Origin of the sequence: Actinomadura sp. NPDC048021 (assembly GCF_040653135.1) — a bacterium.
Lineage (GTDB): Bacteria > Actinomycetota > Actinomycetes > Streptosporangiales > Streptosporangiaceae > Spirillospora > Spirillospora verrucosospora.
On record NZ_JBEZJQ010000039.1, the window covers coordinates 1 to 57158 of the forward strand.

The 57158-nt window shown below is 72.3% G+C and carries 49 protein-coding genes and 1 pseudogene (1 of these 50 running past the window's edge); 26 read left to right on the forward strand and 24 right to left on the reverse strand.

What is annotated here, in order from left to right:
• The 4 genes from AB0C87_RS39650 to pgsA all read left to right on the forward strand — a co-directional run.
• The coding region (locus AB0C87_RS39650) for a DNA translocase FtsK (protein WP_360581754.1) at positions 1 to 660 on the forward strand (660 nt) is incomplete at its 5' end.
• 143 nt (positions 661 to 803) lie between these two features.
• Complete coding sequence (locus AB0C87_RS39655; protein ID WP_345174261.1) at positions 804 to 1556, forward strand: RodZ domain-containing protein; 753 nt, start codon at positions 804 to 806, stop codon at positions 1554 to 1556.
• Between the two features lie 105 nt (positions 1557 to 1661).
• A complete protein-coding gene (gene rimO / locus AB0C87_RS39660) occupies positions 1662 to 3098 on the forward strand; it encodes a 30S ribosomal protein S12 methylthiotransferase RimO (RefSeq protein WP_345174263.1) in 1437 nt (478 codons plus the stop codon).
• On the forward strand, positions 3095 to 3688 hold the full coding sequence (gene pgsA / locus AB0C87_RS39665; RefSeq protein WP_345174265.1) for a CDP-diacylglycerol--glycerol-3-phosphate 3-phosphatidyltransferase: 594 nt from the start codon (positions 3095 to 3097) through the stop codon (positions 3686 to 3688). The genes rimO and pgsA overlap by 4 nt, the downstream gene beginning before the upstream one ends.
• A 21-nt stretch (positions 3689 to 3709) precedes the next feature.
• On the opposite strand, the gene AB0C87_RS39670 is transcribed toward pgsA, so the two are convergent.
• Positions 3710 to 4495: an MOSC N-terminal beta barrel domain-containing protein gene (locus tag AB0C87_RS39670; RefSeq protein ID WP_360581755.1), complete on the reverse strand. Its 786-nt coding sequence runs from the start codon at positions 4493 to 4495 to the stop codon at positions 3710 to 3712.
• Between the two features lie 86 nt (positions 4496 to 4581).
• Here AB0C87_RS39670 and AB0C87_RS39675 point away from each other — a divergent pair, with 86 nt between their 5' ends.
• The 5 genes from AB0C87_RS39675 to AB0C87_RS39695 all read left to right on the forward strand — a co-directional run bounded on the left by AB0C87_RS39675 (position 4582) and on the right by AB0C87_RS39695 (position 8503).
• A complete protein-coding gene (locus AB0C87_RS39675) occupies positions 4582 to 5094 on the forward strand; it encodes a DUF1990 domain-containing protein (RefSeq protein WP_360581756.1) in 513 nt (170 codons plus the stop codon).
• A gap of 456 nt (positions 5095 to 5550) precedes the next feature.
• Positions 5551 to 6846 carry a CinA family nicotinamide mononucleotide deamidase-related protein gene (locus AB0C87_RS39680; RefSeq protein ID WP_360581757.1) on the forward strand — a complete coding sequence of 432 codons (1296 nt, stop codon included), beginning with the start codon at positions 5551 to 5553 and terminating at the stop codon, positions 6844 to 6846.
• A gap of 111 nt (positions 6847 to 6957) precedes the next feature.
• The gene (locus AB0C87_RS39685; RefSeq protein WP_089313015.1) at positions 6958 to 7311 is read left to right on the forward strand and encodes a helix-turn-helix transcriptional regulator; all 354 of its coding nucleotides are present in this window, start codon (positions 6958 to 6960) and stop codon (positions 7309 to 7311) included.
• Positions 7312 to 7441: 130 nt separating this feature from the next.
• Positions 7442 to 7909: a DNA starvation/stationary phase protection protein gene (locus AB0C87_RS39690; RefSeq protein WP_345174272.1), complete on the forward strand. Its 468-nt coding sequence runs from the start codon at positions 7442 to 7444 to the stop codon at positions 7907 to 7909.
• 93 nt (positions 7910 to 8002) lie between these two features.
• A complete protein-coding gene (locus tag AB0C87_RS39695; RefSeq protein WP_360581758.1) occupies positions 8003 to 8503 on the forward strand; it encodes a hypothetical protein in 501 nt (166 codons plus the stop codon).
• Here the strand turns inward: AB0C87_RS39695 and AB0C87_RS39700 are convergent, their stop codons facing one another.
• The 7 genes from AB0C87_RS39700 to AB0C87_RS39730 form a co-directional block, all read right to left on the reverse strand.
• Positions 8504 to 9382 (reverse strand): LysR family transcriptional regulator, encoded by an 879-nt coding sequence (locus AB0C87_RS39700; protein WP_360581759.1) that lies wholly within the window; start codon positions 9380 to 9382, stop codon positions 8504 to 8506.
• 128 nt (positions 9383 to 9510) lie between these two features.
• Positions 9511 to 10302: a DNA-formamidopyrimidine glycosylase family protein gene (locus tag AB0C87_RS39705; RefSeq protein WP_360581760.1), complete on the reverse strand. Its 792-nt coding sequence runs from the start codon at positions 10300 to 10302 to the stop codon at positions 9511 to 9513.
• A 1-nt stretch (position 10303) separates the two neighbouring features.
• Positions 10304 to 10768 carry an Rrf2 family transcriptional regulator gene (locus tag AB0C87_RS39710; protein ID WP_345174280.1) on the reverse strand — a complete coding sequence of 155 codons (465 nt, stop codon included), beginning with the start codon at positions 10766 to 10768 and terminating at the stop codon, positions 10304 to 10306.
• Positions 10769 to 11273: 505 nt separating this feature from the next.
• The gene (locus tag AB0C87_RS39715; RefSeq protein WP_360581761.1) at positions 11274 to 12731 is read right to left on the reverse strand and encodes a glycoside hydrolase family 3 N-terminal domain-containing protein; all 1458 of its coding nucleotides are present in this window, start codon (positions 12729 to 12731) and stop codon (positions 11274 to 11276) included.
• The gene (locus AB0C87_RS39720) at positions 12728 to 13567 is read right to left on the reverse strand and encodes a carbohydrate ABC transporter permease (protein ID WP_345174285.1); all 840 of its coding nucleotides are present in this window, start codon (positions 13565 to 13567) and stop codon (positions 12728 to 12730) included. Before AB0C87_RS39720 ends, AB0C87_RS39715 begins: the two co-directional genes overlap by 4 nt.
• Positions 13564 to 14535, reverse strand: a complete 972-nt coding sequence (locus tag AB0C87_RS39725; RefSeq protein WP_360581762.1) for a sugar ABC transporter permease — start codon at positions 14533 to 14535, stop codon at positions 13564 to 13566. Before AB0C87_RS39725 ends, AB0C87_RS39720 begins: the two co-directional genes overlap by 4 nt.
• Positions 14536 to 14557: 22 nt before the next feature.
• On the reverse strand, positions 14558 to 15829 hold the full coding sequence (locus AB0C87_RS39730) for an extracellular solute-binding protein (RefSeq protein WP_345174291.1): 1272 nt from the start codon (positions 15827 to 15829) through the stop codon (positions 14558 to 14560).
• Positions 15830 to 16082: 253 nt separating this feature from the next.
• Between AB0C87_RS39730 and AB0C87_RS39735 the strand changes: the two genes are divergently transcribed.
• A complete protein-coding gene (locus AB0C87_RS39735; protein ID WP_345174292.1) occupies positions 16083 to 17306 on the forward strand; it encodes an ROK family transcriptional regulator in 1224 nt (407 codons plus the stop codon).
• A 78-nt stretch (positions 17307 to 17384) separates the two neighbouring features.
• Here the strand turns inward: AB0C87_RS39735 and AB0C87_RS39740 are convergent, their stop codons facing one another.
• The gene (locus tag AB0C87_RS39740) at positions 17385 to 17519 is read right to left on the reverse strand and encodes a hypothetical protein (RefSeq protein WP_258938661.1); all 135 of its coding nucleotides are present in this window, start codon (positions 17517 to 17519) and stop codon (positions 17385 to 17387) included.
• 235 nt (positions 17520 to 17754) lie between these two features.
• Between AB0C87_RS39740 and secA2 the strand changes: the two genes are divergently transcribed.
• Complete coding sequence (secA2, locus tag AB0C87_RS39745; RefSeq protein ID WP_360581763.1) at positions 17755 to 20088, forward strand: accessory Sec system translocase SecA2; 2334 nt, start codon at positions 17755 to 17757, stop codon at positions 20086 to 20088.
• Here secA2 and AB0C87_RS39750 read toward each other — a convergent pair.
• Positions 20069 to 20641 carry a helix-turn-helix domain-containing protein gene (locus tag AB0C87_RS39750; protein ID WP_360581764.1) on the reverse strand — a complete coding sequence of 191 codons (573 nt, stop codon included), beginning with the start codon at positions 20639 to 20641 and terminating at the stop codon, positions 20069 to 20071. The genes secA2 and AB0C87_RS39750 overlap by 20 nt on opposite strands.
• Before the next feature lie 137 nt (positions 20642 to 20778).
• Here AB0C87_RS39750 and AB0C87_RS39755 point away from each other — a divergent pair.
• Positions 20779 to 21516: pseudogene (locus AB0C87_RS39755) on the forward strand (DMT family transporter); the annotation flags it as partial.
• 77 nt (positions 21517 to 21593) lie between these two features.
• Here AB0C87_RS39755 and AB0C87_RS39760 read toward each other — a convergent pair.
• Positions 21594 to 26246 (reverse strand): DEAD/DEAH box helicase, encoded by a 4653-nt coding sequence (locus AB0C87_RS39760; RefSeq protein ID WP_360581765.1) that lies wholly within the window; start codon positions 26244 to 26246, stop codon positions 21594 to 21596.
• Between the two features lie 175 nt (positions 26247 to 26421).
• On the opposite strand from AB0C87_RS39760, the gene AB0C87_RS39765 reads away from it, so the two are divergent.
• Entirely contained in the window at positions 26422 to 27699 is a 1278-nt protein-coding gene (locus AB0C87_RS39765; RefSeq protein ID WP_360581766.1) for an alpha/beta hydrolase, read from the forward strand.
• Between the two features lie 10 nt (positions 27700 to 27709).
• Positions 27710 to 27904 (forward strand): DUF3046 domain-containing protein, encoded by a 195-nt coding sequence (locus AB0C87_RS39770; protein ID WP_345174304.1) that lies wholly within the window; start codon positions 27710 to 27712, stop codon positions 27902 to 27904.
• A 6-nt stretch (positions 27905 to 27910) separates the two neighbouring features.
• On the opposite strand, the gene AB0C87_RS39775 is transcribed toward AB0C87_RS39770, so the two are convergent.
• The 3 genes from AB0C87_RS39775 to AB0C87_RS39785 all read right to left on the reverse strand — a co-directional run bounded on the left by AB0C87_RS39775 (position 27911) and on the right by AB0C87_RS39785 (position 30417).
• Positions 27911 to 29068 (reverse strand): glutathionylspermidine synthase family protein, encoded by a 1158-nt coding sequence (locus AB0C87_RS39775; RefSeq protein WP_345174305.1) that lies wholly within the window; start codon positions 29066 to 29068, stop codon positions 27911 to 27913.
• A gap of 3 nt (positions 29069 to 29071) precedes the next feature.
• Positions 29072 to 29440, reverse strand: coding sequence for a hypothetical protein (locus AB0C87_RS39780; protein WP_345174308.1), 369 nt, complete (start codon positions 29438 to 29440; stop codon positions 29072 to 29074).
• 110 nt (positions 29441 to 29550) lie between these two features.
• The gene (locus AB0C87_RS39785; RefSeq protein ID WP_345174310.1) at positions 29551 to 30417 is read right to left on the reverse strand and encodes an ATP-grasp domain-containing protein; all 867 of its coding nucleotides are present in this window, start codon (positions 30415 to 30417) and stop codon (positions 29551 to 29553) included.
• Positions 30418 to 30659: 242 nt separating this feature from the next.
• Here AB0C87_RS39785 and recA point away from each other — a divergent pair, with 242 nt between their 5' ends.
• The 4 genes from recA (at position 30660) to AB0C87_RS39805 (ending at position 36092) form a co-directional block, all read left to right on the forward strand.
• Entirely contained in the window at positions 30660 to 31793 is a 1134-nt protein-coding gene (gene recA / locus AB0C87_RS39790) for a recombinase RecA (RefSeq protein WP_353833601.1), read from the forward strand.
• 154 nt (positions 31794 to 31947) lie between these two features.
• Entirely contained in the window at positions 31948 to 32466 is a 519-nt protein-coding gene (locus tag AB0C87_RS39795; protein ID WP_345174315.1) for a regulatory protein RecX, read from the forward strand.
• A 704-nt stretch (positions 32467 to 33170) separates the two neighbouring features.
• The gene (gene rny / locus AB0C87_RS39800; RefSeq protein ID WP_360581767.1) at positions 33171 to 34742 is read left to right on the forward strand and encodes a ribonuclease Y; all 1572 of its coding nucleotides are present in this window, start codon (positions 33171 to 33173) and stop codon (positions 34740 to 34742) included.
• Between the two features lie 117 nt (positions 34743 to 34859).
• A complete protein-coding gene (locus AB0C87_RS39805) occupies positions 34860 to 36092 on the forward strand; it encodes a glycerophosphodiester phosphodiesterase family protein (RefSeq protein WP_360581768.1) in 1233 nt (410 codons plus the stop codon).
• On the opposite strand, the gene AB0C87_RS39810 is transcribed toward AB0C87_RS39805, so the two are convergent.
• The 5 genes from AB0C87_RS39810 to AB0C87_RS39830 form a co-directional block, all read right to left on the reverse strand.
• A complete protein-coding gene (locus tag AB0C87_RS39810) occupies positions 36093 to 38105 on the reverse strand; it encodes a prolyl oligopeptidase family serine peptidase (RefSeq protein ID WP_345174322.1) in 2013 nt (670 codons plus the stop codon). It abuts the gene before it with no gap.
• 176 nt (positions 38106 to 38281) lie between these two features.
• Positions 38282 to 39265 (reverse strand): amino acid ABC transporter permease, encoded by a 984-nt coding sequence (locus AB0C87_RS39815; RefSeq protein ID WP_345174324.1) that lies wholly within the window; start codon positions 39263 to 39265, stop codon positions 38282 to 38284.
• A complete protein-coding gene (locus tag AB0C87_RS39820) occupies positions 39262 to 39945 on the reverse strand; it encodes an amino acid ABC transporter permease (RefSeq protein WP_345174326.1) in 684 nt (227 codons plus the stop codon). Before AB0C87_RS39820 ends, AB0C87_RS39815 begins: the two co-directional genes overlap by 4 nt.
• Before the next feature lie 110 nt (positions 39946 to 40055).
• Positions 40056 to 40925, reverse strand: a complete 870-nt coding sequence (locus tag AB0C87_RS39825; protein ID WP_345174328.1) for a glutamate ABC transporter substrate-binding protein — start codon at positions 40923 to 40925, stop codon at positions 40056 to 40058.
• Between the two features lie 38 nt (positions 40926 to 40963).
• Entirely contained in the window at positions 40964 to 41779 is an 816-nt protein-coding gene (locus AB0C87_RS39830) for an amino acid ABC transporter ATP-binding protein (protein ID WP_345174329.1), read from the reverse strand.
• A 178-nt stretch (positions 41780 to 41957) separates the two neighbouring features.
• On the opposite strand from AB0C87_RS39830, the gene miaB reads away from it, so the two are divergent.
• Complete coding sequence (miaB, locus tag AB0C87_RS39835) at positions 41958 to 43499, forward strand: tRNA (N6-isopentenyl adenosine(37)-C2)-methylthiotransferase MiaB (protein WP_353833598.1); 1542 nt, start codon at positions 41958 to 41960, stop codon at positions 43497 to 43499.
• A 22-nt stretch (positions 43500 to 43521) separates the two neighbouring features.
• Here the strand turns inward: miaB and AB0C87_RS39840 are convergent, their stop codons facing one another.
• The gene (locus AB0C87_RS39840; RefSeq protein WP_345174333.1) at positions 43522 to 43830 is read right to left on the reverse strand and encodes an antitoxin; all 309 of its coding nucleotides are present in this window, start codon (positions 43828 to 43830) and stop codon (positions 43522 to 43524) included.
• A 121-nt stretch (positions 43831 to 43951) separates the two neighbouring features.
• Here AB0C87_RS39840 and miaA point away from each other — a divergent pair, with 121 nt between their 5' ends.
• Entirely contained in the window at positions 43952 to 44863 is a 912-nt protein-coding gene (miaA, locus tag AB0C87_RS39845; RefSeq protein WP_360581781.1) for a tRNA (adenosine(37)-N6)-dimethylallyltransferase MiaA, read from the forward strand.
• An 8-nt stretch (positions 44864 to 44871) separates the two neighbouring features.
• On the forward strand, positions 44872 to 45672 hold the full coding sequence (dapF, locus tag AB0C87_RS39850; RefSeq protein ID WP_360581769.1) for a diaminopimelate epimerase: 801 nt from the start codon (positions 44872 to 44874) through the stop codon (positions 45670 to 45672).
• 233 nt (positions 45673 to 45905) lie between these two features.
• Here dapF and AB0C87_RS39855 read toward each other — a convergent pair whose 3' ends face one another.
• Both AB0C87_RS39855 and AB0C87_RS39860 read right to left on the reverse strand, forming a co-directional pair.
• On the reverse strand, positions 45906 to 47867 hold the full coding sequence (locus AB0C87_RS39855) for a histidine kinase (protein ID WP_360581770.1): 1962 nt from the start codon (positions 47865 to 47867) through the stop codon (positions 45906 to 45908).
• A gap of 268 nt (positions 47868 to 48135) precedes the next feature.
• Positions 48136 to 48747 carry a TetR/AcrR family transcriptional regulator gene (locus AB0C87_RS39860; protein WP_360581771.1) on the reverse strand — a complete coding sequence of 204 codons (612 nt, stop codon included), beginning with the start codon at positions 48745 to 48747 and terminating at the stop codon, positions 48136 to 48138.
• A 99-nt stretch (positions 48748 to 48846) separates the two neighbouring features.
• On the opposite strand from AB0C87_RS39860, the gene AB0C87_RS39865 reads away from it, so the two are divergent.
• The 5 genes from AB0C87_RS39865 (at position 48847) to AB0C87_RS39885 (ending at position 55184) form a co-directional block, all read left to right on the forward strand.
• Positions 48847 to 49830 (forward strand): hypothetical protein, encoded by a 984-nt coding sequence (locus AB0C87_RS39865; protein WP_353832568.1) that lies wholly within the window; start codon positions 48847 to 48849, stop codon positions 49828 to 49830.
• Between the two features lie 95 nt (positions 49831 to 49925).
• A complete protein-coding gene (locus AB0C87_RS39870; RefSeq protein ID WP_360581772.1) occupies positions 49926 to 50918 on the forward strand; it encodes an ABC transporter permease in 993 nt (330 codons plus the stop codon).
• On the forward strand, positions 50915 to 51724 hold the full coding sequence (locus AB0C87_RS39875) for an ABC transporter permease (RefSeq protein ID WP_345174346.1): 810 nt from the start codon (positions 50915 to 50917) through the stop codon (positions 51722 to 51724). Before AB0C87_RS39870 ends, AB0C87_RS39875 begins: the two co-directional genes overlap by 4 nt.
• Positions 51721 to 53514, forward strand: coding sequence for an ABC transporter ATP-binding protein (locus tag AB0C87_RS39880; protein WP_360581773.1), 1794 nt, complete (start codon positions 51721 to 51723; stop codon positions 53512 to 53514). Before AB0C87_RS39875 ends, AB0C87_RS39880 begins: the two co-directional genes overlap by 4 nt.
• The gene (locus AB0C87_RS39885; protein ID WP_360581774.1) at positions 53511 to 55184 is read left to right on the forward strand and encodes an ABC transporter family substrate-binding protein; all 1674 of its coding nucleotides are present in this window, start codon (positions 53511 to 53513) and stop codon (positions 55182 to 55184) included. Before AB0C87_RS39880 ends, AB0C87_RS39885 begins: the two co-directional genes overlap by 4 nt.
• A gap of 3 nt (positions 55185 to 55187) precedes the next feature.
• On the opposite strand, the gene AB0C87_RS39890 is transcribed toward AB0C87_RS39885, so the two are convergent.
• Positions 55188 to 55904 (reverse strand): hypothetical protein, encoded by a 717-nt coding sequence (locus AB0C87_RS39890; protein WP_345174353.1) that lies wholly within the window; start codon positions 55902 to 55904, stop codon positions 55188 to 55190.
• A gap of 108 nt (positions 55905 to 56012) precedes the next feature.
• Positions 56013 to 57158, reverse strand: partial view of a heterodisulfide reductase-related iron-sulfur binding cluster gene (locus AB0C87_RS39895; protein ID WP_360581775.1) — the 3' portion only. It continues 141 nt past the right edge of the window; only the last 1146 of its 1287 coding nucleotides appear in the window; its start codon lies beyond the right edge, outside the window; the stop codon is at positions 56013 to 56015.

The window sequence follows — 57158 nt, forward strand, 5'->3', positions numbered from 1 at the left end:
GTCGACGAGCTGGCCGATCTGATGATGGTCGCGCCGCGCGACGTGGAGGACTCGGTCGTGCGCATCACCCAGCTCGCCCGCGCCGCCGGGATCCATCTGGTCCTGGCGACGCAGCGGCCGTCGGTGGACGTGGTGACGGGGTTGATCAAGGCCAACGTGCCGTCCCGGCTGGCGTTCGCGACCTCCTCGCTGTCCGACAGCCGCGTCATCCTCGACCAGCCGGGCGCGGAGAAGCTCGTCGGGCAGGGCGACGCCCTGTTCCTGCCGATGGGCGCGAGCAAGCCCATGCGCCTCCAGAACGCCTACGTCTCCGAGAAAGAGATCCACAGCGTCGTCGACCACTGCAAGGGGCAGATGGAGGCGAGCTACCGGGAGGACGTCGCCGCGGCCGGCGCGCCGAAGAAGGAGATCGACGAGGAGATCGGCGACGACATGGACCTGCTCGTCCAGGCGATCGAGCTGGTCGTGTCCACCCAGTTCGGGTCGACGTCGATGCTGCAGCGCAAGCTGCGCGTCGGGTTCGCCAAGGCCGGGCGGCTGATGGACCTGATGGAGAGCCGCGAGATCGTCGGGCCCAGCGAGGGCTCCAAGGCGCGGGACGTGCTGGCCAAGCCGGACGACCTCCCCGGGGTGCTCGCGGAACTGCGCGGCGGCGGCTGAGCGCGGTGCCGGGGCATTGCGGAATGATGCGAAATCTTGCCCAGTTTCGAACGTGTTGGCTGTCGCCGAACGGGCAGGCCCGTTCCTAGACTGGTCTCACAGTCGTGCGAGATCGGCCACGAGCTCCTCAGAGGAGGCCCGGCGTGAGCATCGGTGAGACCTTGGCGGAGGAGCGTCAGCGGGCCGGTCTCTCGGTGACACAGGTGAGCCTCCAGACGCGCATACGCGAGACCGTCGTCCGCAGCATGGAGGCCGACGACTTCTCCGCGTGCGGGGGCAACTTCTACGCCCGCGGCCACATCCGCAGCATCTCCCGCGTGATCGGCATCGATCCGGAGCCTCTCGTCGCCGAGTTCGACGCCGCGCACGGCGGCGCCCCGCAGCCGGTCTCGGCGGTGTCGGCGTTCGAGCCGGAGCAGCCGGTCGCGTTCCGCGAGCGCCGGTCGCCGAACTGGAGCGCGGGAATGGCACTCGCCCTCGCGCTCGTGGTCATCTACGGGATCGTCCAGGTGGTCGGGCACGGCGGCGGCGGCGAGCGGCGCACCGCCCGGCAGGTCGCCGGGACGCCCGCGCCGTCCACCCCGTCCGCCGCGCCGGCCCCGCCCAGGAGCAGCGCCCCGGTCGCGGAGGCGCCGCGCACCAAGGTCGAGGTGCGGGTCGAGGCCAAGCGGACGACGTGGCTGAACGTCCAGGGCGACCAGGGCAGGTCGCTGTTCAGCGGCATGATCCGTGAGGGCGACCAGAAGAGCTTCACCGCCAAGAAGAAGGTCCGGCTCGTGATCGGCGTCGGCGGCAGCGTCAACCTGACCGTCAACGGCAAGGACCTCGGCTCGCCCGGCAAGGGCAAGGGCGTCCAGCGGCTGACCTTCGACCGCGGCGACCCCGAGTCGGCCTGATCCGGAGCCGGCGGGCCCGTGCGTCCCGCCGCACGCCGGGACGCCCCGTGAGGATGCCGCGGGCCGATGGTCGGCATCGGAGCGGAGGCCCATTACCTTAGGGGCATGTCCACTCGCCGCAAGGTCTCACTCATCACGCTCGGCTGCGCCCGCAACGAGGTCGATTCCGAGGAGCTCGCCGCGCGCATCGAGGACGCGGGCTGGGACCTGGCGGACGGCGCGGACGGCGCCGACGTGGTGGTCGTCAACACCTGCGGGTTCATCGAGGCGGCCAAGAAGGACTCCATCGACACGCTGCTGGCCGCGCACGACTCCGGCGCCAAGGTCGTCGCCGCCGGGTGCATGGCCGAGCGGTACGGCAGCGAGCTGGCCGAGGCGCTGCCCGAGGCCGACGCGGTGATCGGCTTCGACGACTACACCGCGATCGGCGAGCGCCTCGACGACGTCATGGCCGGGCGCAGGCGCGACGCGCACACCCCGCGCGACCGCCGCACCCTCCTGCCGATCAGCCCGGTCGAGCGCCAGCGGGCGCACGGCTCCCACGTCCCGGGCCACGGCGGGCAGGACGACCTGCCGGACGGCGTGGCCCCGGCGTCGGGTCCGCGGGTGCTGCGGCGGCGCCTCGGCGGCGGCCCGGTCGCGCCGCTGAAGCTGGCGTCCGGCTGCGACCGGCGCTGCACGTTCTGCGCGATCCCCGCGTTCCGCGGCGCGTACGTGTCGCGCCCGCCCGCGGAGGTGCTGGAGGAGGCGCGCTGGCTCGCCGACCACGGCGTCCGCGAGCTGGTCCTCGTCAGCGAGAACTCCACGTCCTACGGCAAGGACCTCGGCGACCTGCGGGCGCTGGAGAAGCTGCTGCCGGAGCTCGCCGCCGTCGACGGCGTCGAGCGGGTGCGGGTCAGCTACCTGCAGCCCGCCGAGACGCGCCCCGGCCTCATCGAGGCGATCTGCGGCACGCCCGGCGTCGCGCCGTACTTCGACATGTCCTTCCAGCACGCGAGCGGCCCGGTGCTGCGCTCCATGCGCCGGTTCGGCGACCGGGAGCGGTTCCTCGGGCTGCTGGACCAGATCCGGGCGCTGGCGCCGGAGGCGGGCGTGCGCTCCAACTTCATCGTCGGCTTCCCCGGCGAGACCGACGACGACTTCGAGGAGCTGGTGGAGTTCCTGTCCGCAGCCCGGCTCGACGCCGTCGGCGTGTTCGGCTACTCCGACGAGGAGGGTACGGAGGCCGCGAACCTGGACGGCAAGCTCGACCCGGCCGACGTCGCCGCCCGCGTGGAGGAGCTGTCCGGCCTCGCCGAGGAGCTGACCGCGCAGCGCGCCGAGGACCGCGTCGGCTCCGTGGTCCGCGTCCTGCTGGAGGACAAGGCCGACCAGGCCGGGGACGGGGCGCGGGACGGCGGCTTCGAGGGCCGCGCCGAGCACCAGGCGCCCGAGGTGGACGGGACGGTCCTGGTGCGCGGCGAGGGGCTCGCGCTGGGCGACATCGTGGAGGCCCGGGTCGTGGGCAGCGACGGGGTGGACCTCGTCGCGGACGTCTCGTGATCGCCGGCACGCCCGAGCCGGTCGCGGGCACGCCGGATCCGCCACAGGCCGGCGTGTGGAACATCGCCAACGCGCTCACGCTCCTGCGGATCGCGCTGGTGCCGCTCTTCGTCTGGCTGTTCTTCCTGGACGGCACCGGCTGGCGGTTCGCCGCCTTCGCCGTGTTCGCGGTCGCCTCGATCACCGACAAGATCGACGGCGACATCGCCCGGGCGCGCGGCCTCGTCACCGACTTCGGCAAGATCGCCGACCCGATCGCGGACAAGGCGCTCACCGGGGCGGCGCTGATCAGCCTGTCGGCGATGGGCGAGCTGTGGTGGTGGGTGACCGCCGCCATCCTCGTCCGCGAGATCGGCATCACGGTGATGCGGTTCGTCGTCATCCGCCGCGGCGTGATCCCGGCGAGCAAGGGCGGCAAGCTGAAGACGACGCTCCAGGTCTTCGCCATCGGCTTCTACATCCTGCCGGGCCCCCTGGACTACCTGCGCTGGGTCACGATGGGCGCGGCGCTCGTCGTCACTGTCGTCACCGGGATCGACTACGTCGTCCAGGCCTGGCGCATGCGCCGCACGTCCGACGAGACCTCCTGAGCGCCGGCGCGTCGCGAGCCGTCAGGAGGCGGTGAGCTCCTCGCCGACGCGGAGGGCGCCGAGCGCGCGGGGCACGCCGAGCCTTCCGAACATGATCTCGCGGGCGCCGTCGAAGAGCTCCGCGCGGTACCGGGCGAGAGCGCGCAGCGGCTCGGGAGACCGCCGGGCGGTGTCCTGGTCGGTGTTGACGATGACGCACCGGCCGCACGGCCTCACGAGCTCGATGTCCACCTGATCGCCGCGCAGCCGGGTGACGGAGTCCTCGCCGTAGGGGCCGAGCCCGCGCAGGACGATGTTGGGACGGAAGCGCGCCATCGGGAGGCGGGCGTCCATCCGCCGGTTCAGGTCGTCGAGCGACTCCTCCGACAGCACCGAGACGGGGTAGCCGTCGGCGTACGTCAGGGTGCCGCCGCCGAGCGCGGTGGGGCGCGTCCCGGTGAAGCGGACGAGCCGGCAGGGGAGTCCCAGCGTCTCGGAGAACCAGCCGGCCGCCTCGTCGCCCTGGTCCACTCCCCGGCACGGACGGCGGTGCACGGTGACGTCGCGGGCGGGGCCGTCCACCGCCACGCAGATCAGGGGCGCGGGCGCGAGCGCGGTGTGCACGACGAGCTTCACGCCGTCGAACGCGGGATGGAGCAGCGCCAGCTGGGGGACTTCTCGCTGCGACAGGTGCCGCCCGTCAGGACGGACGAGCATGAACTCCCGGTCGTGGCGCAGCCCGTCCGGCGAGAGCTCGGCCTCGGCGGCCGGGACCGCCCCCGCGCTCTTGACCGGGAAGACGTTCAGGGCGGCGACAACGGCGATCATGCGTCGGACGTTACGGACCGGCCGGCCGGGCGGCCAGGCGTACGGGCGATACTTGACGCGGATACGTCAGCTTGGAGGCCGAGGGCATGACCGCGCAGGACTTCACCTACCCGGAGGTCGGCGCGACGCGTGACGCCGAACGCCCGGCCGGGTACCGGCACATGCGGCAGCGGACGCTCGTCGGGCGGGGTTCCGCGTCCTTCCGGAACGCCGCGGACGCGGTCATGGAGTTCTGGATGCACCGGGCGCTGCCGGTCCGGGTGGAGGCGTCGGCGCCGCGCGCCGCACCCGGGGTGAGCGTCGTGATCGGGCTGGGCGCCGGGCCGCTGCGCCTGAAGGCGCCCTGCCGGATCGTGTGGACGCGGGAGGAGGAGCGCTACGCCGGATGGGCGTACGGCACGCTTCCGGGCCACCCGGAGTCGGGGGAGGAGTCGTTCGTCGTGCACCTGGACGACGAGGGCGACGTGTGGCTGACGGTCACGGCCTTCAGCCGTCCGGCGACGGCGGCCGCGAGGCTGGCCGGCCCGCTCGGGCGCGTGTTCCAGCGGGCCTATGCCCGCCGCTGCGGAACCGTGCTGCGCCGGCTGGCGCGGGATTAGGTGGGCCGCGGGACCACGCCCACCCCGGTCGTGGCCCCGCGGCCCCGCTTTAGGGGCGCCCCCGCGCTATTCGATTATCCCTGCCGGCGTCCCCGTGCACGAATCGGCGGAATGAGTTTTGACTCACAATGTGACCTGCGCTTCTCGCCATTGTCGGCGGCCGGGGCCGATGACGTGCTGCGACGATGCGCGTCCCGGGCGGCGTCCCGGCCGCGCGCAGCGTCCGGCGCGGTCCGGGCTCGGCGGACATAAACGCGGCCGTCTCTTTTCGCGACGACGGAAAAGCGTTATGCCGGTGGGGCGGGTGTGAAGGCGGGGATCCGGCGGCGTCCTCATTCGGTCGGTTTTTCCGGTGAACCGGCGATCCGCCGGGCCCGTCGCGGGCCCGCGACGGTAGATTCGAGGACGCTCGCGCGAGGCGGCGGATCCCGCGCGGCGGGGACGGATGGGGACGCGATGCGGGTCGAACTGCTCACCGTGGGGGACGAACTGCTCCTCGGCGACACGATCAACGGGAACGCCGCGTGGCTCGGCCGCCGGCTCGCCGACCACGGCGTCGAGGTCACACGCAGCGTGGTCGTCGGCGACGAGCTCGACGTGATCGTCGCGGCGGTGGAGTCCGCGCTCGACCGGGCCGACGCGGTCATCACGACCGGCGGGCTCGGCCCCACCTACGACGACGTGACGCGCGACGCCCTCGCCAAGGCGGCGGGCGTCGCCCTGGTCCGCGACCCGGAGCTGGAGCGGCGGCTGCGAGAGCGGGTCGCGCGGGCCGGCCGCGAGCTGCAGCCGATGGCGCTGCGCATGGCGGACGTCCCCGAGGGCGCGCGGCTGCTGGCCAACTCCGCCGGCTCGGCTCCCGGCCTGCGCGTCGAGCTGCCCGGCGGGGTCGCCTACGCGCTGCCGGGCGTGCCGTTCGAGATGCGCACGATCATGGACGAGGTCGTCCTGCCGGAGCTCGCGGAGGTCGCCGGGCTGCCGTCCGTCGCGCGCCGCACGCTGCGCACCGCCCGGCTGTGGGAGTCGGTCATCGCGACCCGCCTGGCCGAGGTGGAGGCGATGGACGGGGTGAAGCTCGCCTACCTGCCCGACCCCGCCGAGGTGAAGATCCGGATCACCGTGGCCGGCCGGGACGCCGCCGGGCGGCTGGCGGACGTGGAGTCGCGCGTCCGGGAGCTGCTCGGCCCGTCGGTCTACGGGGTCGACGACGAGTCACTCGGCCTGGTCGTGCACCGGCTGCTCCTGGAGCGGGGCGAGACCGTCGCCACGGCCGAGTCGCTGACCGGCGGCCTCATCGGCGCCGAGCTGACCGCGACGCCGGGGTCGTCCGGCACCTACGCGGGCGGCATGGTGACCTATGCGACCGACCTGAAGCAGAGGCTGCTCGGCGTGCCGGGCGACCTGCTCGCCGAGCACGGGGCCGTCCACCCGGACGTGGCCGCCGGGATGGCCGCGGGCGTCCGGGACGCGGTCGGGGCGACGTACGGGCTCGCGGTCACGGGCGTCGCCGGCCCCGATCCGCAGGACGGCCGTCCCGTGGGAACGGTCTATATCGGCCTGGCCGGACCTGGAGACTCGCTGACGGTGGTCGGACCGAAACTCCCGGTGCCCGGGACGGGGCCGGAGATCCGTGCGGTGATCCGTCGGATGGCCGTCGTGCACGCGCTTGAGCTGCTGAGACGCCGGCTGCTGGGACTTGACGTCGCCGACGTGAGCGGAGAGGCTCGGGCAGATCGGGAAGATCGGGGCTGATTACAGCGTTACGTTGCGAGCGAACACGAAATCAACGGTCTGCCACCGCCGCCGCCAAGGCGGGTACGGTGGAACCGGCAGATGGTCCGAACTGAGGGAGGGAGCGAGACGATGGTCCTGCTTCGCCAGCTGCTCGGTGACGTACTGCGGCAGCTGCGGCTGCGCCAGGGACGCACCCTCCGTGAGGTGTCCGCGGCAGCGCGGGTGTCACTCGGCTACCTCTCCGAGGTCGAGCGGGGTCAGAAAGAGGCCTCTTCGGAGTTGCTGTCCTCTATCTGCAAGGCCCTGGGCGTCCCGCTGTCGCATGTGCTGAGGGAAGTCGCGGATCAGCTTGCCCTCGCCGAGCTGCAGCACGAGCCCGTCATGGCGGGTGCGCCGGAGCACGAGCGCATCTCCGCCGAGAGCATTCCGGAGACCCCGGAGGAGATCACCGGCGAGCTTCGCGCCGACATGGTCGCCGCCTGACCGTTTCCGGCGAGTTCATGCCCCGACCCGGGGTCGCGGGTGTGCGCGGCCTCACGGCATGAACTCGGCATTCCCGGGGAGCTTCCCGTGTTGTAACGGATAACCGTAACGATGCGGAAGGAGCCCGTTCATGGCGTCGGTCAAGAGCCCGCTCAACGACGCGGCACTGAAGGCCGCCGGGGACGCTTTGCAGGGCGCTCTCATCGATCTGATCGATCTCGCTCTGGTCGCCAAGCAGGCGCACTGGAACCTCACCGGACGCAACTTCAAGGTCGTCCACGAGCACCTCGACGAGATCGTCGCGCTGGCCCGCAGCGGCCAGGACGACGTCGCCGAGCGCGCCGTGGCGATCGGGGCGAACCCCGACGGCCGCGTGCGCACGGTCGCCGACCGTACGACGATCCCGCAGCTGGAGGCCGGCTACCTCGCCGACGACAAGGTCGTCGCCGCGATCACCGACATCCTCGCGCAGATCATCGCGCGGTTCCGGGAGCGCATCGAGGCGACCGACGAGCCGGACCCGGTGACGCAGGACCTGCTCATCAGCATCACCGCCGAGCTCGAGAAGCAGCACTGGATGTTCCAGGCGCAGACCTGACCCACCGGCGAAGACCCCGGCCCGCCGCCCGGCGAGGACCGGGGTTTTCTGCGTTCCGCCCCGATTTGATCCGCGATCTGCGGATTATGAGGGATGCACGCACTCTCCCGAGCCCTGCCGCTCGCCGCCGCCCTGCTCGCGCTGGCCGCCTGCGGCTCCGGAAGCGACGGCGCGGGCCGTCCCTGCACGATGATCGGATCCGAGGCCGGCGTGAACCTGGTCGTCCCCGACGGCTCCCGCGTCGCCGCCGCCTCCCTGCGGGCGTGCTGGAACGGGACGTGCCAGGAGCCCCGGATCGAGCTGGCGCCGACCTCGAAGGCCGTCTCGACCGGCTGCGACGGCGACGGCCCCGACGCCGTCTGCGGCGCCTCCGCGTCGCCGGACGGCGGCAAGTCGGGCTTCGCGCGGCTCCCCGGCCTCCCCAAGGAGCCCGTCGACATCACCCTCAAGCTGCGCGACGCGAAGGGCCGGACCTCCCTCACCCAGCGCCTCGACGTCACACCGAAAGCCACGTTCCCCAACGGCCCCCACTGCGGCGAAGGCCCCCCGCAGGTGGTGCTGACCGTGGCGAACGGGCGGGTGACCGTCCGCTGATCAGAGATGCGCCAGGACGGTCTCGGCGAACTCGACGGCGAGCGGGCTCAGGGCGTCCCAGCGGCGCGCCGCCCATCCGGCGGTGAGCGGCGGCAGCTCCGGGATCGGAACCAGCCGGACGTCTCCCGGCCTCGCTCCCCATCCGGGCAGCGCGGGCAGGATCGCCTGGCCGAGGTCCAGTTCGGCCAGCAGGAGCGCGGTGTCCCAGTCGGCGACGCTCGTGGTGGACGCGAGCCGCACTCCGTGGCGTTCCAGATGCATCTCCAGATGGACGCGGGACGTCGAGTGCGCGGGCAGTTCGATGTAGCGGATGGCGGCCAGTTCGCCCAGCGCCACGGACGCCCGCGAGGCGAGCGGATCGTCCGCGTGCACGGCGAGCACCCACGGCAGCTCGCACGACGCCCGCTGCTCGACGCCCTCCAGCGCCGGCCCGATCGTCACCCACGCCAGATCGGCCGTGTGCGACCGGACCGCCTCCAGGCACCGGCGGCTCGACCCGGCGGTCTCGAACTGGAGCGCCGCGTCGGGGTGCCGGTCCCGGAACTCCGCCACCCCCGCCGCCATGAAATGCCGCACGGTCGTGGCCCCCGTCGCGACCCGGACGGTGCCCCCCACCCCCCGCCGAAGATCGTCGAGCTGGCGCAGCGCGGTGTCCAGCCCGGCGATCCCCTCCCGCGCCGCCTCGTGAAGGACGCGTCCCGCGCGGGTCGGAGCCACCCCGCGCGGCCGCCGCTCCAGCAGCACGAGCCCGGTCTCGCGTTCGAGCCGCTTGACGTGCTGGCTGACGGCCGACTGGCTGCACGACAGCTCCCGCGCCACCGCGCTCAGGTTCCCCGCCGCACAGACCGCCACGAACACACGGAGATCGTCCAAAGTCACCCACCCAAGCTAGACCTTGGAAAAGCCCAACAAAACCCGAGAATTGACTTGGACACGGACGCGGCGCAGGCTCTGCCCAAGGGCGCAGGATCCGGCGACCCGGAAAGGCGGCGACCCGCCCTGGGCTCTCAGGGGGCAGGGCGGGCGCCGACCGGCTGGCAGTGCGGGCACCAGAAGGTCGCCCGCTCATCCTGCTCCGCCCGCTCGATCCGCGTTCCGCACCTGCGGCACGGACGTCCGGCGCGCCCGTACACCCAGTGCTCCCGGCCGCGCCCCAGCTCACCGGTCGTGATGTGGCCGTGCCGCTCCTTGTTGGCCTCCAGAAGGCGGTGAGAGAGCTGCACAAGCCCCAAGATGTCGGGAACGTTCCGCACGGCGGTCCACGGGTTCACGCCCCGCAGGAACAGAACCTCGGCCTTGTAGACGTTGCCGATTCCCGCGACCCTCGTCTGGTCGAGCAGCGCCTCCCCGATCGCCCGCTCCGGCTCCTCCGCCAGCCGCGCGACGGACTCGGCCGCCAGCTCCGGCCCCCACGCCGGATCGAGGAGGTCCGGCCCGAGGTGCCCGACCGCCGCGGCCTCCTCGTCGGTGCGCAGCAACTCGACCACCCCCAGCGAGTACCCGACCGCCTGCCACTCCGCGTTCGCCAGCACGAGCCGCACCCGGTGGTCGCGCGGCGGAGGCCCGGCCCTGCGGATCTGCCAGCGCCCCTCCATCTTCAGGTGGGTGTGGACGGTCAGCCCGCCTTCCACTCGCACCAGGAGATGCTTGCCGCGCGAGACCGCGTCCAGGACGGTCCGTCCGCGCAGGTCGACCGTCGCGTACCTCGGCACACGGAAGTCGGAGCGCGTCAGCACCCGCCCCTTCAGCGCCTCGCGCAGGCGCCGGGCGGTCAGCCAGACGACGTCGCCCTCGGGCATGTCAGATCAGGGAGGGGCTTTCCCAGGCGGACGGGTCCTCGGTCAGTTTCTGGACGGACGGCGGGAGCTCGCCGGCGGCGATGTGCGCGAGCGTGACCTGCTCCAGGATCGACCGCTCGCTGGCGCGCAGCGCGATCCACACCTCCTGCAGGGACCGCGCGGGCCCCTCGTACCCCACGTGCTCGGGCCGCTCGCCCCGCACGCCGAGCAGCGGCCCGTCGATGGCGCGGATGATGTCGGCCATCGAGATCCGCTCGGCCGGACGCGCCAGCCAGTAGCCGCCCTCGGGCCCCCGCTGGCTCCGCACGAGCCCGGACCGCCGCAGCTGGCCGAGGATGTTCTCCAGGAATTTGGGCGGTATCTGCTGGGCCTCGGCGAGCTGGACCGCGGTCACCGGATGGCTCCCGGCGACCGCCAGCTCGGCGGAGGCGCGTAGCGCGTAGTCGACCCGGGCGGACAATCGCATATTCGCATTATCCCTTGCCGATAGGACCACTTCGGTTCCCGGCGCCCCTCCCGCCAACCCCGAAGCACGGCGCACCGCCGGAACCGGGCTCTTGTCCGGCGATGCGCCGTGGTCTAGAAGGCCACGCGGTCACCCCACCCCCCGCGCGCCCCAGCACCCCCAACTGCACCAACCTCAACCACCACCGCAACCACGCAACAACCTCAATGGTTGCGATCGCGTCCGAAGGCAGGTTCGAGCGAAGCGAGAACCTGATCGCGCAGCGAGCCGCAAGGCGAGCCGGAGCGATGCAGCGATCGCCCGCAGTTCTCGACGATGGAGGGCCTCCGGGCCCGAAGGAGGAGAGCACTGCCATAGGTACAGCGATCGCGTCCGAAGGCAGGTTCGAGCTTGCGAGAACCTGATCGCACAGCGAGCCTCAAGGCGAGTCGTAGCGATGCCAGCGATCGCCCGCATTTTTCGACGATGGAGGGCCGTCAAGGCCCGAAGGAGGAGAAAAAGGCAATCAACACAGTCCCAATAGTTCGGCGGCGGCTTGGGCGTTGGCGGCGGCGGCGCCGTAGGTGGCCATGTAGACGGCGGAGCGGGGGCGCCAGACGGGGAGGCCCATCTCGACGACGACGGTGTCGGGGCGGGCGGTGAGGAGGGCGGTGGTGAGGGCGCGCTGGCCGGAGTGCCGGTGGGCGTCGCGGAGGACGATGACGAGACCGCGCCCCTTGGCACGGTCCAAGACACGTTCCGCCGTCCCGTCCGCGCCGTCGGCCTGGACGGCGTCGGGCGCCCACGGGCGCAGGCCCCAGGGCGTCGGGCCGACCGCGATGTTGCCCGTCGACTCGGTCTCGACGACCAGGGGCGCCGCGGTCCAGCCGGGCAGCGCGCCCGAGACGCGGACGGCGCGGCGGGCGGCCTCCAGGCCGGCGGGCCGGTCGACGGCGGCGGGGCTGTGCCCGGCGAGCCATTCCCTGAGCAGGCGGGTGCGCTCGGCCGCGTCGGCCAGCCTGGCGAGGGGGAGGCGCCCGGCGCGGACGGCCTCGTCGATCGCGGCGAGGGTGGCCTCGACGGTCTCGGCGTGCTCGCGGGGGCCGAGGCACAGCAGGTCGGCGCCCGCGATGAGGGCCCGCACGGATGCCTCCGGGATGCCGATGGCGCCGCTGGCGCCCTGCATGTCGAGCGCGTCGGTGACGATCACGCCCTGGTAGCCGAGCCGCTCGCGGAGCAGGCCGGTGATCGCCTCCGGGGAGAGGGTGGCCGGCGCCCCGTGGGTGATGGCGGGCAGGTTGAGGTGCCCGGTCATCACCGCGCGGGTGCCGGCCGCGATCGCCGCCCGGAACGGGACGAGCTCGCGGCGGTCCAGCAGGTCCAGGTCGGCGTCGACGAGCGGGATCCCGAGGTGGGAGTCGTCCACGGTCGCGCCGTGGCCGGGGAAGTGCTTGGCGCAGGCGGCGACGCCCGCCTCCTGCGTCCCGGTGACGGCGGCGGCGGCGTGCCGCGCGACCAGCGCGGGGTCCGAGCCGAACGAGCGGGTGCCGATGACGGGGTTGTCGTCGGCGGTGTTGACGTCGACCGACGGCGCGAAGTTGAAGTTGACGCCGACCTCGGCCAGTTCGGCGCCGAGCGACCGGTAGATGCGGCGGGTCAGTTCGGGGTCGTCGACGGCGCCGAGCGCGGCGTTGCCCGGGTAGGGGCTGCCGGTCGTGTGGCCGCCGAGGCGGGTGACGTCGCCGCCCTCCTCGTCGATCGTGATGAAGGGGTCGCCGGCCTTGCGCATCTGCGCGGTGAGCGCGGCCAGCGCCTCCGGGCTCGGGACGTTGCCGGTGAGCGCGAAGAGCGTGACGCCGCCGAGGCCGGCCTCCAGCTCGTCCAGGACCCAGTGGGGCGCGGTCGCGCCGGGGAAGGACGGGAGCAGCGTGCCGCGGGCGAGCCGGGCGATCTCGGCCGTGGTCGCGATGTCGTCGGTCGTCACCCCTTCACCGCCCCGGCGGTGAGCCCGGACACCATGCGGCGCTGGACGATCAGGAAGAAGGCGATGACGGGAATGGTGAGCAGCGTGGACGCTGCCATGATGGGCCCCCAGGCGTTGCCGCTGCGGCCGAAGAAGAACTGCAGCATGATCGGCAGGGTGTACTTGGTCTGGTCGTCCAGGAACGTGAACGCGAAGATGAACTCGTTCCAGGCGGTGATGAAGGAGAAGATGCTGGTCGCCACCAGGCCGGGCGCGACGAGCGGGAGCATGACGCGCAGGAACGTCCGGACGGGGCCCGCGCCGTCGATGGCGGCGGCCTCCTCCAGTTCGCGGGGCACCGCGGCGACGAAGCCGCGCAGCATCCAGATCGCGAACGGGACGGCGAACCCGATGTAGACGATGACGAGGCCGGCCAGGCTGTTCAGCAGGTCCAGCTGCTTCAGGTCCAGGAACAGGGGGATGACCAGCGCCTCGCACGGCACCATCTGCACCACCAGCAGCATGATCAGGAAGGTGGTGCGGAAGCGGAACCGGAAGCGGGCGACGGCGATCGCGGCCATCAGCGAGAGCAGCCCCGACACCAGGACGGTGACGAGCGCCAGGATCGCGCTGTTGCGGAAGTACTCCCAGAAGGAGACCTCGGCGATGCCGCCGTTCAGCACCAGGTCGAAGTGCTCCAGCGTCGGATGGGACGGCAGCGGCTTCGGCGTCGTGCTGAAGATCTCGGTGTTGGGCTTGAACGCGGTGGAGGCCATCCAGAAGACGGGGAACACCGCGATCGCGAAGACCAGCAGGCCCGTCCCGTTCAGCAGCAGCTTGCGCGGCAGGCGCCTCATCGGGTCTCCCCCTGACGGACCATGACCCGCACGTAGAGGGCGGTGACGACGAGCAGGATGAGCGTGAGCACGAGCGCGATCGCCGAGCCCATGCCGAGTTTCGGATTCAGCGAGCCGAACGCCTCGGAGTAGCCGTACAGCGACAGGTTGAACGCGTCGCGGTTGGCCATCCCGGCCATGATGAACAGCTGCGTGAAGACCTTGAAGTCCCAGATGATCGACATGACGACCAGCACGAGGAAGATCGGCTTGAGCATCGGGTAGGTGAGGCTCCAGAACGTCCGCCACGGTCCGGAGCCGTCGACCCGGGCCGCCTCGTACAGCTCGCCCGGGACGCTCTTCAGCCCGGCCAGCACGGACACCGCGACGAACGGGCACGCCTGCCAGACGACGCACACGGTGAGGACGGTGTAGGTGGACAGCGGCGTGGCGAACCAGTTGTAGTCGTTCCAGCCGCCGCCGACCAGGAAGTCCGGCAGCAGGTCCAGGCACCAGTTGACCAGGCCGCCGGTGGTGCCGAACAGCCAGCTGAAGATGATCGCGGCGGTGACCGGCGGGGTCGCCCAGGCGACCATGACGCCGCCGGCGACGAAGCTCGACATCCGCTTGCCGAGCTTGTTGAGCAGCAGCCCCACCAGCGTCCCGACGACCAGGGTCAGGGACACCGCGACGACGGCGAACAGCACGGTGTGCCGCAGGGTCTGCCAGAAGAACGGGTCGTTGAAGATCTTGTCGAAGTTCTCGGTCCCCACCGTCTCGGCCGGCTCGCCGCGCAGCTGGCGGTTGCCGACCTTCTGGAACGACATGATCCCGATCTGGATCATGGGCCAGAACATCAGGACGGCGATCACGAGCACGGTGGGCGCGATCAGCAGGTAGGGCCCGAAGCGGGGCCTGCGGCGGGGGCGCGCCCGGCCGGACGTTCTCCGGCCGGGCGCTCTCCGCACCGCGGGAGCGGTGTCGAGCATGGACGTTCCGATCAGCCGGGTACTACGGGTTCAGCAGCGTGTTGGCCTGCTCGTTCGCCTTCTTCATCTCCTCCTCGGCGGACTTGCCCTGCATGATCGCCTTGACGGCGTTCGGCAGCACCTTCTTGGCCTGCTCGAACTCGCCCCAGCCGGCGCTGATCGGCGGGAACTTGGTGTTGCCGGCGATCGAGGTGAAGACCTCCAGCTTGGGGTCGGAGAACTTCACGTCCGACCGCATGGAGGAGAAGCCGCTGTAGTCCGCCCAGATCTTGGCGTTCTTGGCGTCGTTCAGCAGCGTGATGTAATCGAAGGCCGCGCTCTTGGCCTTGCTGTCCTTCCAGACCGCGAGGTCGGAGCCGCCCGCCATGACCGGGGCGTTGCCGCCGGTCTTGCTCGGGATCGGGAAGACGCCCCACTTGTCGGCGTTCTTCTCGGAGATCTTCTTCATCTCCTTGAGCGCCCAGCTGCCGTCGACGTACATGCCGAGCTTGCCGAGCGCGAAGTCGCGCTGCGGGCCCTCCAGCTCGTTCTTGCCGACGTACTTGGCGGGCGCGACCTTCTCGGTGGTGACGAGCCCGGCGTAGTACTTGACCGCCTCGACCGCCTGCGGCTGGTCGAGCTGGCCCTTGAAGCCGCCCTTGCCGTCGTCGACGGCGACCTCGCCGCCGTTGCCCCACACGAAGCTGAGCAGCGCGTTGGTCTGGTCGCTCGGGATGCCGATGCCGGGGACCTTCTTGGCCTCCTGCACCTTCTTCGCGGCGGCGGTGAGGTCCGCCCACGTCTTCGGCGGCTGGATGCCGAGCTCCTGGAACCAGTCCGTCCGGTACCAGACGCCGCGGACGCCGCCGTACCACGGCACCGCGTAGGTCTTGCCGTCCGCGGTGTCGTTGCCGAGCGCGGTCTTGTTCAGCGTCTTGCCGTCGGCCCAGCCCTTGAACTCGTCGGTGATGTCGGCGAGGCTGCCCTGCTCGATGTGGGACTGGACGTCGGTGTTGCCGAGCTCGGTGACGTCGGGGCCCTCGCCGCCGGCCGCCGCCTTCTGGAAGGTGGTGGCGACCTGCGGCCACGGCACGTACTTGACCTGGACGTCGGTGTTCGGGTGCTTCTTCTTGAACTCGGCCTCGACGCCGTCGAGGATCTTGGTCTGCTCGGGCGTGCCGTCGCCCATCATCCAGACCTTGAGCTGCGCCGGGTCCTTGCCGTCGCCCGCGTCGCCGTCCTTGCCGTCGCCGCCGCAGGCCGTGGCGGCCAGGGCGATCGCGGCCGTCACGGCCGCAACCTTGATGTACTTCACTGGGGGTTCCTTTCCGGCATCGCCTCGCGCGGCCTTGTGGCCTGCGGTGCGAGTGGAGACGGCGCGGACCCTTTAGGGTCCCAGCCATGCCCCTCTCGCGTTCGCATCGCTCGCGGGCGCCCTGCTCGCCAGTCCGCGCTCTGCGAGCGCCCCCGACCCGGGGTACCGTGCCGGTCGGCGCTTGGGCGTAAACTAACAAGAAACTTTCCTAAACAAAACTGCTCGTTAGCGGATTGAGACATCAGGGGTCGCAATGGCAAGACGCCCGGGAACGCCGAGGCTGCTGCGTGAGCTGAACGACCGCGCGGCGCTGGACCTGCTCGTCGAGCAGGGCCCGCTCACCCGCGCGCAGATCGGCGAGCACACCGGGCTGTCGAAGGTGACCGCGTCCCAGCTGCTGTCACGGCTGGAGGAGCGCGGGCTCGTCTCGGTGGTGGGGGAGCAGGCCGGGGGGCGGGGCCCCAACGCCGCACTCTATGCGGTCGTCCCGTCCAGCGCGTACGTCGCGGGCCTGGAGGTCGGGCCCGACGGGGTGACGGCCGGCGTCGCCGACATCACCGGCCACATCGTCGCCCAGGTGACCGTGGACCCCAACGGCGCCGACGACCCCGTCAAGATGGTGCACAGCGCCGTCGTCAAGGCGTGCCGCTCGGCCAAGGTCGCGGTGTCGAAGCTGAGCGCGTTCGTCATCGGGACGCCCGGCGTCGTCGACCCGCGCTCCGGCGACGTCCAGTTCTCCTTCGACCTGCCCGCCTGGCACGAGGGCGTCCTCGCCGCGCTGCGCACCGACCTGCGCCGCCCCGTGACCATCGAGAACGACGTGAACCTCGCCGCGATCGCCGAGCGGGCCTACGGGGCCGCCCGCGACGCCGACGACTTCGCGCTCATGTGGCTCGACCGCGGCATGGGCCTGTCGGTGATGCTGGGCGGACGGCTGCACCGCGGCCGGTGGGGCGGCGCGGGGGAGATCGGCTACCTTCCCGTCCCCGGGGCGCCGCTGCCGGTCGGAGCCGCCCGGCGCGCCACGCAGGACGAGGGGGTCACCGAGTCGACGACCTGGGGGATCCCGACCCTTGCCGGCGGCTACGGGGCCCTGGTGGGCGCCGACGCGGTCCGAGCCCTCGCCCACCAGCACGGCATCGCCGAGCCGACCGCCGTGGACTGCGTCCGCGCGGCCGCCGCCGACGAGGACCGCGGCGGGCCGTTCCTCGACGAGCTCGCCGACCGCATCTCCTACGGCGTGACCTCGGTCAACATCGTCCTGGACCCGGGGCTCATGGTGCTGTCGGGCAGCCTCGGCCGGGCCGGGGGGCGGCCGCTGGCCACCCGCATCGAGTCGATCGTCGGCCGGATCAGCCCGACCCGCCCCGCCGTCGCCGTCACCGGCGTGAAGGGCAACCCCGTCCTGCGAGGCGCCCTGCACGCGGCGCTGGAGCAGGCCCGCGACGACGTCTTCTCGGCCGCGGGGGCATCGTAGGAAGGCGCGTCGGCGAAGCGGGAAGCGCCCGCACCCGCCGGGCGCGGGTGCTTCCCGCTCGCGCGGTGGACCGTTCCCCTACTTGGCGGACGCCGCCGCGACGGCGACCTCCGGATGACGCCGAGGGTCGTTCAGCGCGCGGTCGATGACGGTCTGGCTGATGATCTGACGCTTGCGCCGGAGAGCGGCGGCCTTGCGTGCCGTAGGTGTCATGCCGAAACCCCGTTCCGCGGTGGCGCTTTCCCCTGGGCCACCGCAAACCCCGTGATGCGGCCATGCTCTCAAACGGAAGGGCCGGGGGGTATCCGCCCGAGGAATGACTTCGAGGTCAGACCAACAGCGGAGGCCCGCCCTGGACAGTCGCGGGCTCGGCGCGCTGAGATCATGGGGAACGCCGACTTCTACCCGCCCGTTGGGGGAACCGTGAGCGACGAACCGAGGGGACTTCATGGCGCTGCGTGACCGTCTGCGGCGCCTCGTCCAGAAGCCGGGAAGCGTCGATCTCGCGCCGCTGCGCGCCCTGGTGGACGAGGCGGCGGCGCGCGAGTCCCGCGTCCGGGAGCTGCCGGACGCGGAGCTGACCGCCGCCGCGTCCGCCCTCCGCCGGAAGGAGGACCTCGCGGAGCTGTGCGCCCTCGGCCGGGAGGCCGCCCGGCGGACCCTGGGGGAGCGGCCCTTCGACGTGCAGCTCCTCGGAACGCTCGCGATGCTGTCGGGGCACGTCGCCGAGATGGCCACCGGCGAGGGCAAGACCCTGGCGGGCGCCCTGGCGGCGGCCGGGCACGCGCTGCGCGGCCACCGGGTCCACGTGATGTCGGTCAACGACTACCTGGCGCGGCGCGACGCCGAGTGGATGGGCCCGCTCTACGCGATGCTGGGCGTCACCGTCGCCTGGGTCGGCCAATCGTCCACCCCCGCCGAGCGGCGCGAGGCCTACCGGGCGGACGTGACGTACGCGCCGGTCAGCGAGGTCGGGTTCGACCTGCTCCGGGACCGGCTCGCCACCGGCGCCGCCGACCTCGTGCTGCCCGAGCCGTCCGTCGCGCTGATCGACGAGGCCGACTCGGTGCTGGTGGACGAGGCCATGGTGCCGCTCGTGCTCGCGGGCGCCGCCGACCTCGACGCCGCCGATCCGCGGCACGCCGACCTGGTCCGGCGGCTGCGCCCCGGGCTGCACTACGCCACCGACGACGAGGCGCGCAACGTCCAGCTCACGGCGGCCGGGGCGCGCGAGGTGGAGCGCGCCCTCGGGCTCGACCTCTACGCGCCGGAGAACCTCGCCGCGCTCACCGCGGTGAACGTGGCGCTGCACGCGGAGGTCCTGCTGCACCGCGACGTGGACTACATCGTCCGCGACGGCGCGGTGAAGCTGGTCAGCGAGTCGCGGGGCCGGGTCGCCCTGCTGCAGCGCTGGCCGGACGGCCTGCAGGCGGCGGTCGAGGCGAAGGAGGCCCTGGACGCCTCCCCGAGCGGGGAGATCCTCGACTCGATCACCGTGCAGGAGCTGATCGGGCGCTATCCCGTCCGGTGCGGCATGACGGGCACCGCGATGGCCGTAGCCGGGCAGCTGACCGAGTTCTACTCGCTGCCGATCGCGGTCGTCCCGCCGAACCGGCCGTGCGTCCGCGAGGACGAGCCGGACCGCCTCTACGCGACCGCCGCCGACAAGGAGGTCGCGATCGTCGAGGAGATCGCCGCCGCGCACGCCGAGGGGCGTCCGGTGCTGGTCGGGACGGGCGACGTCGCCGAGTCCGAGCGGCTGGCCCGCCGGCTGGCCCGCGCCGGGCTCGACCGGGTCGTCCTCAACGCCAAGAACGACGCCGAGGAGGCCGCGATCATCGCGGAGGCGGGCGCGTACGGCGCGATCACCGTCTCCACCCAGATGGCCGGCCGGGGCACCGACATCCGGCTGGGCGGCAGCCCCTCGCCGTCCGCCCCGGGCACGGCCCCGGCCGAGCGGGACGGCGCCGACCACGACCGGGTCGCGCGCGCCGGCGGCCTGCTGGTCATCGGGACGGGCCGCTACCACAGCAGCCGCCTGGACGACCAGCTCAGGGGCCGGGCCGGACGGCAGGGCGACCCCGGCGGCTCGGTGTTCTTCACCAGCCTCCAGGACGACCTCGTCACCCGCTACGCGCCGGACGAGGAGTCGAAGGCGCCCGCCGGAGACGACGGGCTCATCACCGACAAGGGCGCGCACTGGATCGTCGGCCACGCCCAGCGCGTCGCGGAGGGCGTCGACCTGGAGCTGCACCGCAACACGTGGCGGTACAACCACCTGATCGGGCTCCAGCGGCGGGAGGTGCTCGCCGAGCGCGACGCCGTCCTGCACGGCGACGCCGCCGACAAGGCCATGGCGGCCGACGCCCCGGACCGGCACGCCGAGCTCACCGCGATCGCGGGCGCGGAGGCGGTGGCCGGCGCCGCCCGGCAGATCGTCCTGTACCAGCTGGACCGCTGCTGGGCCGAGCACCTGGCTTTCCTCGCCGACCTGCGCGAGGGCATCCACCTGCGGTCGCTCGGCCGCGGCCTGGACCCGCTGGTCGAGTTCAACCGGGAGGCCGTCCCGGCGGGCAAGCGGCTCCTGTCCGACGCGCGGAAGCGGTCCGTGGCCGCCTTCGAGGCCCTCACCGCCTCCGAGGACGGCGTCGACCTCGACTCCGCGGGGCTGAAGCGGCCGTCGGCGACCTGGACCTACCTCGTCCACGACAACCCGTTCGGGTCCCTGGACGAGCGGGCCCTGCGCGGGCTGATCAACATGTTCAGGGGGCGGCGGCGCTGAGCTCCCGGGGCACGATCGCCTCGGCGGCGGCGCGGGCGAGGGCCGCCGCGTCGCGGACGCCGGCCACGCTGAAGGCCACGATCGCGCCCTCGTGCAGGATGAGCAGCTGGTCGGCCAGCACGCCGTCGCCCACCAGGCCGGCGTAGAGGGCGCGCACCCACGCCTTCTGCTCGGCGGCCGCCCCGTGGACCGGGTGGGACGGGTCGGGCAGCTCGGCGCAGGCGTTCACCATCGAGCATCCGCGCCCGCACTCGGCGGCCATCCACTCGCCGAGGGCGTCGAAGGTGGCGAGCACCCGCTCGCGGGCGCCGCCGGCCTCGGCGATCCGGCCGGTCGTGAAGGTGCGCCACCGCTCGTCGCGGGCCCGCAGGTAGGCCAGGATCAGCGCGTCCTTCGAGCCGAATCGGTCGTAGACGGTCTTCTTCGTGACGCCCGCCTCGGCGGCGATCAGCTCCATGCCGACCGAGCCGATGCCGCGCTCGTAGAACAGCTCGCTCGCGGCCTGGAGGACCCGCCGGGCGGCGGGGGTGAGCGGCCGGTCGTGCGCGGGCATCTCGGCTCCTTCCTCGGGGGTGACTCGGAGTATACATACCGGTATGGCTACGTTGTAGGTATACCGGTATGTATACCTCGGGAGGGCCAGTGGACATCCGCCGATCGGACGCCCTGCTGGGCGCCGCGTTCGTCGTCATGTGGAGCTCCGGGTTCGTCGGCGCCGAGCTCGGCACCCGCAGCGCGCCCGCGAGCGCGCTGCTGGCCTGGCGGTTCGTCATCGGCGCGGGCGCGCTCGGCATCTGGCTGCTGTGGCGCCGCCGCCGGATCCCGCCCCGGGACCTGGCCCTGCACGCCCTGATCGGGACGCTGGGCCAGGTCGGCTACCTCTCCGGCGTGTTCCTCGCCGCCGAGCACGGCGTCGTGGAGGGCGTCAACAGCCTGATCACGGCGTTGCAGCCGCTCGTCGCGATCGCGCTCGCCGCGCCTCTGCTCGGCGAACCGGTCGGCCGCCGGCAGCTCGCCGGGTTCGCCGCCGGTCTCGGCGGCGTCGCCCTCGTCGTCGGCGGCGACCTGAGCGCGGACGCCCCGGCCTGGGCGTACGCGCTTCCCTTCGCCGCCATGCTCTCCCTCGTCGGCGCCACCCTCGTCGAACGCCGCACGCGCCCCTCGCTGGAGCTCCCGGAGGCGCTGGCCGTCCAGGCCGGCGTGAGCGCCGTGGTGTTCTCGGGCTTCGCCGGCGTGGACGGCTCACTGGTTCCGCCGGCCGACCCCGCGTTCTGGACCGCCATCGCCATCCTCGTCGTGCTGGCGATGTTCGGCGGGTACGGGCTGTACTGGGTCAACGTCCGGCGCACAGGGGTCGCGCGCGTGTCCGCCCTGCTCTACCTGACACCGCCCACGACGATGCTGTGGGGATGGCTGATGTTCGGCAGCACGCTCACCCTGCCGTCACTCCTGGGCGTGCTCGTATGCGCCGCCGCCGTGACCGTCGCGCTTCGGGGCTCGGGCGGTCAGGAGCGCAGCCGCAGTCCGCGAGGCGTGGGATGGAACCCGGCCGACTCGAGCGCGGCGGCCAGCGGGGAGTCGCCGATCGCCTCGCCGTCGGCGCGCTCCACGGTCAGCTTGCCGAGCGCCCCCTCGCGGACGGCCAGGGCGAGCGCGTCGACGGCCGGCTGCAGGACGCCGGGATCGTCGTCCCAGGTCAGGAGCGTCCGCCCGCCGCGCTCGACGTAGAGGACGAGGCGCCCCTCGACCAGGACGACGAGCGCGCCGGCCTTGCGGCCCGGCTTGTGGCCGCTGGCGACCTCGTCGGCGCGCTCCGGCCAGGGCAGCGCCGCGCCGTACGGGTTGGCGGGATCGGCCGCCGCGAGCACGAGCGCGCGGACCGCGGGTTTGCCGGGCGTCTCCCAGAGGGCGGAGATGTCGTCCGGTGCGGCGGCCGCCGCCGGGCGGAGCGCCCGGAGCCGGTCGACGGCGCCCGGCAGCGCGAACTGGGCGGCCCCCAGGCCCTCGACGAAGTAGCCGCGCCGGCAGCGCCCCGTCTCCTCGAACGCGCGCAGGACCGGGTAGACGGCGGAGAAGCCGCCGGGGGTGCGTTCGGCGGCGACGGCGCCGCGGATGACGATGCCGTACCGCTCCAGGAGCGCCTCGGCGAGCGCGTGGGAGCGCAGGGTCGCGGCGGGCTCGCGCTCGGGGAGCGGCCACCAGCGTCCGGCGACCGTGGGCGGACCCGTCCGGGACGGCAGGACGGGACGTCCGCGGCGCGTCGTCCGGGAACGGTGCGTCGGACGGCCCGACCCGAGCGCGGACCGCAGCGGGGCCAGCGTGTCGTTGGTGAGGTGGCCCGCCCAGACGAGGTCCCACACGGCGGTGACGAGGTCGGCGTCGTTGGCGGTGGCCTGCTTGTTCACGCGGTCGGACAGCGTCCGGAAGAACAGCGCGCCGCCGTCGCCGAGGGCGTCGAGGACGGCCTGGTGCACCGGCGTGAGCGTGATCTCGGCCGGGGCCGGCATGAGCAGCGGGGCGGTGTCGGCCAGGTACAGGGCCACCCAGCCGTCGCCGCCCGGCAGCCCTCCCTGGCCCGCCCACACGACCTCGCCGGCCGAGGTCAGCTCGTCGAGCATGGCCGGGGTGTAGCCGGGCACCCGCGACGGCAGGACCAGCGACTCCAGCGCGGAGGCGGGGACCGCCGCGCCCTGCAGCTGCTCGATCGCCTGGACGAGCGCGTCGATGCCCCGCAGCCGCGACCCGCCCGAGATGCCGTGCCAGACCGGCAGGAACCGGCCGAGCGCCTCCGGCGGGGACGGCTCGACCTCGGCGCGCAGGCGCGCCAGGGAACGCCGCCGGAGCATCCGCAGCACGCCGCTGTCGCACCACTCGGTCGTCAGCGGGCCCGTCACGGAACCGACCGGGAGGAACTCCCCCTCGACGACCCGGCCCGCGCCCGACAGCCGCCGCAGCGTCTCGACGACCACGGCGACGCCCAGCCCGAAGCGCGCGGCGGCCTCGGCCGCCCGGAACGGCCCGTGCGTGCGCGCGTACCGGGAGACCAGGTCGCCGAGCGGGTCGTCGACCGGTTCGAGGAACGCCTCCGGGACCCCCACCGGCAGCGGCGCGCCGAGCGCGTCCCGGAGCCGGGCGGCGTCCTCGATGGCGGCCCAGCGCTCCTCCCCGGCGATCCGCACGCGGATCGCCCGCCGTGTCGCCTCGAGCTCCGCCAGCCACCGCGACACCTGGACCAGCACCCCGTCCGGGACGGGCTCGCTGACCGCGGCGGTCTCTTCGTCACCCGCCGTGGCCGCGGTCTCGTCCGGTGGGGCGCCGAGGCTCGCGGGCAGTGTGCGCTCGGCCGCTTCGGCCGTGCTGAGGGGGCCGAGCGTGCGGAGGAGGTCGGCGACGCCCTCCATGTCACGGGCCCGGCGGTCGGAGGCGAGGCGCTGGAGTTCGCGTTCGGTCTCGGCGACGGCGTCGGGATCGAGCAGCTCGCGCAGATCGGCCTGGCCGAGCAGTTCGGCGAGGAGCGCCGAGTCGAGCGCCAGGGCCTGCGCGCGGCGCTCCGCGAGGGGCGAGTCGCCTTCGTACATGAACGCGCCGACGTAGTGGAACAGCAGGGAACGCGCGTAGGGGGACGGCTCGGAGGTCTCCACCTCCACCATGCGGACCTTGCGTCCGGACAGGTCGCGCATGAGCTGCACCAGGCCCGGGACGTCGAACACGTCCTGCAGGCACTCGCGCATGGTCTCCAGCACGATCGGGAACGACGGGTACTTGCTCGCCACGGCCAGGAGCTGCGCGGCGCGCTGGCGCTGCTGCCACAGGGGCATGCGCTTGTCGGGACGGCGGCGGGGGAGCAGCAGCGAGCGCGCCGCGCACTCGCGGAACCGGGCGGCGAACAGCGCCGACCCGCCCAGCTCGTCGACGACGATGCGCTCGATGTCGTCGGCGTCGAAGACGGCGAGGTCGAGGCCGGGGGGCTCGTCCATGTCCGGGATGCGGATGACGATGCCGTCGTCGGCGTGCATGGCCTGAGCGTCGACGCCGTACCGCTCGCGCAGGCGGCCGGCTATGGCGAGCGCCCAGGGAGCGTGCACACGAGCGCCCAGCGGCGAGTGGACGACCATGCGCCAGTCGCCGAGCTCGTCGCGGAACCGTTCGACGACCATAGTGCGGTCGTCGGGTACGTGACCGGTGGCCTCACGCTGCTCGGTCAGGTAGGAGACGAGGTTGGCGGAAGCCCAGTCGTCCAGGCCGGCCGAGGTGACGCGCTCCTGCGCCTCCTCCTGGGGCAGCCGGGCCAGCTCGCGGGTGAACGAACCGAGCGCGCGGCCCAGTTCGGCCGGACGCCCCAGCGTGTCGCCATGCCAGAACGGCAGCTTGCCGGGCTGGCCCGGGGCGGGGGAGACGAGCACGCGGTCGGGGGTGATGTCCTCGATCCGCCATGAGCTCGCACCGAGGACGAACACGTCGCCCACGCGCGACTCGTACACCATCTCCTCGTCGAGTTCGCCTACGCGCGACGCCTTCTCGCCGACGAGGAACACCCCGAACAGGCCGCGGTCCGGAATCGTCCCGCCACTGGTCACGGCGAGCCGCTGGGCGCCCGGACGGTCGCGCAGCACGCCGGTCACGCGGTCCCAGACAAGACGGGGACGGAGTTCGCCGAACTCGTCGCTGGGATAGCGCCCGGCGAGCATGTCCAGGGACGCCTCCAGCGCCGACCGGGGAAGCGTGGCGTAGGGGGCGGCGCGCTTGACGAGGGATTCGAGGTCGTCGACCGTCCACTCGTCCATGGAGACCATCGCGACGATCTGCTGGGCCAGGACGTCGAGGGGGTTGCGCGGGTACCTGAGCTCCTCGATCTCGCCGCCGCGCATGCGTTCGGCCACCACGGCCGTCTGCACGAGGTCGCCCCGGTACTTGGGGAAGATGACGCCCTTGGACACGGCGCCGACCTGGTGGCCGGCGCGCCCGACCCGCTGGAGCCCGTTGGCGACCGACGGCGGCGACTCCACCTGGACGACCAGGTCCACCGCGCCCATGTCGATGCCCAGCTCCAGGCTGGACGTCGCCACGACCGCGGGCAGCCGGCCCTCCTTCAGGGCGTTCTCGATACCGGCCCGCTCCTCCTTGGAGACGGAGCCGTGGTGCGCCCTGGCGATCTCCGTGGGCGCCCCCTTGGCGGCGCCCGCCTGGGCCATCGTCGCCGCGGGGGAGTGGTCCTCCGGCAGGGGCTCGCCTGCGGCGCGCTCGTAGGCGAGTTCGTTCAGCCGTCCGCACAGCCTCTCGGCCAGGCGCCGGGAGTTGGCGAACACGAGCGTCGAGCGATGCGCCTGGATCAGGTCGAGCAGGCGGTCTTCCACGTGGGGCCAGATGCTGCGCTGGCGGGGGTCGGGCGTCCCCGAGTCGTCGACGAACCGGCCGACCTCGCCCATGTCCTCCACCGGGACGACGATGTCGAGCTCGAACACCTTCTCCGAAGGCGGCTGGACGACGGCGGCGGGCCTCGGCCCGCCCAGGAACGCCGCCACCTCGTCCGCGGGGCGGACCGTCGCCGACAGGCCGACGCGCTGGGCGGGGCGTTCGAGGAGCGCGTCCAGCCGTTCGAGGGACAGCGCGAGATGCGCGCCGCGCTTGGTGCCCGCCACGGCGTGCACCTCGTCGACGATGACGGTCTCCACCCCGCGCAGCGACTCGCGCGCCCGCGAGGTGAGGATCAGGAACAGCGACTCGGGCGTCGTGATCAGGATGTCGGGCGGCCTGACGGCCAGGCGGCGGCGCTCGTCGGCCGGGGTGTCGCCCGACCGCATGCCCACGCGGACGTCCGGCTCGGGCAGGCCGAGGCGCCGCGCCGCGTGGCGGATGCCGGCCAGCGGGGCGCGCAGGTTGCGCTCGACATCGACGGCGAGGGCCTTCAGCGGCGACACGTACAGGACGCGGCAGCGGTGCAGGGGGTCTTCCGGAAGGGCTTCGGTGCCGAGCCGGTCGAGGGACCACAGGAAGGCCGCCAGGGTCTTGCCGGACCCGGTGGGGGCCACGACCAGCGTGTTGTCGCCGCCGGCGATGGACTCCCACGCCCCGGCCTGCGCGGGTGTGGGTGCGGCGAAGGCCCCGGTGAACCAGGCGCGGGTCGCCGGGGAGAAACGTTCGAGCACGTCACCGCCCATGTCGCCATACTGCCTTGCGGGTCGGACAGAATGCGCGGGCGTGGCGCGGCTCACACGGAGGAGCGAAGCGAACCGGGGGGTGCGGGGGGCGCTCCTCCCCGCGGGAACTATTGTAAGCAAGCGCTTGTATGGTCATGGTGGAGCGGGCAGGCCCACGTTCCGCAAGGGAGTAGCGATGCCTTACGTCCTCCTCGCCCTGGGCGTCCTGTTCGCCCTGACGGCGGCCAACGCGTACGCCCCGCGGCGCAGCCCCGGCCTCCTCACCGCGAGCTTCTTCGCGGGCTGGCTCACGATCGAGCTGGCACCGCACGTCCTGGTCACCTGGGCCGCCGCCGCGGCCCTGGCCGCGGCCTTCGGGGGACTGGAAGGCTGGGCGGGCTGGACCGGGCTCGCCCTGGCGGTCCTCGGCATGGCGGGCGTCGCGGCCACCCTCGCGGCTTCCCGCCGGACGGTCGTCACCCTCCGGGACAGCGGCGCTCCCCTCGAACTGGACCCGGAGGGCGCGCCGCGCTACCCGCTCGGACACCTGATCGTCCCCCCGCTGTGCCTGGTCCCGCGCAAGGGCGTCCGCGTCGAACGCAACGTCGTGTACCGGCAGGAAGGCCGCCTGCGCCTGAAACTGGACGTCTTCCGTCCCGCGGCCGAACGCGCCGACGGCGAGCTGCGCCCGGGGCTCATGCAGATCCATGGCGGAGCCTGGGTGATCGGCGACAAGCGCGAGCAAGGGCTGCCGCTGCTCAACCACATGGCCGTCCAGGGATGGGTCGGCTTCAACGTCAACTACCGGCTCAGCCCGCGCGCCACCTGGCCGGAGCACCTGATCGACCTGAAGCACTTCGTCGCCTGGTACAAGGAGCACGCCGAGGAGTACGGGGCAGACCCCGACTTCCTGTGCGTGACCGGGGGGTCGGCCGGAGGGCACCTCACCGCGATGGTGGCCCTGACCGCGAACGTCCCCGAATTCCAGCCGGGCTTCGAGGACGCGGACACCACGGTGCAGGGCGCGGTCCCCTTCTACGGCTTCTACAACTTCTTCGAGCCGGGAACGTTTCCCCGCCCCTTCGGCACCACCCGCCTCATGGAACGGATGGTCATCAAGCAGCCCTTCGCGGAGAACCAGGAGGCGTACGCCAAGGCGTCCCCGGTCACCTACGTCCGCGAAGACGCGCCGCCCTTCTTCGTCATCCACGGGAGCCGCGACTCGCTCATCCCCGTGGTCGAGGCCCGCCGATTCGTCGAGCGGCTGCGGGAGGTCTCCGACTCGCCCGTCCTCTACGCCGAGATGCAGGGCGCCCAGCACGGCTTCGACGTCTTCCCCTCCTACCGGACGGCCCGGGTCATCGAAGGCGTCGAACGGTACCTGACGGGCCTGCACCGCCAGTACCGCCAGGGCCGCGCCCCCGAGGTGCCCGGCGAGGTGACGCGGTCCCTGGGAGAACCATCCGTCGGATAGCGTGGGACACGTGCGGCTAACACTCTTCTGGGATCGGATGAACCAGCAGTTCGGCGAGCACTACGCCGAGAGCGTGGCCAAGGACTACGTCATGGCCGAGCTGGGCGGCCGCACCATCGAACAGGCCCTCGCTGAGGGTGAATCCGCCAAGAAGGTCTGGCAGGCGGTCGTGGCCACCTTCGACGTCCCCGCGACCCTGCGCTAGGGCCGTCTACAGCGCGATGCGGTGCGGGACGAAGGACGACGTGTCGTCGGTGATGAGCCCGGACGTCTCCCTGATACCGATGCCTGCGGCCCCGTCGTGGACCACCCACGCGCCGAGCACGGGGTGTTCGCCGTCGAACTCCGGCAGCGCGCAGAACTCCTGGAAGACGTACCCCTCCGCGCCGTAGTCGCCCTGGGTCCGCTGCTCGGAACCGTCCGGCGTGACGATGCGCATGCTCGCGCCCTCCCGCCCGAGCAGCGGCTTCTGCACATAGGACGTCAGGTTCGACGGAGTGTTGAGGTAGGTGGGCAGCAGGTTGGGGTGGCCGGGGAACAGCTCCCACAGCAGAACGAGCAGCGCCTTGTTGGAGAGCACCATCTTCCAGATCGGCTCTATCCACGACGTCGGCGTCCCCGGGATGTTGCTCCCGAACGGCTCGGCGACGATCCACTCCCAGGGGTAGAGCTTGCAGAGCGTCCCGATCGCTTGCTCGTCGAGGTCGACGAAGCGTCCGCGCGCGGGGTCCCAGCCGATGTCCTCCATGGCGATCGCCACGCCGGGCAGGCCCGCCTCCTCGGCGGTCTCCTGCATGTAGGCGATCGTCATGACCTCCTCGCCGGTCTCGTCACCGGTGGTCCAGGCGAAGTGGACGGGCCCGCCGCCCACGGTGGGCGCCAACTCCTTCCAGCGCGCCACGAACCGCTCGTGGATGGAGTTCCACTGGTCGTCCTCGGGGTGGGTGTCCTGCAGCCAGTACCACTGGACGACGGAGCTCTCCACAAGCGCGGTCGGCGTATCGGCGTTGTACTCCAGGAGCTTGGCGGGCCCCTTGCCGTCGTAGCGCAGATCGAACCGCCCGTACAGGTGCGGGTCGCCGCGCCGCCACGACTCCTCGATCAGGGGCGCCACCCAGTCGGGGATGCCGAGGACGTGGTAACGACCGGTGGACACGACGTGCTCCACCACGTCCAGGCACATCCGGTGCAGTTCCTCGACGACGCCTTCGAGGGCCAGGACCTCGTCCATGTCGAAGACGTAGTGCACGGACTCGTCCCAGTAGGGCCGGGTCAGATGCTCGGGGTGCGCGGTGCGGTGGAAGGCCAGGCCGTGCGCCTCGACCTTCTCCGCCCAGCCCTCGCGCGGCGCGGAACGGACTCGGCGCACGGGTCAGCTCCCGCCCCGGCCGCCGCCGCCGAACCCGCCGCGGCTCAGCGTCCGCCCGCCACTCGACTTGATCTTCCCCTCGGGCCGGTACTGGCTGCCGCCGGACACGAAGCCGGACCGGCTCTTCCCGCCGTAGTACCAGAAGTAGCGGTTGTAGGCGTTGTTGGCCCCGTCGTCGATGTCGCCGGCGTTGCAGTTGTCGTCCGGGACGACCTTGTAGCCGCCCTTGCCCTTGGCCGGCGCGTTGCGGTCCACGCATCTCGCCGTCGTCGAACCGGAACCGCAGGCGACGAGGGTCAACGACAGGGCGCTCACCATCCCCACCTTCACGGCGCGGGAGCTGAGCCGGCGAGTGGGCTCCTGAGGGGGCAAGGGAACACGTCCTTCTCGCGGAGGGATCGATCGGCGGCCGAGGGCCACAGGTGATGAGACGGCGAAAACCCTAATCCGGTTCGATCACGGCCACATCACCTGTGCGACTGCTATTCGGGCACGGGGAGATGGGCGTAGAGGTCCATCGCGTCCACCGACGAGGGCAGGTCGCTGACCTGGCCGTCGCCGACCTCCACCACGCGCCAGGCGCCGTCCGCGCGGCGGGCCAGGTCGGTGGTGATGAACCGGCACCCCAGGGCGCGGACGGCGGGGGCCACCGCGCCCAGGTCCGGATCGAGCTCCACGCCGGGGCTGTCGGGATGCGGGCCCACCAGGGCGGGTTCGCCGTCCACCCACCACACGCGCGCCTCGCCCTCCTCGTACTGCTCGAACTCCCGCACGACGAGGCCGCCGGCCAGATGGTCGTCGCGCAGCGCGACCATCTTCGCCGCGATGTCGTGCAGTTGCGCGAGGTTCTTCACGTCGGGGACGAAGCACGCCTCTTCCCACTCGTGCTTGCACGACTTCACGTAGTCCTTGACCACACCGGGCCCGCCGCGCAGCGGCCTGACGAGCTCACCCAGCTCGGCGAGGGGACCGGGGTCCTGGCCGGTGCCGAGAGGGCGCCAGACGCTGTGCGGGGTCAGCCCCGCGAACGTGTCGTGCCATCCCGGCAGCTCGTGCGCGCGGCGGTAGTCGTCCGGGTGCGTCAGGAGCACCGTTCCGCGGCGCTTCAGGGCGGCGGCCATCGCGCCGTACTCCTCCGCCGAGAGCATCCACCCGCGGTACCAGACCGGGCCCAGGTCGGAGGGCGCCGCGTCGACCGCGTCCTCGACGTCCCCGCGCCGCAGCGCGTCGTGGTCGATGAGTGCGATCTCGCCGTAGTGGTCCCGCACGGCGGCGGCCTCACGGGCGAAGTGGGGGTCAACGCGCCGGGGATGGAGCGGATCGACGCAGAAGAGGACGGTCAGCGTCATGATTGGAACCCTCCGTCAACCCCGCCAGGTTACGGGGTCGGGACCATCGATCGCACGGAGATTCCGCCGCAAATCGGCATGCGGGACGATGATCGAACGGATGTTCGGTAAGCTGGGCGGGTCCCGCGGCGGCGTCATCGGACCGCGCCGCGGTCGAAAGTGTCGGTGGCCCGCCGTAACGTCGCCCTCGACATCGCAAGCAGCGGCCGAGAGCCGACACATCTCAACGAGAAGGACATCTCATGGCAGCGAACGACCGGGAGAAGGCTCTCGAGACCGCACTCGCCCAGATCGAGCGGCAGTTCGGCAAGGGGTCGGTCATGCGGATGGGCGAGGAGGCGCGGGCGCCCGTCGAGGTGATCCCCACCGGCGCGATCTCGCTCGACATCGCCCTCGGCATCGGCGGCCTGCCGCGCGGCCGCGTCGTCGAGGTGTACGGCCCCGAGGGCTCCGGCAAGACCTCCATCGCGCTCCACGCCGTCGCGAGCATCCAGAGGATGGGCGGCATCGCCGCCTTCGTCGACGCGGAGCACGCGCTCGACCCCGAGTACGCCTCCAAGCTCGGCGTCGACATCGACGCCCTGCTGGTCTCCCAGCCCGACACCGGCGAGCAGGCCCTGGAGATCACCGACATGCTGATCCGCTCCGGCGCGATCGACATCGTCGTCATCGACTCCGTCGCCGCGCTGGTGCCCCGCGCCGAGATCGAGGGCGAGATGGGCGACAGCCACGTCGGCCTCCAGGCCCGCCTCATGTCGCAGGCCCTGCGCAAGCTCACCGGCGCCATCAACCAGACCAAGACCACCGCCATCTTCATCAACCAGCTCCGCGAGAAGGTCGGCGTCATGTTCGGCTCCCCGGAGACCACCACCGGCGGCCGCGCGCTGAAGTTCTACGCCTCCGTCCGCCTCGACGTCCGCCGCATCGAGACGCTCAAGGACGGCACCGAGGCCGTCGGCAACCGCGTCCGCGTCAAGGTCGTCAAGAACAAGATGGCCCCGCCCTTCCGCGTCGCCGACTTCGACCTCCTCTACGGCCTGGGCATCAGCCGCGAGGGCGGCCTGATCGACCTCGGCGTGGAGCACGGCTTCGTCCGCAAGTCCGGCGCCTGGTACACCTACGACGGCGACCAACTCGGCCAGGGCAAGGAGAACGCCCGCAACTTCCTCAAGGCCAACCCCGACCTGGCCGACGGCATCGAGAAGAAGATCAAGGAGAAGCTCGGCATCGGCCCGAAGGTCGACAAGGAGGCCGAGCCCGCCGCCGCGGGCGCCGCGGGCGCCGCCGGCGCCGCGCCCGAGCCTCCCGCTCCCGCCCCGGTCAAGGCCCCCGCCGCGAAAAGGGGCGCCAAGGCCGCCAAAACGGGTGATTCCTGACAAGGAATCCTCCGAGACGGGTGACTCTTGACGAAGAGTAAGCGATGATCTCGTATGCAGGGCGGCGGCGCCTTACCCGGCACCGCACGACCGGTGCCCGGAACTTCCCCGATGGCGCCGCCGCTCCCATGGCCTCCGCCCCCGCCGGCTCCCCGTGACGGCCGCGGGCGAGAACGGCCCAGAGGCGAAGGCGCGCGAGATCTGCCTGCGCCTCCTGTCCGCCTCCCCCCGCACCCGGGCCCAGCTGGCGGAGGCCCTGCAGCGCAAGCACATCCCCGACGACGTCGCCGAACGCGTCCTGGGCCGCTTCACCGACGTCGGCCTCATCGACGACGAGGCCTTCGCCCAGGCATGGGTCCAGTCCAGGCACGCCGGCCGAGGCCTGGGCAAGCGGGCCCTCGCCGCCGAGCTCCGCCGCCGGGGCGTTGCCAACGAGACCGTCAACGACGCCGTGGAGACCCTGGACCCCGACCAGGAGGAGCAGACGGCCCGCGCCCTGGTCGCCCGCAAGCTCCCGTCCACCCGAGGCGCCGACCCGGCCAAACGCATGCGCCGCCTGGTAGGCATGCTCGCCCGCAGGGGCTATTCACCCGCCCTGGCCTACCGAGTGGTCAAGGAAGCCCTGGCAGAAGAGGGCACCGACCCCGAAGCCCTCCCCGCCCCTCCCGACTGACCAACCCGCCACACCGCGCAAGGCACCAAAGAAAACACCGCCGCCCCGCGGCGGGCCGGGGACTCCGGGGAGTGGGAGGCGTCCTCAGACCGTTTCCCGGTGCTGGAGCGGGCCGCGTGACCGTCGGCCGTGAAGAGTCGCACCCCCGAGGGTCTCCCCACTCCTGGGCGGCTGACCGGCTCGTTGCGTCTCGCAGGGCCACAGGGAGGGCCTCGGTCAGCGGTGGCACCGACCCGAAGGATCTGCTGCCGGTGGTGACTGACCGGCCGGGTGGGTCTTGCGGGTGGGGGCGACACGCCGGGGGTGGTGGGGCGGTGTCCGGAAGGGGGGCCGGAGGCGGGGTCGGGTGACGGTGTGATGGTGCAGGTCGGAGCGGGGGACGGGGGTCAGGGGAGGCGGTAAGGAAGGAGTCACGCCGACGTTCGGTTAGTCCGGAATGCCCGTCGTTTGCTTGCTCATTACCTCTGTGCCGCTTACCGTTACGGCAGTGAGGAGTTACTCCGCGTCTCGCGGATTGCCATACGACCGAGCACGTTCCAGCAGCTGAGAGGCATAAAGGACAGCTTCGTCGACCGGATTCGGCCGGATCGCCGGGGCGCGCCGCCGCGCCGTCCCGCGATGTCGTGCATCCGTGCGCGCGAGTAAGTCCTCGCTAGGCAGGGCCTGTACTCCGGACGGGCCCGCGGCGAGGAAGGATCTGCCTCATGGAGAGCGTCCTGCTGGGTGCAGCGCTGCTGGTGACCCTGGTCGCTCTCGTGATCGTTCTGGTGCGGCGCCCCGGCACGCCCGGGAGGGCCGCGGCCGAGATGGCCCGGGCGCAGGGCGAGGCGGACGAGATCAGGGAGAGGGCCGCGAAGGACGCGCGGGCCGTCCTGGAGAAGGCCGAGCGTGAGGCGCAGCAGACCGCCGCCGCCGGGCGCGCCGAGCTCGACGAGGAGGGCCGGACCCTCCGGGACGACCTCCGCACCGTCCGGGAGGACCTGGAGCGCCGGGAGGCGCGGCTCGCCGAGCGGGAGCAGCGGCTCGACACCGAGGTGCGCCGCCTGGAGGAGTGGCAGGGGCGGCTCGCCGAGACCAAGAAGGCGCTGGAGGCCCGCGGGCGGGAGCTCGACGGCATCGCCGAGGAGCGCCGCAAGGTCCTGGAGCAGGCGGCCGGGCTGACCGCCGAGCAGGCCAAGGGCGAGCTCGTCGCGGCGATCGAGAACCAGGCGAAGCGGGAGTCGATCCCGATCGTCCGGGAGATCGAGAACGCGGCCAGGGCGGAGGGCGACAAGCGCGCCCGCAAGATCGTGACGCTGGCGATCCAGCGGGTCGCCAGCGAGCAGACGGCCGAGTCGGTGGTGTCGGTCCTGCACCTGCCGAGCGACGAGATGAAGGGCCGCATCATCGGCCGCGAGGGGCGCAACATCCGCGCCTTCGAGACCACCACGGGCGTGAACCTCATCATCGACGACACGCCGGAGGCGGTTCTGCTGAGCTGCTTCGACCCCGTGCGGCGCGAGGTCGGGCGCCTGACGCTGGAGAAGCTCGTCCTGGACGGCCGGATCCACCCGCAGCGGATCGAGGAGATCTACGAGCGCAGCCGCAGCGACGTCGAGCAGCTGTGCGTCCGCGCCGGCGAGGACGCCCTGGTCGAGGTCGGCATCGCCGACATGCACCCGGAGCTGATCGCGCTGCTCGGCCAGCTGCGGTACCGGACGTCCTACGGGCAGAACGTGCTCAAGCACCTGATCGAGTCCGCGCACATCGCGGGGATCATGGCGGGCGAGCTGCGGCTGCCGGTGGAGGTCGCCAAGCGGTGCACGCTGCTCCACGACATCGGCAAGGCGCTCACGCACGAGGTGGAGGGCAGCCACGCGCTGATCGGCGCCGAGATCGCCCGCCGCTACGGCGAGCACGAGGACGTCGTCCACGCGATCGAGGCGCACCACAACGAGGTCGAGGTCCGGACCGTGGAGGCCGTGCTCACCCAGGCCGCCGACGCGGTGAGCGGCAGCCGGCCGGGGGCGCGCCGCGAGTCGCTGGAGGCCTACGTCAAGCGGCTGGAGCGGCTGGAGGAGATCGCCCGCGACCGGCACGAGGGCGTGGAGAAGGTCTTCGCGATGCAGGCGGGCCGCGAGATCCGGGTGATGGTGAAGCCCGACGCGGTCGACGACATCCAGGCGCAGGTGATCGCCCGCGACATCGCCAAGCAGGTCGAGGACGAGCTGACCTATCCCGGCCAGATCCGCGTCACGGTCGTCCGGGAGTCCCGGGCGATCGAGTTCGCCCGCTGACCGGCCGCGATCCGGCGACCGGTCGGTTCGTTGGGGTTTGGAGGAAATTAAGCGGCCGGTCTGGTGTTCGCAAGCTCCCGCGGTGATGATCAAGTCATTTCCAGGCGGGAGGATTGCGTGAACAGGATCGCCATGATCGGGGGCGGGGCCGTGCTGGCCGCCGCCCTCGCCTTCGCGGGCAGTGCCCAGGCCGCGCCGCAGGCCGCGGGGAAGCGGGCGCACGCGGTGATCGTCGGGCATCGCGGGTCGCCGGGGCAGGCCCCCGAGGAGACGCTCGCGTCCTACCGCGACGGGGTCCGCGACCGGGCCGACGTGCTGGAGGGCGACGTGCAGCTCACGGCCGACAAGCAGATCGTGCTCGTGCACGACGACACCCTCGCCCGGACCACCGACGTCGAGCAGGTCTTCCCCGACCGGGCCCCGTGGAGGGTGGGCCAGTTCACGCTGGCCGAGATCAAGAAGCTGGACGCCGGGTCCTGGTTCGACGCCCGGTACGCGGGCCAGCGGGTGCCCACCCTGAAGGAGCTGCTCGCCGTCAGGGACAGGGACACCGGGCTCAGCCTGGAGCTGAAGGCGCCCGCCAACAGCCCGGGGATCGCCACGCTGCTCGCCGGGGAGCTGAACGCGGCGGGCCTCACCGACGGCGGCACGCTCAGGTCGGGGGCCTACCGGGTGCAGGTCCACTCCCGCGACCAGGAGGCGCTCAAGGAGTTCCACGCGTCCGCGCCCAAGGTCCAGCTGTCCTACCTGACCGGCGGGAAGATGCTCTCCGACGACGAGCTGACCGCTCTGGCGGGCTGGACGGTCAGCGTGTACGCCCACCCCAGGGCGACCAGCGCCGACGACGTCAGGCGCGCGCACGCCAAGGGCCTGAAGGTGTTCAGCGACCCGGTGGACAGCCCGGCCGAGGTCTCCATGGGGGCGAACCAGGGCTATGACTGGCTCGCGACGAACTTCCCCGCCACCACCCGGCGGATCCTCGACGGCCGCAGGCCCTTCCCCGGCGCGAACGGCGTCGTGATCGACAGTGTCTTCCCCGACCCGAGCGGCGACGACGCCCAGCCGGAGAAGAGCGAGCACGTGGTGCTGCGCAACACGACGTCCAGGCCGGTCGACGTGAGCGGCGGCTACCTGCGCGACCAGGCGAGCAACCTGATGCGGATCGGCCCCGGATACGTGATCCCGCCGGGCAGCCTGCTGCGCGTCTACGTCGGCCCCGGCACGAACCGCCCCGACGCCTACTACAACGGCCTGACAGTCGGCTTCCTGAACAACACCTCAGGGGACACGGTGTCGTTCTTCCGGGCCGACCACACGCTGCTCGACATCTCCTCCTACATCGTTCCCTGATCAGCCGATCGTGAGGTCGACGGGTTCGACGCCGCGAGGCTCGAACCCGAGGGTCTGGCCGTAGAACGCCAGCTCCGCCTCCAGGCAGCGGATCACCGTGTCGGCCTTGCGGAAGCCGTGCGACTCGCCCTCGAAGGTGAGGTAGGCGTACGGCATCTTCTTCTCGGCCAGCGCCTGCGCGAACCGTTCGGACTGGTCCGGCGGCACGATCGGGTCGCTCAGCCCTTGCAGGAGCAGGACGGGGCAGGCCGTGCGGTCGGCGCGGTTGATCGGCGAGCGCTCCTCGTAGGCGCGCTCGAATCCGGGGAGGGGGCCGATGAGGCCGAACAGGTAGTGGGACTCGAAGTCGTGGGTGCTCTCGGCGAAGCGCTGCAGGTCGCTGATCCCGAAGTAGGACGTGGCGGCCTTGAACACGTCGGTCTGCGTGATCGCCGCGAGCGTCGTCCAGCCCCCGGCCGAGCCGCCGCGGATCGCCAGGCGCTCCGGGTCGGCGATGCCGCCGTCGACGAGGGCGCGGGCGGCGGCGACGGCGTCCTCGACGTCGACCACGCCCCACTGGCGGCGCAGCCGCTCCCGGTAGGCGCGGCCGTAGCCGGCCGACCCGCCGTAGTTGACGTCGATCACGCCGATGCCGCGGCTGGTGAAGTACGCGCGCTCCATGTCGAGCACCGTCGACACGCGCCCGGTGGGACCGCCGTGCACGAACACCACGTAGGGCGGCAGCTCGTCGTCCGGCCCGGCCGCCTCCGGGTTGGTCGGCGGGAACACGTAGGCGTGGACGGGGCGGCCGAACGGCCCCTCCAGGCGCTCGGCGCGCGGCCGGGACAGGTACGCGACGTCGGGCACCTCGGCCCGCTCCCGGCGCAGCCCCTCCACGCGCCCGGTGGTGGTGTCGACCCGCACCACCGAGGCCGGCAGGTCCGGGCCGCCGGCGATCCCCACGATCGTCGAGCCGTCCGTGGACAGCTGCGGCGCCCAGTGCTCGTAGGGGACCTCCAGGTCGACGAGGTCGAGGGTGTCGGTGTCGTACACGCCGAGCCGCATGTCGCCCTCGCCGTGCAGGACGGCGAGGCGCCCGTCGCCGAGCAGCGCGTACGGCATGCCGCCGAGCTGCCACAGCGGCGCGGCGAACTCCTCCTCGGCCGGGTAGAGCGCCTGCGCGGACTCCCCGTGCAGGCCGACCTGGTAGATGTTCCACCAGCCGGGCCAGTCGGAGATCACGTACAGGGACTCGTCGTCGCGCCAGAGCGGCGCCAGGGCCGACTCGGTGAGGCCGCCCTTGACGGTGCGGGGCGAGACCACCGCGCCGTCCTCGATCGCCGCGACGCGCACCTCGGTGCCGTCCCACGGCATGCGGGGGTGGTTCCACTGCACCCACGCCAGGTGCCCTCCGCCGGGGGACGGCACGGGGCCCGCGTAGAACTGCGCGCCCGAGACCAGTTCGCGGATCGCGCCGGCGTCGCCGGCGGCGCTGCCGTCCAGCGGGACGGCGACGATGGCGCGCCGGATGCCCGTGGCGGGCTGCTCTTCGGCGCCCTGCTCGGCCTCGGGGGCCGCGGGCTCGGCGATGTGGCCCTCGCAGACGCACCAGACCTCCGTCCCGTCCGGGGACAGGACGTAGTCGGCGTACCGCAGGCCCGCCGGGACGGCGGGCTCGGGTGTCAGCGGGTACGGCTTCGGGTCGCCCTCGTCGAGCCGGTGCAGCCGCTGGTCCTCGTAGTTGGAGAACACGACGGACCACCCCGCGCCGGTGCGGACCGGCAGGTAGGACCGGCCGCCGTACTCGTGGACGCGGGTGCGCGCGTCCCACGGGGCCTGCAGCAGCTCGGTGCGATGACCGTCCTTCAGATGGACGACCGTGGCCCGTCCGCCCTCCTCAGGCCGCGTCTCCTGCCACCACACGTCGTCGCCCGCGACGGTGGGGAAGCTGAGGCGCAGCCGGGCGCGGGCGACATCGGCCGCAGAGATGGGTGAAGGCCATGAGCCGTAGGGAAGGGTCGCACGAGCGGTCATAACAGGAATCGTCCCGCATACGGGGATCGGTTGGGGCCATGACGGGCCGTTTGAGCTCGGAAAGATACAAGCTCGTCCCCGGGAAACCCGCCGGTAACATCAGGGTTCGCCCGCCCCGGAGACAGCGGCGGGCGCCGCCGGAGAACGGCGGCGCCCCTCGCGGACGAGCGGATCCCTCAGACGGTCTGCTGGGTCACCCCGACCCCGGCGACGGGAGCGGGGCCGCCCGAGCCCATCGTCTTGGCCTCGGTCTTGCGGCTGCGGCGGCTGCGCCCCTCCAGCCACGTGGCCACGCGGCTCAGCGACATGTTGATCGCGATGTAGATGACCGCGACGACGATGCCGGCCTGGAGCACGTTGTTGCTGTAGTTCGCCGGCACCTGCTTGAAGCCGGCCTGCAGGAACTCGCCGTAGGCGATGATGAACCCGAGCGCGGTGTCCTTGAGCAGGACGACGATCTGGCTCACGATCGCCGGCATCATCACCGTGATCGCCTGCGGCAGCAGCACCAGCCGCATGACGCCGTTCTTGCGGAGCCCGATGGAGTAGGCGGCCTCCGACTGCCCCTTCGGGATCGACAGGACGCCCGCGCGCACCACCTCGGCGAGCACGGAGCCGTTGTACATCGTCAGGCCGAACACGACCGCGGCGAACGCGGGCACGGTGACCGTCCCGGCGTTGATCTCCACCCCGAAGATCGAGAAGAAGTAGTCCACCGAGAAGCGCTGCAGGGTGCCGAACTGGGACTCGGCGATCGCGGGGCTGATCTTGTTCGGGACGAAGAACGCCAGGAAGATCAGGATCAGCAGCGGGATGCCGCGGAAGAACTCCACCACGGCGCCGGCCGGAACGCGGACCCACCAGTGGTCCGACAGCCGGGCCAGCCCGAACACGACGCCGAACAGCAGGGCCAGGACCGTGGCGACGACGGCGGCCTTCAGCGTGTTCATCAGGCCGGGCAGGAGCAGGTGCCTCCACACCGTCCACTTCAGGAACGGCGTCCAGAGCTTCTCCTCGAACTGCCCCTTGTCGCTGAGGCGCCAGATCAGCGCGGCCATGACGGCCGCGAACACGACCGACACGACGGCGGTCAGGACCGCGTTGCGCACCCGGGCCCGGGGGCCGGGGATGTCGAAGAGAACTGTCGCTTCCTTGCTCATCGCGCCACCGCCATCCGCTTGGCGAGCCAGCCGAAGAAGTATCCGGTCGGCAGGGTGAGGATCAGGAAGCCGATCGACACGCCGAGGAAGAGGGGGATGACCCCGTTGGCGAACGTGGGCTTGTCGATGATCGTCTTGGTGACCAGCGCGACCTCGGCGTAGCTCGCGGCCGCGGCCACCGTCGTGTTCTTGATCATCGCGATCAGCACGCTGCCCAGCGGGGCGATGATCGCCCGGAACGCCTGCGGCAGGATGATCATCCGGAGGGACTGGGTGAAGGTCAGCCCGATCGAACGGGCCGCCTCAGCCTGCCCCAGCGGGACGGTGTTGATGCCCGAGCGCAGGGTCTCGCACACGAAGGCGCCGGTGTAGGCCGACAGGCCGAGGACCGCCCACCAGTAGTAGGTCGTCGAGGAGTTCTCGGAGAACTTCAGCGCGAGGATGTCGTTCAGGCCCAGGCTGCACATCAGCAGCACCAGGGTGAGCGGCGTGTTGCGCACGATGTTGACGTAGCCCGTGCCGAACGCGCGGAGCACCGGAACCGGCGAGACCCGGAAGCTCGCCAGGAGGGTCCCGATGATCAGGGACAGCACCGCCGCGGCGGCCGCGAGGCGCAGGGTCGCCCAGAACCCTTGGAGGATCTCGTCGAAGTTGTCGAAGAACGGGCTGAAGTCAAACATTGCTCAGCTGTTTCATCACGTTCCAGCGGGAGTCAGGCCAGGCCGACGCGTCCCCGGGCGATGCTGGTCGGGGACGCGCCGGCGTGACGGGCGTCAGTCGCGGCCCTGGATCAGGCGCAGCCTTCCATCTGCGGGGCGGTCGTGACGAGCTTGAGCCCGGTGCCCGCGAAGTGCTTCTCCAGCAGGGTCTTGGCCGTGCCGTCGGAGTACATCTGGGAGATGGCCTTGTTGACGGCCTCGCAGGTCTCGGTGTCGCCCTTCTTCAGGCCGACGCCGTACTTCTCGTCGGTGAAGGGGTCGTTGATGACCTTGAAGGAGCCCTTCTGCTGGTTGGCGAAGCCGGCCAGGATCAGGTCGTCGGTGCTGACCGCGTCCAGGGCGCCGGACTTCAGCTTGCTCACGCACTCGGAGTAGCTGGAGGCGTCGACCAGCGTGACGCCCTTGATGTTGAGCTTGCCGTCCGGCGGGCCCTCGGTGATGCGGCGGAAGGAGTTGGAGCCGGCCGCCTTGCAGAGCTTCTTGCCCTTGAGGTCGGTGGCCTTCTTGATGCTGCTGTTGTCGGCCTTGACCATCGTGTCCTGGTGGGCGACGTAGTACGGCCCGCCGAAGGTCACCTGCGACTTGCGCGCGTCGGTGATGGAGTAGGTGGCGACCACGAGGTCGACCTGCCCGCCGCCGAGGAACGACTCGCGGTTGGCGGAGGTCGTCTCCTTGAACGTGATGCCGTTCTCGGGGACGCCGAGCGACTTCGCGATGTACTTGGCGACGTCGACGTCGAAGCCGTCGAAGCTGCCGTCGGGCTTCTTCAGACCGAGCGCCGGCTGGTCGAACTTGATGCCGATGGTCAGCTTCTTGTCGTCCTTGGCCTTCTGGACGACCGTCTTGGCCTCGGTCTTCTCGGTGTCGCTGCCGCACGCGCTGAGCGCCAGCGACAGCGCCATCCCCGCCCCGATGAGGGCGCCGAAACGACGTACTCGCATACTCGTCCTACCTCTGCTCTCTGCCGGAGCCCCGCGGCTCAGTGCGTGAGGATCTTTGAAAGGAAGTCCTTCGCGCGCTCGGTCCGCGCGTTGGTGAAGAACTCGTCGGGGGTGTTCTCCTCGACGATCTGGCCGTCCGCCATGAACACGACCTTCTGCGCGGCCCGGCGGGCGAAGCCCATCTCGTGCGTGACGACGATCATCGTCATGCCCTCGCGGGCCAGTCCCGTCATGACGTCCAGGACCTCGTTGACCATCTCCGGGTCCAGCGCCGAGGTGGGCTCGTCGAAGAGCATCACCTTCGGCTTCATCGCGAGGGAGCGCGCGATCGCGGCGCGCTGCTGCTGCCCGCCGGACAGCTGCGCGGGGTACTTGTGGGCCTGGTTGGCGATGCCGACCCGGTCGAGCAGTTCCATCGCGTGCTTCTGCGACTCCTGCTTGCCCTGCCCGCGGACCTTCACCGGCCCGAGCGTGACGTTCTCGAGGATCGTCTTGTGGGCGAACAGGTTGAACGACTGGAACACCATGCCCACGTCGGCGCGGAGCCTCGCGAGGTCCTTGCCCTCCTTGGGCAGCTCCTTGCCGTCCACGAGGATCGTGCCCTCGTCGATCGGCTCCAGCCGGTTGATCGACCGGCACAGGGTCGACTTACCGCCGCCGGAGGGGCCGATGACGACGACGACCTCACCGGAGTTCACGGTGAGGTTGATGTCCTTGAGGACGTGCAGCTCGCCGAAGTGCTTGTTGACGTGCTCGACTACGACGAGCGGCCGGCCACCTGCGGCGGCAGGCTCCGGGGTGGAGTCCTCCGGCCCGGTCTTGGTGAGCTCGGGCCCGCTTTCGCTGTCCGTCATGGGCACGGACTTTATGTCATCGCCGGTAGTGCCCGAGTTGCCGCGCGGTACCGATACGATCACGAATACCCACGTCGGACGGGGTTCGGTCGTGGCGGAGAGTGATCATAAAAGGCGGCGGCGGGGTGCGCCGCCCGTTCCGCCATGTCGCGCCGGGCCCGTAACCTGGATGACTGTCATGAGTGCGCCAATGGAGACGGCTCCCCGTACGTACGAGATCCGTACCTACGGATGCCAGATGAACGTCCACGACTCCGAGCGGCTGTCGGGGCTGCTGGAGTCGGCCGGGTACGTCCGCGCGGGGGAGGCCGAGCCCGACGTCGTGGTCTTCAACACATGCGCGGTGCGGGAGAACGCCGACAACCGCCTTTACGGCAACCTCGGCCACCTTCGCCCCGTGAAGGACGGCCATCCCGGCATGCAGATCGCCGTCGGCGGCTGCCTGGCCCAGAAGGACCGCGACACCATCGTCAAGCGCGCCCCCTGGGTGGACGTGGTGTTCGGCACGCACAACATCGGGTCGCTGCCCGCGCTGCTCGAACGCGCGCGGGTGCGGGACGAGGCGCAGGTCGAGATCGAAGAGTCGCTGGTGACCTTCCCCTCGACGCTGCCGACGCGCCGCGAGTCCCCCTACGCCGCCTGGGTGTCGATCTCCGTGGGGTGCAACAACACCTGCACGTTCTGCATCGTCCCGTCCCTGCGCGGCAAGGAGCGCGACCGCCGGCCGGGGGAGATCCTCGCCGAGGTCGAGGCGCTGGTCGCCGAGGGCGCCCTGGAGATCACGCTGCTGGGCCAGAACGTCAACGCCTACGGTTCGGGCTTCGGCGCCCTGGCCGGCGCGCCCGACGAGGTCCGCGCGATGACCGGGGGCGGGCAGTCGGCGTTCGCGGGGCTGCTGCGGGCCTGCGGCGGCGTCGAGGGCCTGGAGCGGGTCCGGTTCACCTCCCCGCACCCGAAGGACTTCACCGACGACGTGATCGCCGCGATGGCGGAGACGCCGAACGTGATGCCGTCCCTGCACATGCCGCTGCAGTCCGGTTCGGACGCGGTGCTGCGCGCGATGCGCCGGTCGTACCGGCAGGCGCGCTACCTCGGCATCATCGAGAAGGTCCGGGCCGCGATCCCGGACGCGGCGATCACCACCGACATCATCGTCGGCTTCCCCGGCGAGACCGAGGCCGACTTCGAGGAGACCCTGCACGTGGTGCGGGAGGCCCGGTTCTCGTCGGCGTTCACGTTCCAGTACTCCAAGCGCCCCGGCACCCCGGCGGCGACCATGGACGGCCAGCTGCCGAAGCAGGTCGTCCAGGAGCGCTACGAGCGGCTCGTCGCCCTGCAGGAGGAGATCTCCTGGGCGGAGAACCGCAAGCAGCTCGGCCGGACCCTGGAGGTCCTTGTCGCCGAGGGCGAGGGCCGCAAGGACGAGGCGACGCGCCGGCTCTCCGGGCGGGCGCCCGACAACCGGCTCGTCCACTTCGGCGTGCCGGAGGAGCCGGTCCGCCCCGGCGACATGGTCACCGTCGAGATCACCTACGCCGCGCCGCACCACCTGGTCGCCGACAAGCCCGCGCTGGGCGTCCGCCGGACGCGCGCGGGCGACGCGTGGGAGGCGCGGCAGGGCGGAGGCGGCGGGGCCGGCGGCGTGTCGCTGGGCATGCCGTCGATCGGGCGCCCGGCCCAGCCCGCCGCGTCCGCGCCGGGCTGCTCGACCCGCCCCTGAACCGCGGTGTGATCGGGCCGGTCTAGGACGGCGGCCCGCCCGTGCCGCCGGGCTGGTCGCCCGCGCCGCCGGGCTGCCCGCCCGTCCCGCCGGGGTGCTCGCCCGCGGCGCCGGGGTGGCCGCCGGTCTCGCCGGGCTGCCCGCCCGTGCCGCCGGCCTGGCCGCCCTCGCGGTCGATGTACCGGCCGGCCTGGTCCTGGACCCGGTCGACCTTGTCGGCGTGCTTGCCGCCCGTCCGCTGGTCGAACGCGTCCCCTGCCTTCTCGACGCCCTGCTTGGCCTTGTCGGCGTGCTGCCCGAGCATCTGCTTGACCTTGTCGACGATCGACATCGAATCCCCCCGGATCCCTCGGCTCGTTCGGCGCCGCGGGCGCGGCGCGGCACCCGTTCATTCCGGCCATACCCGTTCTGTTGCCACAATCAATCCCGTGACCTCACCCAATGCCCCGCATGTGATCGCGGTCGTCGGCGCCACGGCGGCCGGCAAGTCCGACCTGGCCGTCGAGCTGGCCCTCCGGCTGGACGGGGAGGCGGTCAACGCCGACTCGATGCAGCTGTACCGCGGCATGGACATCGGCACCGCGAAGCTGTCCGCGGCCGAGATGCGCGGGGTCCCGCACCACCTGCTGGACGTCTGGGACGTCACGGCCACCGCGAGCGTCGCCGAGTACCAGCGGCTCAGCGCCGACGCCATCGCGCGGATCCGGGGCCGGGGGCGGCTGCCCGTGCTGGTCGGCGGGTCCGGGCTGTACGTGCGCGCCGCCCTCGACCGGATGGAGTTCCCGGGGACGGACCCGGCCGTGCGGGGCCGCCTGGAGGAGGAGCTGGCGCGGGTCGGGCCCGGTCCGCTGCACGAGCGGCTGCGCGGCCTGGACCCCGCGGCCGCGGAGGCGATCCTGCCGAGCAACGGCCGCCGGATCGTGCGGGCGCTGGAGGTCGTCGAGATCTCCGGCCGCCCGTTCACCGCGACCCTGCCCGAGCACCGGTACCGCTACGACGACGTCGTGCAGATCGGGCTGAGCGTGCCCCGTGACGAGCTGGACGAGCGCATCGCCCTGCGGGTGGAGCGGATGTGGGAGGCGGGCCTGGTCGACGAGGTCCGGGAGTTGGAGAAGCGGGGGCTGCGGGACGGTCTGACCGCCGGGCGCGCCCTCGGCTACGCCCAGGTGCTGCGGTTCCTGGCGGGGGAGTGGACGGAGGAGCAGGCCAGGGAGGACACCGTCCGGACGACGCGGCGTTTCGCCCGCCGCCAGGAGTCGTGGTTCCGCCGCGACCCGCGCGTGCTGTGGCTGCCCTACGACGCCCCCGACCTGGCCGATCGTGCCGAGGCCCTGGTGAGGCAAGGGCGGTCGGAGCCCATATGATCGGGGGCATGCGGTTCGTCAAGGGGCATGGCACCGAGAACGACTTCGTGATCCTCCCCGATCCGGACGGCGTCCTGGACCTCACCCCGGAGGCCGTCGCGCGGCTGTGCGACCGGCGGGCGGGGATCGGCGCGGACGGCGTCCTGCGCGCGGTCCGGACGAAGGCCGCCGACGTCGACGCCGACGCCGAGTGGTTCATGGACTACCGCAACGCCGACGGCAGCATCGCCGAGATGTGCGGCAACGGGGTGCGCGTCTTCGCCCGCTACCTGGTCGACGCGGGCCTGGCCCCGCCCGGGGAGTGGGACCTGGCCACCCGCGCGGGCCTGCGCCGCGTGACGCTCGGCCCGTCCGGGGACGTCACCGTGGAGATGGGCCGGCCGGAGCTCCTCGGCCCGGGCGAGGCGAGCCTGGCGGGCGCGAGCTTCGCGGGCGAGCGGGTCAGCGTCGGCAACCCGCATCTGGCGTGCCGCGTCACCGAGCCCGTCGCCGCACTCGACCTGTCGCGCGCCCCCGACTTCGACCCGGCGGTCTTCCCCGCGGGGGTGAACGTCGAGTTCTTCCGCGGCGTGGGGGAGCGGCACGTCGAGATGCGGGTGTACGAGCGCGGCTCGGGCGAGACCCGCTCGTGCGGCACCGGGACCGTCGCGGTGGCCGCGGCGGCGGCCGGCGGCGTCGCCGACGGCGCCGAATGGACCGTGGACGTCCCCGGCGGGCGGGTGACCGTCGTCCTGGACGGCGAGACCAGCTACCTGAGCGGCCCGGCCGTCCTGGTCGCCGAGGGCGAGACGCGGCCCGGCTGGATCTAGCGGGCGACCGTCTCACCTGGGCGTGCGCCGGTCCCGGAGCGGTCCCGGCACAGACGGGACAACTGTCCCTCTCCGGCGGGACCTTCCGCCGCATAACTTCTCTCTTGCACACCCTCTGGTGAATGGCCCGTATGGACCGGGATGGGAGCCCCGGGCCCGTACGGAGCCTGAGGGCCGGTGGCGACCTTCTTGGCGGGGGGCGGTCACCGGCCCTCCCACCCGGAGGGGGCGCCTCAGGGGGAGACGCCGTTGACCGGCAGTCTGGCGCGGACCAGGGTTCCGCCCTTGGGGCCGGGCCCCACCGTGCAGGATCCGCCCAGCTCGGCCGCGCGCTCGCGCATGGAGGACATGCCGATGCCGGAACGCACCTGGTCGGGCAGTCCCACACCGTCGTCGTCGACGGTGACGTGCAGATCGCCGTTCAGATGCAGCCGCACCTCGGCGCAGCCCGCTCCGGCGTGGCGGTGGACGTTCGTCAGCGCCTCCTGGACGATCCGGTACGCGGCGACCTCGGCGGCGGCCGGCAGGCCCTTCAGGTCGCCCTCGACGCGCACGTCCACCCGCGGGCCGTCTCCGGCGGCGACGACCCCGCCGAGCGCCTGGATCGCGCCCTCCAGCCCGAGATCGTCCAGGGCGGGCGGCCGCAGGCCGTACACGAGCTCCCTGATGTCGCCGATCGTGCGCCCCATGGTGGCGCGCAGCTCCTCCAGCAGGCCGTCGACCGCCTCGGGGTCGGTCCTGAGCGTGATGCGCGCGGCGTCCACCGTCATGGCGAGGCTGGCCAGCGTCGGCCCGAGCCCGTCGTGCAGGTCGCGGCGCAGCCGCCGCCGCTCCTCCTCCCGCGTGCGCAGGATGTGCTCCCGGGAGCGCTGGACGTCCGCGGAGAGACGCGCCGCGTTCGCCAGCTCGGCGAGGTTGCGGGCGAGGACGTTCGACAGGCGCGCGTCCGGGGTGCGGGTGACGCCGAACAGCAGGCGCCCCACCGGCTCTCCGTGCCACACCAGCGGGATGAGCTGCGGGCGGTCGCCGAGCACGCCGTCCTCCGCCGAGACCGTCCGGCCGTCGCGGTCCAGCACCTCGATCGTGACGCCGGTCGCGTGCAGGGCCGAACGCGCCACCTCGGCGGCGACGGCCAGCGCGGCGCCCGGGTTCGCGGCGGTCTGCAGCCGCCGGTTCAGCCGGTCGGCGATCCGGTACGGGTCGCGCTCGCCGTGGATGAACGCGTCCACCATGCGCTGCAGGCGCCGCCGGACGGGTTCGAAGACCGCGCCGGCGACGATCGCCCCGGCGAGCCCGGCGAGGGTGCCGCGGCCGTGGGCCAGCAGGCTCGCGGTGCCGACGAGCGCGAAGTACACGCCGGTGATGACGACGACGAGGCCCGCGTACACCAGCGTCCGGCTGACCACGAGGTCGATGTCGTACAGCCGGTAGCGGGTGATCGCGATCGCGATGCAGATGGGGACGGCGACGATGGTGAGGTCGCGCAGCGGGTCGCCGATCGGGCCGTTCTCGCCGACGAAGATGATCGCCTCGGCGAGGATGCCCGGGTAGACCACCCAGGCGATCTGCCGCCGCACGTCCGGCGGCGCCTGCACGAACCGCACGGCCACCGAGAACAGGCCCGCCGCCAGGGCGGTGACGATGACCGCGCTGATCGGGAGCGGGATCTCCTCGAACGGGTACACCGAGACGCCGTTGTGCCAGCGGCGCACGCCCGGGTCGACCGTCAGGTGCGCGCAGACGACGACCGGGACGAGGCAGGCGAGGGCGAGGGCGGGCCGGAACCACCGCGACACCAGCCGCCCGTCCGGGAAGATCAGCGGCAGCACGAGGGTCAGGGCGTAGGTGTCAACGGCCCACAGCCAGACGGCGAGCCACTGGACGAGCCCGGCCCCGGGCGCGCGGTGGAGTTCGAGCCAGGGGCCGAGGTTGAGGGAGAGCACGTACAGCGAGGCGCTGAAACCCGCGCCGACCATGAGCCAGGCGACCGTCAGGCCGGGCCTGTGCCGCAGCAGGACGGCGCCCACGGGCGTCCAGGCCAGGGCGACCAGGATCTCGGGATGCCACCACACCATCCGCAGTTCGGACGGCACGCGGGCGCCGATGATCAATGACGCGGCGACGGACGCGACCGCGGTCAGCGCGAGGAGGGCGCCCACGCGCCCCGCCGCGCGGTCGTGCTCTTCCGTCTCCATGCACACTCCCCGCCCGAAAGTAATGGAATGTTAAAACGCGCAGCTCCCTGTCCCGCAGGCTTGAGCGCGTCCGCCTCAGGACACCGCCGGACCGGTCGGGCGGAGAGCGTTCCGGTCGCGATGCATGCGGGCGTGCCGTGATGGTAGCTGGGGAAACGCCCGATATGAACGGAAGGTGCAGGTCAGCGGCCAGTCGTGGCCGCGTACCGGGCTTCCGGGCGTGTCGGCGTGCGGGGAGGGGGCGGGCGCGCGTGCGGGGAGGGACGGGTCAGGACGCCGGAGTCAGCATGCTCTCGCGCGTCAGGGCCCTCACGCCACGCCTCATGTCCTCGGCGGTGAAGTCGTCGAGGAGCAGGCGCTGGATCAGGAAGCCGGGGAAGAGCGCGAACAGCGTCTTGCCGGCGGCCACGGCGTCGGTGTCGGCGGGGAGCCGGCCGGCGCCGACCAGCCGGCGGATGTAGCGGGTCCAGGTGTCGCGCAGCCCGGCCACGTTGTCGGCGACGTACGCGGCGATCTCCGGATCGTGCGTGGCGAGCGCCCAGGCCTGGGGCGCGAGCCGGAGCGGGCCGTCCTCGCCGGACAGGGCGACGACCCGGGAGGCGAACCGCTCGGCCATCTCGTCGATGGGGAGCAGCGGGTCGCTGTCGGCGAGCACGGTGAAGAACGTGCGCAGGTCGCCGATCACGGTGGCGATGTTCGCCTCGATGATCTCGTTCTTGCTCTTGAAGTACCGGTAGACGGCGCCGGCGGAGAGCCCGGCCTCGGCGAAGACGTCCTGCATGGACGTCGCGTGGATGCCCTTGCGGATGAAGCAGGTCCGCGCCGCTTCCAGGATCTGGAGGCGGCGGCGCTCCAGGTGCTCCTCGCTGACTCTCGGCATGGCACCAATCTAAAACGAACGTTCGTTTCTTGACAAGTTCCGGAGGGGGTGCCAGGCTCCGCGCCAAAGAGAACGGACATTCGTTTTTTGGAGGAGATCGTGCGGACTTCCCCCGCCGCGCGCGCCGTCGGCGTGGCCGCCGGCGCGGCGCTGCTGCAGCTCGTCATGGTCGTGGCCTTCTCGTGGCCCGCCGCGCGGACGGCGCCGCGTGACGTCCCGGTCGTCGTGACCGGTCCGCGGGCCGCCGAGGCCGCCGACCTGCTCGACCGCGCGCGGCCGGGCGCCTTCGACGTCCGGACCGCTCCGGACGAGGCCGCCGCCCGTGCGGCGATCGCGGATCGCGAGGCCTACGGCGCGGTCGTCACGGCGCCGTCCGGCCCGAAGGTGCTCACCGCCTCCGCCGCCTCGCCGCTGGTCGCCCAGCAGCTCGGCGCGATGGCGACGCGGCTCAGTCCCGGGGGCGCCCCGGTGTCCCCGCCCGTCCAGGACGTGGTCGCCGCGGACTCCGACGACCCCCGCGGGGCGGGTTTCGGCGCTCTCGCGCTACCGCTGGTCATGTCCGGGCTCGCGGCCGCGGTGCTGCTGACGTTCGCCATCCCGTCCCTCGCCTGGCGCACCGCCGGCACGGCGATCTTCGCCGTGCTGGGCGGGTTGGACGTCGCCTGGATCGCGCAAGGCTGGCTGTCGCTGCTTCCCGGCTCCTACGTCACGCTCGCCGGAGTCATGGCGCTGACCGTCCTCGCCGTGACCGGAACCGTGGTCGGCTTGGCCGCCGCCATCGGCCGCGCCGGCTTCGGACTCGGCGCGCTGACGCTGCTGCTGCTCGGCAATCCTCTGTCGGCGGCCACCTCGGCGCCCGAGCTGCTGCCGCAGCCGTGGGGCGCGATCGGCCAGTACCTGCCGCCGGGTGCGTCGGCCACCCTCCTTCGGTCGGCGGCGTTCTTCGACGGCGCCGGAGGCGCCCGCCCGCTCGCCGTCCTGGCGGCCTGGGCCACTGCCGGTCTCGGGCTCGTGGTCTTCGGCGGTCTGCGGAGGCGTTCGGCCGGCGAGGCCGAGCGCGGCCGCGAACCGGCGCTCGCGTGACCCTCAAGGCCGTGACTCTTGGCGAATCCTGTACGCGTTCCGTGGTCAATCAATAGCATTCGGTGACTCCTGGGTGGTGTGCGGAGGGGCGGACGGTGGCGACGTTCATGGTGCGGCGGGTGGCGAACCACGCGGCGCTGGCCGTGCTCGCCGCCAGCCTCGGCTACCTGCTCGCCGCCGCGGCGCTCGATCCGCGGGCAGGGCTCGAAGACCGCGCGTCCCGTCCGCCGCAGGCCGTCATCGACGCGCGGCTCGGTGCGCTGAACCTCGATGACCGGACGCCTTTGGCGGAGCGGTACCTCACCTGGGCCAGGGGCGTGGCGCAGGGCGATTTCGGCCGGACGTGGGAGGGTGAGCCGGTCGAAGGCGAGTTGTGGCGCAGGCTCGGAGTGAGCTTTCGCCTGGTCGCTCCGGGGGCCGTCCTGGGAGGCGCCTTGGGCGTCGCCCTTGGCGCCTACGCCGCCGCCCGGCACGGTCGGGCGGCCGACAGGCTGGTCTCCGGCGGCTCTTATCTGCTGCTGGCCGTCCCGGTGTTCGTCCTCGCGCCGCTCTTACAGATCATGGCCGGTGAGGCCAACGACGCCCTGGGGATGCGGGTGTTCGTCTGGCTGGGGGAGTCCGCGCCGGGGCCGTCCGGGGGTCGGCTCTGGGATCTCGCCGATCGGGCGCGCCGGCTGATACTGCCCACGGCCACGATCGCGCTCTGCCAGATCGCTCTCTACGCCCGCTACCAGCGCGGCCTGATGCTGGACGTGCTGCACGCCGACCACGTGCGCGCCGCGAGGGCCAGGGGTCTCCGGCGGCGCGGCGCGCTGCTGCGGCACGGGCTCCGGACCGCGATCGTCCCGATGACCGCCTACTTCGCCTACACGTCCGGACTGGTTCTCCTCGGCGGGGTGTTCACCGAGACGGCCTTCGGGCGGCACGGGCTGGGGGAGTGGCTCGTCGACTCCATCTCCCGGGGCGACGTCAACGCCGTCGCCGCCATCGAGTGCCTCGCCGCCTGCGCCGTCCTCCTGGCCGCTCTCACGTCCGACGTCCTGGCCGCGGCGCTGGACCCCCGCGTGCGCGCGGGAGCCGCGCCATGACCGCCGGTCGTCGCACGGTGGCCGGAGCGGTCCTGCTCGTGCTGTTGTTCCTCCTGGCCTTCGCCGGGCCGCTCGTCTCGCCGTGGGGATGGGACGAGACGGACTTCACCGCCTTCCGGCAGGGGCCGTCCGGCGGCCACTGGCTCGGCACGACCCAGAGCGGACGCGACGTCTTCGCCTTCACCCTGCGCGGCGCGCAGAACTCGCTGCTGGTCGGCCTGAGCGCCGCCCTGCTGTCGACGGGGCTCGCCGCCGTCGTCGGGACCGCGGCCGGTTTCCTCGGCGGCGGGGCCGACCGGGTGCTGATGTGGGGCGTCGATCTGCTGCTGGTGCTCCCGTCCTTCCTGGTCGTGACCGTCCTGGCGTCCCGGATCGCCGGAGGGTGGCCGGTGCTCGCGGCGCTGCTGGCCGCGTTCATGTGGATGGTCACCGCCCGCGCGGTCCGGGCCGCGACGCTCTCCCTGCGGAACCGCGACCACGTGCTGGCCGCGCGGTTCCTCGGCGTCGGCACGCCGCGGCTGGTCGCGCGGCATGTGGCGCCCGGGCTGGCGTCACTGCTGGCCGTGGACGCGAGCCTGAACGTGAGCGTCGCGGTCGTCGCCGAGAGCGGGCTGTCCTACCTCGGGTTCGGGACGCGCCCGCCGGACGTCTCGCTCGGCACGGTCATCGCCGACGGCCGGGGCGGGGCGACCGCGCATCCATGGGCGTTCGGGTTCGCCGCCGGGCTGCTCGTCTCGATCGTCGTCGCGGTGAACCTGATCGGCGACGGGCTGCGGGACGCTCTCGACCCGGAGGCCGGGCGTTGACGGTCCTGCGGGTCGCCGACCTGGCGGTCGGTCACGCGACGGGTGCGCACGTCCTGCGCGGTGTGAGCTTCTCGGTCGAGGCCGGGGAGGCGCTCGGGCTCGTCGGCGAATCGGGAGCCGGCAAGACCTCGCTCGCGCTCGCTCTCATGGGGCTGCTCCCGGAGGGAGCGCGCGTGACGGGCTCTGTGCGTCTGCGCGGCCAGGAACTGCTGGGACGGACCGACGCGGAACTCTCGCGGGTCCGCGGCAAGGACCTGGCCATGGTCTTCCAGGATCCGTCGTCGGCGCTCTCGCCCGCCCACAGGGTGGGAGACCAGATCGTCGAGGCCGTTCGGATCCACTCGGCGGTGAGCCGCTCGGCGGCCCGCGCCCGCGCTCTGGACCTGCTCGAACTGGTCGGCATGCCGGATGCGGCGCGGCGGGCCCGCTGCTACCCGCATGAGCTGTCCGGCGGGATGCGGCAGCGGGTGATGATCGCCATGGCCGTCGCCAACGACCCGGTCGCGATCCTGGCCGACGAGCCCGCCTCGGCCCTCGACATGACGGTCCAGGCGCGGGTGCTGGACGTCCTGCGGGACGCCCGGGAGGCGAGTGGAGCCGCGGTCGTGCTGATCAGCCACGATCTGGGCGCCGTCGCCGGATTCGCGGACCGCGTGATGGTGCTGCACGAGGGCCGGGTGGTGGAGACGGGTACGGCCGAGCAGGTTCTCTGTAGGCCCCAGACGCCCTTCGCGAGCCGCCTGGTGCGCCCATGGACGCGAGCGGGAGATGCGCCGGTTCCGCGTGCTCGGCCTGAGCGTCCGGTGGTTCTTCAGGTGGACGGCCTGGTCCGCCGGTATCCCTTATCTAGAGGGGCGCTGCTGCGGCGGCGGGCCGGAGAGGTGCGGGCCGTGGACGGCGCGAGCTTCGACGTCCGTGAGGGGGAGACGCTTGCGCTGGTGGGGGAGTCGGGGTCCGGTAAGACCACGACGCTGATGGAGATTCTGCGGTTGTCCCGTCCTCAGGACGGGCGCGTCAGGGTCTTGGGCCAAGACACGGCCGCCTTGCGCGCCGCCCACCGCAAGGCCTTGCGCAAGGACGTCCAGGTCGTGTTCCAGGACCCGTACGCCTCGCTGAACCCGCGTATGCGGGTCGCCGACATCATCGCCGAACCGCTCCTCGCGCATCGCACGCCGATCGGTGGTCGCGTCGAGGAACTTCTCGCGACGGTGGGCTTGGAACCCGGCTATGCGCGGCGTTTCCCGCATGCGCTCTCGGGTGGGCAAAGGCAGCGTGTAGCCCTGGCCAGAGCCCTCGCCTTGGAACCCCGTCTTCTGCTCTTGGACGAGCCCGTGTCCGCACTGGACACCGCCGTGCAGGCGAGCGTCATGAACGTGCTGGCGGGGCTTCGGGCGCGGCTCGGCATGGCGTGCCTGTTCGTCACCCACGACCTTCCCCTGGTGCAGGGCTTCGCCGACCGGGTCGCCGTGATGCACAGGGGCCGCGTCGTTGAGATCGGGCCGGTCGCCGATGTGTACGGGGCTCCCGCTCATCCCTATACGCGGGCGCTGCTGGACGCGGTCCCTTCCCGCCCGGATCGAGTTCGCCGCTTCCTTCTTGACGGTGACCCGCCCGACCCTGTCGCCAGGCCCGCAGGGTGCCGGTTCCGTGCTCGCTGCCCGCACTACGCCACGCTCACCCTCGACGACAGACGCCTATGCGAACACCACGATCCGATGCCGCTCGCCATGGCGGCGGACCGCTCCGTCGCCTGCCACCATCCGCTCGTCTCGGCGGAGTCCGAACGATGAGACAGGTCGTCGCCGCCGTCCTTCTTGGGATAGCGCTCATCACCGGCGCCGGGTGCCGTGCCCCGGAGACAGCGACGTCCAACGCGTCCGGGGCGCTCCCGGCGGCGGATGTGAACCCGACTCCGCGCGACCGCGTCGCCAAGGGCGGAGCGCTTCGCTGGCCGCTCCCCGAGTTTCCGTCCCAGTGGAACACCAACCACATCAACGGTGCCAAGGGCGCGGTGGAGCACGTCATTCAGGGCGTTCTGCCGTATCTGATGCGTGCAGACGAGAAGGCCGTCCCGCACCCCGTTCCGGAGTACCTGGAGTCGGCCACGTTGAAGCGGACCCGGCACGGCCAGACCGTGACCTACCGGCTCAACCCGCGTGCCAGATGGTCGGACGGACGGCCCATCGGTTTCGCCGATTTCCTGGCGCAGACCCATGCGCTGTCTGGTCGTGACCCGCGCTACGAGGTCTCGACCGTCACCGGGTACCGGCAGATCGAGCGAGTCGCGCGCGGTGCCGACGAGCACGTGGTCAAGGTGACGTTCGCCCACACCTACGCGGACTGGCGCAGCCTGTTCAGCCCCCTGTACCCGGCCACCGCCTACGCCAGCCCAAGCGCGTTCAACACAGGGTGGATGGGCCGCGTACCTGTCACGGCCGGACCGTTCAGACTCCAGCAGATCGACCGGACTGCCAAGACGCTGACCCTGGTGCGGAACCCGGCATGGTGGGGTGCGCCGGCAAAGCTCGACCGGATCGTCTTTCGCGCCATGGACACCAGCGCGATGCCCGGCGCGTTCGCCAACGGTGAGATCGACCTGATGGACATCGGTCTCGACGCGGACGCGTTGCAGCGTGTCCAGGGCGTCCCCGGCGCCGCCGTCCGCAGGGCGGGCGGGCCGGACTGGCGGAACTTCACCTTCAACGCGGCCGGGCCCATCCTGTCCGACGCCAGGGTGCGCCGGGCGGTCATGCTCGGCATCGACCGGCACGTCATCGCACGATCCGACCTGTCAGGCCTCGGCGTACCGGTCCAGACGCTCGGGAACCACTTCTACGTCAACACTCAAACCGGCTACCTGGACAACTCCAGCGGTCTGGGGGCCTACGATCCCGCTCGGGCCAGACGCCTCCTAGACGAGGCAGGCTGGAGACCGCGGGGCAAGTACCGCGCCAAGGCGGGACGCACGCTCGCGCTGCGGTTCGTGGTTCCGTCCGGGGTCCCCATCAGCAGGCGGGAAGGAGAACTGACGCGTGCGCTGCTCGAACGCATAGGCGTCCGAGTGGACATCCAGGTCGTCCCCGCAGACGACGTCTTCGAGCGCTACGTCACTCCCGGGAACATGGACATCGTCCCGTTCTCGTGGCTCGGCACCCCGTTCCCCGTCTCGCAGATGAAAGCCGTGTTCGCGCGTCCGCGCGGACGGAACGTCCAGCAGAACTACTCGCGGATCGGCAGCGCCGCCATCGACGCGGCGATGGACCAGGCCGTCGCGGAGATCGCTCCCGAGAGGGCCCGCGCTCTGGTGAACAGGACCGACCGGCTCATCTGGCGCCAGGCGTCGGTGTTGCCGCTGTACCAGCGCCCCCAGCTCGTCGCGGTGCGCGCGGACCTCGCCAACGTGGGGGCCGGCGGTTTCCGGAGGCCCGCCTATCAGGACATCGGCTTCACCGGCCGGTGAAGCTCACGGGAAGGCGAGCCGGACGCCCTTGCGGTCGCTGGTGAAGCGGGCGTTCCACACGTACAGGCGCAGGTCGTCGGCGGAGAGGTCCTCCTTGACCGGGAGGTCGGACGCGACGCGGACCACGTAGGAGGCGCCCGCCGGGATCATCGTGTCGCCGCCGTCCTCGACGGGCGCCTTCGATCCGCCGATCCGCGCGGTGACCGTGCTGTGGTTGGGGAGGGTGCACATGTCGTCCGGGATGCCCGCCTGCGGCATGCACCGCTCCTGCGCCGACGACGGGACCTGCGACTTCGGCATGAACAGGTCGGCGGGGAAGTCCAGCAGGACGGGCCGCCGCCCGCTGTTGGTGAGGACGTAGTCGGCGTAGGCGTAGGTCGTGCCGGACGGCGGGGCCTGCGTGGCGCCGATCGGCTGCCGGGACGTCCCCGCCATGACGGCGGCGAGGCTGTAGCCGTAGCCCTCCGGGGTCGTGAAACCGACCGGCGGGCCGGCCTTCGGGGCGGGCACGGACGTGACCGCCGCGTCGTCGCCCTGGCCGGCGAGGCTCGGCGGCGGGGACGCCGTGCCGTCGCCCGTGCCGGGCCGCAGGAGCACGATCGCTCCGGCCACCGCGGCGATCCCGACGGCGCCGGTCAGTGCGCCGGCGAGTCCGAGCCTTCCCGCGTGGCTCTTCTTCCTGCGGCGGTGCGAGCGGTACGGCTGGCGGCTGTCGGACATGGTCGTCGCTGCTCCCTCGGCCCTCTCCGGCTCGGTCGGCGTGTCCTGCCCACGGCGGGCAGGCCACCATACCTGACGGCCGGATCGGCGGCGGTCCCGGTCTGAGGGCTACGAACCGCGCGCGATAAGGGCATCGCGGCCGAGTCCTCGCAGGGAGGCGTCCAGCACCTGCGCGGTGTGCGCGACCGCGATGGCGGCCCCGCGCCGGCGCAGCGCCGTGGCGATCTGCATCGAGCAGCCGGGGTTGGCGGCGACCAGTAGTTCGGCTCCGGTGGCGTCCACGTTCACCGCCTTGCGGTCGCCGAGCTCTCCGGCGGCCTCCGGCTGGAACAGGTTATAGGTCCCGGCGGATCCGCAGCAGACGTCCGGTTCGGCGATCTCGCGGACGGTCAGCCGGGGGATGGCGGAGAGCAGCTCGCGGGGCTGGCTCCGGATGCCCTGCGCGTGGGCGAGGTGGCAGGCGTCGTGGTAGGCGACCATGACCGGAAGCGGCCGCCGCTCGGCCCGCGGCCCGAGCTCCACCAGGTACTCGGCCAGGTCCCGCGTTTTGTCCGAGAGCGCCTCTGCCCGCCCGGACCATTCCGGATCGTCGGCCAGCAGCGCCCGGTACTCCTTCATCGCGGACCCGCAGCCCGCGGAGTTCACCACGATCACGTCGACGGCCTCGAAGGTCTCGACCGTCCGGCGGGCGAAGGCGCGGGCCTCCTCCTCCCGTCCCGAGTGCAGGGACAGCGCGCCGCAGCACCCCTGGTTCCTGGGGATGACGACGTCGCAGCCCTCCATCGCCAGCACGCGGGCCGTGGCGGCGTTGACGCCCGGGAAGAACTCGCCCTGGACGCACCCGGTCAGCATCCCGACCGTGGCGCGGCGCTCCCCGCGCGCGGCGACCCGCTCGGGGAGCCTCGGCGCCTTGCCGAGAGGCGGCGCGAGCCGTTCCATCGCCGCCAGGGACGGTGAAACGCGTTCCAGGAGGCCGCTGCGCCGCGCGAGTCGTTCCAGCCCCGATTTCTGGTAGGCGCGCAGGGGCCCGCGCAGGGCTCGGAGCCTCCGCCTGTACGGGAACAGCTGGAAGACCATCTCCCGTAGGGCGCGTTCCTTCAGCGAACGGGGGTGTTCGCGTTCGACGTCGGCGCGGGTCATCTCGATGAGCCTGTCGTACTGCACGCCGGACGGGCAGGACGTCACGCACGCCATGCATCCGAGGCAGCGGTCGAAGTGCTCGACCATCGGCCCGCTGAGCGGTTCGCCGTCCGC

Coding starts and splice junctions, on each gene's coding strand:
- rimO (WP_345174263.1), top strand. CDS start 1,662: ATGTCCACTCGCCGCAAGGTCTCACTCATCACGCTCGGCTGCGCCCGC.
- AB0C87_RS39670 (WP_360581755.1), bottom strand. CDS start 4,495: ATGATCGCCGTTGTCGCCGCCCTGAACGTCTTCCCGGTCAAGAGCGCG.
- AB0C87_RS39675 (WP_360581756.1), top strand. CDS start 4,582: ATGACCGCGCAGGACTTCACCTACCCGGAGGTCGGCGCGACGCGTGAC.
- AB0C87_RS39680 (WP_360581757.1), top strand. CDS start 5,551: ATGCGGGTCGAACTGCTCACCGTGGGGGACGAACTGCTCCTCGGCGAC.
- AB0C87_RS39685 (WP_089313015.1), top strand. CDS start 6,958: ATGGTCCTGCTTCGCCAGCTGCTCGGTGACGTACTGCGGCAGCTGCGG.
- AB0C87_RS39690 (WP_345174272.1), top strand. CDS start 7,442: ATGGCGTCGGTCAAGAGCCCGCTCAACGACGCGGCACTGAAGGCCGCC.
- AB0C87_RS39695 (WP_360581758.1), top strand. CDS start 8,003: ATGCACGCACTCTCCCGAGCCCTGCCGCTCGCCGCCGCCCTGCTCGCG.
- AB0C87_RS39705 (WP_360581760.1), bottom strand. CDS start 10,302: ATGCCCGAGGGCGACGTCGTCTGGCTGACCGCCCGGCGCCTGCGCGAG.
- AB0C87_RS39710 (WP_345174280.1), bottom strand. CDS start 10,768: ATGCGATTGTCCGCCCGGGTCGACTACGCGCTACGCGCCTCCGCCGAG.
- AB0C87_RS39720 (WP_345174285.1), bottom strand. CDS start 13,567: ATGAGGCGCCTGCCGCGCAAGCTGCTGCTGAACGGGACGGGCCTGCTG.
- AB0C87_RS39725 (WP_360581762.1), bottom strand. CDS start 14,535: ATGCTCGACACCGCTCCCGCGGTGCGGAGAGCGCCCGGCCGGAGAACG.
- AB0C87_RS39735 (WP_345174292.1), top strand. CDS start 16,083: ATGGCAAGACGCCCGGGAACGCCGAGGCTGCTGCGTGAGCTGAACGAC.
- AB0C87_RS39740 (WP_258938661.1), bottom strand. CDS start 17,519: ATGACACCTACGGCACGCAAGGCCGCCGCTCTCCGGCGCAAGCGTCAG.
- secA2 (WP_360581763.1), top strand. CDS start 17,755: ATGGCGCTGCGTGACCGTCTGCGGCGCCTCGTCCAGAAGCCGGGAAGC.
- AB0C87_RS39750 (WP_360581764.1), bottom strand. CDS start 20,641: ATGCCCGCGCACGACCGGCCGCTCACCCCCGCCGCCCGGCGGGTCCTC.
- AB0C87_RS39760 (WP_360581765.1), bottom strand. CDS start 26,246: ATGGGCGGTGACGTGCTCGAACGTTTCTCCCCGGCGACCCGCGCCTGG.
- AB0C87_RS39765 (WP_360581766.1), top strand. CDS start 26,422: ATGCCTTACGTCCTCCTCGCCCTGGGCGTCCTGTTCGCCCTGACGGCG.
- AB0C87_RS39785 (WP_345174310.1), bottom strand. CDS start 30,417: ATGACGCTGACCGTCCTCTTCTGCGTCGATCCGCTCCATCCCCGGCGC.
- recA (WP_353833601.1), top strand. CDS start 30,660: ATGGCAGCGAACGACCGGGAGAAGGCTCTCGAGACCGCACTCGCCCAG.
- rny (WP_360581767.1), top strand. CDS start 33,171: ATGGAGAGCGTCCTGCTGGGTGCAGCGCTGCTGGTGACCCTGGTCGCT.
- AB0C87_RS39810 (WP_345174322.1), bottom strand. CDS start 38,105: ATGACCGCTCGTGCGACCCTTCCCTACGGCTCATGGCCTTCACCCATC.
- AB0C87_RS39815 (WP_345174324.1), bottom strand. CDS start 39,265: ATGAGCAAGGAAGCGACAGTTCTCTTCGACATCCCCGGCCCCCGGGCC.
- AB0C87_RS39820 (WP_345174326.1), bottom strand. CDS start 39,945: ATGTTTGACTTCAGCCCGTTCTTCGACAACTTCGACGAGATCCTCCAA.
- AB0C87_RS39825 (WP_345174328.1), bottom strand. CDS start 40,925: ATGCGAGTACGTCGTTTCGGCGCCCTCATCGGGGCGGGGATGGCGCTG.
- AB0C87_RS39830 (WP_345174329.1), bottom strand. CDS start 41,779: ATGACGGACAGCGAAAGCGGGCCCGAGCTCACCAAGACCGGGCCGGAG.
- miaB (WP_353833598.1), top strand. CDS start 41,958: ATGAGTGCGCCAATGGAGACGGCTCCCCGTACGTACGAGATCCGTACC.
- AB0C87_RS39840 (WP_345174333.1), bottom strand. CDS start 43,830: ATGTCGATCGTCGACAAGGTCAAGCAGATGCTCGGGCAGCACGCCGAC.
- dapF (WP_360581769.1), top strand. CDS start 44,872: ATGCGGTTCGTCAAGGGGCATGGCACCGAGAACGACTTCGTGATCCTC.
- AB0C87_RS39855 (WP_360581770.1), bottom strand. CDS start 47,867: ATGGAGACGGAAGAGCACGACCGCGCGGCGGGGCGCGTGGGCGCCCTC.
- AB0C87_RS39860 (WP_360581771.1), bottom strand. CDS start 48,747: ATGCCGAGAGTCAGCGAGGAGCACCTGGAGCGCCGCCGCCTCCAGATC.
- AB0C87_RS39875 (WP_345174346.1), top strand. CDS start 50,915: ATGACCGCCGGTCGTCGCACGGTGGCCGGAGCGGTCCTGCTCGTGCTG.
- AB0C87_RS39885 (WP_360581774.1), top strand. CDS start 53,511: ATGAGACAGGTCGTCGCCGCCGTCCTTCTTGGGATAGCGCTCATCACC.
- AB0C87_RS39890 (WP_345174353.1), bottom strand. CDS start 55,904: ATGTCCGACAGCCGCCAGCCGTACCGCTCGCACCGCCGCAGGAAGAAG.